At 54.4% G+C, this 57671-nt stretch carries 55 protein-coding genes, 1 tRNA gene and 1 pseudogene (2 of these 57 cut by a window edge); 37 read left to right on the top strand and 20 right to left on the bottom strand.

The genetic code is table 11. The annotated features are described in order from the left end of the window. The 6 genes from INT32_RS01795 to INT32_RS01770 form a co-directional block, all read right to left on the bottom strand. Positions 1 to 533 carry the 5' portion of a helix-turn-helix domain-containing protein gene (locus INT32_RS01795; RefSeq protein ID WP_193087008.1) on the bottom strand. The gene continues 226 nt to the left of window position 1, outside the view, so 533 of the gene's 759 nt are visible here — the first part of the coding sequence; the start codon lies at positions 531 to 533; its stop codon lies off the left edge, out of view. 316 nt (positions 534 to 849) lie between these two features. Next, a complete protein-coding gene (locus INT32_RS01790; protein ID WP_193087007.1) occupies positions 850 to 1608 on the bottom strand; it encodes an ABC transporter ATP-binding protein in 759 nt (252 codons plus the stop codon). After that, on the bottom strand, positions 1605 to 2420 hold the full coding sequence (locus INT32_RS01785) for an ABC transporter ATP-binding protein (protein WP_193087006.1): 816 nt from the start codon (positions 2418 to 2420) through the stop codon (positions 1605 to 1607). Before INT32_RS01785 ends, INT32_RS01790 begins: the two co-directional genes overlap by 4 nt. Further along, entirely contained in the window at positions 2417 to 4336 is a 1920-nt protein-coding gene (locus INT32_RS01780) for an ABC transporter permease (RefSeq protein ID WP_193087005.1), read from the bottom strand. The genes INT32_RS01785 and INT32_RS01780 overlap by 4 nt, the downstream gene beginning before the upstream one ends. Continuing rightward, complete coding sequence (locus INT32_RS01775; protein WP_193087004.1) at positions 4327 to 4515, bottom strand: hypothetical protein; 189 nt, start codon at positions 4513 to 4515, stop codon at positions 4327 to 4329. The genes INT32_RS01780 and INT32_RS01775 overlap by 10 nt, the downstream gene beginning before the upstream one ends. 14 nt (positions 4516 to 4529) lie before the next feature. Beyond that, entirely contained in the window at positions 4530 to 5702 is a 1173-nt protein-coding gene (locus tag INT32_RS01770) for an ABC transporter substrate-binding protein (protein WP_370540163.1), read from the bottom strand. A gap of 648 nt (positions 5703 to 6350) precedes the next feature. On the opposite strand from INT32_RS01770, the gene INT32_RS01765 reads away from it, so the two are divergent. Next, entirely contained in the window at positions 6351 to 6980 is a 630-nt protein-coding gene (locus INT32_RS01765) for a LysE family transporter (protein WP_193087003.1), read from the top strand. A gap of 161 nt (positions 6981 to 7141) precedes the next feature. Here INT32_RS01765 and INT32_RS01760 read toward each other — a convergent pair whose 3' ends face one another. Beyond that, the gene (locus INT32_RS01760) at positions 7142 to 8131 is read right to left on the bottom strand and encodes a tripartite tricarboxylate transporter substrate binding protein (protein ID WP_193087002.1); all 990 of its coding nucleotides are present in this window, start codon (positions 8129 to 8131) and stop codon (positions 7142 to 7144) included. Between the two features lie 366 nt (positions 8132 to 8497). Between INT32_RS01760 and INT32_RS01755 the strand changes: the two genes are divergently transcribed. Then, positions 8498 to 8582 (top strand) — tRNA-Leu (locus tag INT32_RS01755). Positions 8583 to 9051: 469 nt separating this feature from the next. On the opposite strand, the gene INT32_RS01750 is transcribed toward INT32_RS01755, so the two are convergent. Together INT32_RS01750 and INT32_RS01745 are read right to left on the bottom strand one after the other, a co-directional pair. After that, positions 9052 to 9270 (bottom strand): YdcH family protein, encoded by a 219-nt coding sequence (locus tag INT32_RS01750; protein ID WP_193087001.1) that lies wholly within the window; start codon positions 9268 to 9270, stop codon positions 9052 to 9054. 123 nt (positions 9271 to 9393) lie between these two features. Next, the gene (locus INT32_RS01745) at positions 9394 to 10509 is read right to left on the bottom strand and encodes an AI-2E family transporter (RefSeq protein ID WP_193087000.1); all 1116 of its coding nucleotides are present in this window, start codon (positions 10507 to 10509) and stop codon (positions 9394 to 9396) included. A 110-nt stretch (positions 10510 to 10619) separates the two neighbouring features. On the opposite strand from INT32_RS01745, the gene INT32_RS01740 reads away from it, so the two are divergent. Continuing rightward, the gene (locus tag INT32_RS01740) at positions 10620 to 11213 is read left to right on the top strand and encodes a hypothetical protein (RefSeq protein ID WP_193086999.1); all 594 of its coding nucleotides are present in this window, start codon (positions 10620 to 10622) and stop codon (positions 11211 to 11213) included. A 39-nt stretch (positions 11214 to 11252) separates the two neighbouring features. Here INT32_RS01740 and INT32_RS01735 read toward each other — a convergent pair whose 3' ends face one another. From INT32_RS01735 to INT32_RS01725, 3 genes are all read right to left on the bottom strand, one after another. Then, positions 11253 to 12449 carry a benzoate/H(+) symporter BenE family transporter gene (locus tag INT32_RS01735; RefSeq protein ID WP_193086998.1) on the bottom strand — a complete coding sequence of 399 codons (1197 nt, stop codon included), beginning with the start codon at positions 12447 to 12449 and terminating at the stop codon, positions 11253 to 11255. Between the two features lie 18 nt (positions 12450 to 12467). Continuing rightward, on the bottom strand, positions 12468 to 13151 hold the full coding sequence (lexA, locus tag INT32_RS01730) for a transcriptional repressor LexA (protein WP_193086997.1): 684 nt from the start codon (positions 13149 to 13151) through the stop codon (positions 12468 to 12470). A gap of 137 nt (positions 13152 to 13288) precedes the next feature. Further along, a complete protein-coding gene (locus tag INT32_RS01725) occupies positions 13289 to 14488 on the bottom strand; it encodes an amino acid aminotransferase (protein WP_193086996.1) in 1200 nt (399 codons plus the stop codon). Between the two features lie 101 nt (positions 14489 to 14589). On the opposite strand from INT32_RS01725, the gene uvrB reads away from it, so the two are divergent. Continuing rightward, on the top strand, positions 14590 to 16611 hold the full coding sequence (gene uvrB, locus INT32_RS01720; RefSeq protein WP_193086995.1) for an excinuclease ABC subunit UvrB: 2022 nt from the start codon (positions 14590 to 14592) through the stop codon (positions 16609 to 16611). A gap of 133 nt (positions 16612 to 16744) precedes the next feature. Further along, positions 16745 to 17254, top strand: coding sequence for a hypothetical protein (locus INT32_RS01715; RefSeq protein ID WP_193086994.1), 510 nt, complete (start codon positions 16745 to 16747; stop codon positions 17252 to 17254). Positions 17255 to 17469: 215 nt separating this feature from the next. On the opposite strand, the gene INT32_RS01710 is transcribed toward INT32_RS01715, so the two are convergent. After that, on the bottom strand, positions 17470 to 18375 hold the full coding sequence (locus tag INT32_RS01710) for a recombination-associated protein RdgC (protein WP_193086993.1): 906 nt from the start codon (positions 18373 to 18375) through the stop codon (positions 17470 to 17472). Positions 18376 to 19178: 803 nt separating this feature from the next. On the opposite strand from INT32_RS01710, the gene recA reads away from it, so the two are divergent. Beyond that, positions 19179 to 20258, top strand: coding sequence for a recombinase RecA (gene recA, locus INT32_RS01705; protein ID WP_193086992.1), 1080 nt, complete (start codon positions 19179 to 19181; stop codon positions 20256 to 20258). After that, positions 20251 to 20730 (top strand): recombination regulator RecX, encoded by a 480-nt coding sequence (recX, locus tag INT32_RS01700; protein ID WP_193086991.1) that lies wholly within the window; start codon positions 20251 to 20253, stop codon positions 20728 to 20730. The genes recA and recX overlap by 8 nt, the downstream gene beginning before the upstream one ends. A 215-nt stretch (positions 20731 to 20945) precedes the next feature. Here recX and cfa read toward each other — a convergent pair whose 3' ends face one another. Together cfa and INT32_RS01690 are read right to left on the bottom strand one after the other, a co-directional pair. Then, the gene (cfa, locus tag INT32_RS01695) at positions 20946 to 22079 is read right to left on the bottom strand and encodes a cyclopropane fatty acyl phospholipid synthase (protein WP_193086990.1); all 1134 of its coding nucleotides are present in this window, start codon (positions 22077 to 22079) and stop codon (positions 20946 to 20948) included. Between the two features lie 189 nt (positions 22080 to 22268). After that, positions 22269 to 23189: a LysR family transcriptional regulator gene (locus INT32_RS01690; RefSeq protein WP_193086989.1), complete on the bottom strand. Its 921-nt coding sequence runs from the start codon at positions 23187 to 23189 to the stop codon at positions 22269 to 22271. 305 nt (positions 23190 to 23494) lie between these two features. Between INT32_RS01690 and metE the strand changes: the two genes are divergently transcribed. The 12 genes from metE to INT32_RS01630 all read left to right on the top strand — a co-directional run bounded on the left by metE (position 23495) and on the right by INT32_RS01630 (position 37634). Further along, a complete protein-coding gene (gene metE, locus INT32_RS01685; protein ID WP_193086988.1) occupies positions 23495 to 25789 on the top strand; it encodes a 5-methyltetrahydropteroyltriglutamate--homocysteine S-methyltransferase in 2295 nt (764 codons plus the stop codon). A 287-nt stretch (positions 25790 to 26076) separates the two neighbouring features. Next, complete coding sequence (locus INT32_RS01680) at positions 26077 to 26652, top strand: DUF2889 domain-containing protein (protein WP_193086987.1); 576 nt, start codon at positions 26077 to 26079, stop codon at positions 26650 to 26652. An 87-nt stretch (positions 26653 to 26739) separates the two neighbouring features. Beyond that, a complete protein-coding gene (gene sucC / locus INT32_RS01675; RefSeq protein ID WP_193086986.1) occupies positions 26740 to 27900 on the top strand; it encodes an ADP-forming succinate--CoA ligase subunit beta in 1161 nt (386 codons plus the stop codon). Between the two features lie 14 nt (positions 27901 to 27914). After that, a complete protein-coding gene (gene sucD, locus INT32_RS01670) occupies positions 27915 to 28796 on the top strand; it encodes a succinate--CoA ligase subunit alpha (RefSeq protein WP_014750504.1) in 882 nt (293 codons plus the stop codon). 236 nt (positions 28797 to 29032) lie between these two features. Continuing rightward, positions 29033 to 29728, top strand: a complete 696-nt coding sequence (locus INT32_RS01665; protein WP_193086985.1) for a TerC family protein — start codon at positions 29033 to 29035, stop codon at positions 29726 to 29728. A gap of 258 nt (positions 29729 to 29986) precedes the next feature. Beyond that, entirely contained in the window at positions 29987 to 30709 is a 723-nt protein-coding gene (locus INT32_RS01660; protein WP_193086984.1) for a TerC family protein, read from the top strand. Positions 30710 to 31101: 392 nt separating this feature from the next. Further along, positions 31102 to 32058: a hydroxymethylbilane synthase gene (gene hemC, locus INT32_RS01655; protein ID WP_193086983.1), complete on the top strand. Its 957-nt coding sequence runs from the start codon at positions 31102 to 31104 to the stop codon at positions 32056 to 32058. A gap of 9 nt (positions 32059 to 32067) precedes the next feature. After that, complete coding sequence (locus INT32_RS01650) at positions 32068 to 32883, top strand: uroporphyrinogen-III synthase (RefSeq protein ID WP_193086982.1); 816 nt, start codon at positions 32068 to 32070, stop codon at positions 32881 to 32883. Between the two features lie 93 nt (positions 32884 to 32976). Next, positions 32977 to 34821, top strand: a complete 1845-nt coding sequence (locus tag INT32_RS01645) for a uroporphyrinogen-III C-methyltransferase (RefSeq protein WP_193086981.1) — start codon at positions 32977 to 32979, stop codon at positions 34819 to 34821. A 3-nt stretch (positions 34822 to 34824) separates the two neighbouring features. Continuing rightward, entirely contained in the window at positions 34825 to 36237 is a 1413-nt protein-coding gene (locus tag INT32_RS01640; protein ID WP_193086980.1) for a heme biosynthesis HemY N-terminal domain-containing protein, read from the top strand. 24 nt (positions 36238 to 36261) lie between these two features. Then, positions 36262 to 36795: an inorganic diphosphatase gene (ppa, locus tag INT32_RS01635; protein ID WP_193086979.1), complete on the top strand. Its 534-nt coding sequence runs from the start codon at positions 36262 to 36264 to the stop codon at positions 36793 to 36795. Between the two features lie 143 nt (positions 36796 to 36938). Further along, positions 36939 to 37634, top strand: coding sequence for a fumarylacetoacetate hydrolase family protein (locus INT32_RS01630; protein ID WP_193086978.1), 696 nt, complete (start codon positions 36939 to 36941; stop codon positions 37632 to 37634). A gap of 333 nt (positions 37635 to 37967) precedes the next feature. On the opposite strand, the gene INT32_RS01625 is transcribed toward INT32_RS01630, so the two are convergent. Beyond that, positions 37968 to 38252, bottom strand: a complete 285-nt coding sequence (locus INT32_RS01625; protein ID WP_193086977.1) for a hypothetical protein — start codon at positions 38250 to 38252, stop codon at positions 37968 to 37970. On the opposite strand from INT32_RS01625, the gene INT32_RS01620 reads away from it, so the two are divergent. Then, complete coding sequence (locus INT32_RS01620; protein WP_193086976.1) at positions 38241 to 38474, top strand: hypothetical protein; 234 nt, start codon at positions 38241 to 38243, stop codon at positions 38472 to 38474. The two genes, INT32_RS01625 and INT32_RS01620, sit on opposite strands and share 12 nt — an antisense overlap. A 14-nt stretch (positions 38475 to 38488) precedes the next feature. After that, positions 38489 to 38971 (top strand): DUF5339 family protein, encoded by a 483-nt coding sequence (locus INT32_RS01615; protein ID WP_193086975.1) that lies wholly within the window; start codon positions 38489 to 38491, stop codon positions 38969 to 38971. Positions 38972 to 39155: 184 nt separating this feature from the next. Here INT32_RS01615 and INT32_RS22315 read toward each other — a convergent pair. The 4 genes and pseudogenes from INT32_RS22315 to trxA form a co-directional block, all read right to left on the bottom strand. Further along, a pseudogene (locus INT32_RS22315) lies at positions 39156 to 39251 on the bottom strand (PsiF family protein); the annotation flags it as partial. 11 nt (positions 39252 to 39262) lie between these two features. Then, positions 39263 to 39388, bottom strand: a complete 126-nt coding sequence (locus INT32_RS22310; RefSeq protein WP_370540162.1) for a PsiF family protein — start codon at positions 39386 to 39388, stop codon at positions 39263 to 39265. Between the two features lie 326 nt (positions 39389 to 39714). Then, a complete protein-coding gene (rho, locus tag INT32_RS01600) occupies positions 39715 to 40971 on the bottom strand; it encodes a transcription termination factor Rho (RefSeq protein WP_128394322.1) in 1257 nt (418 codons plus the stop codon). Positions 40972 to 41052: 81 nt separating this feature from the next. Continuing rightward, positions 41053 to 41379, bottom strand: coding sequence for a thioredoxin (gene trxA, locus INT32_RS01595; protein WP_193086972.1), 327 nt, complete (start codon positions 41377 to 41379; stop codon positions 41053 to 41055). A 296-nt stretch (positions 41380 to 41675) separates the two neighbouring features. Between trxA and INT32_RS01590 the strand changes: the two genes are divergently transcribed. From INT32_RS01590 to hscA, 16 genes are all read left to right on the top strand, one after another. After that, on the top strand, positions 41676 to 43682 hold the full coding sequence (locus INT32_RS01590) for a DNA topoisomerase IV subunit B (protein ID WP_193086971.1): 2007 nt from the start codon (positions 41676 to 41678) through the stop codon (positions 43680 to 43682). Then, complete coding sequence (parC, locus tag INT32_RS01585) at positions 43682 to 46009, top strand: DNA topoisomerase IV subunit A (protein WP_193086970.1); 2328 nt, start codon at positions 43682 to 43684, stop codon at positions 46007 to 46009. Before INT32_RS01590 ends, parC begins: the two co-directional genes overlap by 1 nt. Before the next feature lie 4 nt (positions 46010 to 46013). Beyond that, entirely contained in the window at positions 46014 to 47054 is a 1041-nt protein-coding gene (locus tag INT32_RS01580) for a CDP-6-deoxy-delta-3,4-glucoseen reductase (protein ID WP_193086969.1), read from the top strand. A 204-nt stretch (positions 47055 to 47258) separates the two neighbouring features. After that, positions 47259 to 49874, top strand: a complete 2616-nt coding sequence (alaS, locus tag INT32_RS01575; protein WP_193086968.1) for an alanine--tRNA ligase — start codon at positions 47259 to 47261, stop codon at positions 49872 to 49874. Positions 49875 to 49954: 80 nt separating this feature from the next. Further along, positions 49955 to 50194, top strand: coding sequence for a sulfurtransferase TusA family protein (locus INT32_RS01570; protein ID WP_100696267.1), 240 nt, complete (start codon positions 49955 to 49957; stop codon positions 50192 to 50194). A 120-nt stretch (positions 50195 to 50314) separates the two neighbouring features. Beyond that, the gene (rpsP, locus tag INT32_RS01565) at positions 50315 to 50572 is read left to right on the top strand and encodes a 30S ribosomal protein S16 (RefSeq protein WP_193087241.1); all 258 of its coding nucleotides are present in this window, start codon (positions 50315 to 50317) and stop codon (positions 50570 to 50572) included. A 325-nt stretch (positions 50573 to 50897) separates the two neighbouring features. Beyond that, entirely contained in the window at positions 50898 to 51488 is a 591-nt protein-coding gene (rimM, locus tag INT32_RS01560; RefSeq protein WP_193086967.1) for a ribosome maturation factor RimM, read from the top strand. Then, the gene (gene trmD / locus INT32_RS01555; RefSeq protein ID WP_193086966.1) at positions 51488 to 52270 is read left to right on the top strand and encodes a tRNA (guanosine(37)-N1)-methyltransferase TrmD; all 783 of its coding nucleotides are present in this window, start codon (positions 51488 to 51490) and stop codon (positions 52268 to 52270) included. Before rimM ends, trmD begins: the two co-directional genes overlap by 1 nt. 194 nt (positions 52271 to 52464) lie before the next feature. Next, positions 52465 to 53469: an LLM class flavin-dependent oxidoreductase gene (locus INT32_RS01550; protein WP_193086965.1), complete on the top strand. Its 1005-nt coding sequence runs from the start codon at positions 52465 to 52467 to the stop codon at positions 53467 to 53469. 301 nt (positions 53470 to 53770) lie between these two features. Further along, positions 53771 to 54262: a low molecular weight protein-tyrosine-phosphatase gene (locus INT32_RS01545; protein WP_193087240.1), complete on the top strand. Its 492-nt coding sequence runs from the start codon at positions 53771 to 53773 to the stop codon at positions 54260 to 54262. 362 nt (positions 54263 to 54624) lie between these two features. Then, positions 54625 to 55128 carry a Fe-S cluster assembly transcription factor gene (locus INT32_RS01540; protein WP_014750522.1) on the top strand — a complete coding sequence of 168 codons (504 nt, stop codon included), beginning with the start codon at positions 54625 to 54627 and terminating at the stop codon, positions 55126 to 55128. 15 nt (positions 55129 to 55143) lie between these two features. Then, positions 55144 to 56355, top strand: coding sequence for an IscS subfamily cysteine desulfurase (locus INT32_RS01535; RefSeq protein ID WP_193086964.1), 1212 nt, complete (start codon positions 55144 to 55146; stop codon positions 56353 to 56355). A gap of 20 nt (positions 56356 to 56375) precedes the next feature. Continuing rightward, positions 56376 to 56759: a Fe-S cluster assembly scaffold IscU gene (gene iscU, locus INT32_RS01530; RefSeq protein ID WP_193086963.1), complete on the top strand. Its 384-nt coding sequence runs from the start codon at positions 56376 to 56378 to the stop codon at positions 56757 to 56759. A gap of 5 nt (positions 56760 to 56764) precedes the next feature. Continuing rightward, on the top strand, positions 56765 to 57088 hold the full coding sequence (gene iscA / locus INT32_RS01525; protein ID WP_193086962.1) for an iron-sulfur cluster assembly protein IscA: 324 nt from the start codon (positions 56765 to 56767) through the stop codon (positions 57086 to 57088). 2 nt (positions 57089 to 57090) lie between these two features. Continuing rightward, positions 57091 to 57618, top strand: coding sequence for a Fe-S protein assembly co-chaperone HscB (hscB, locus tag INT32_RS01520; RefSeq protein WP_370540149.1), 528 nt, complete (start codon positions 57091 to 57093; stop codon positions 57616 to 57618). A 12-nt stretch (positions 57619 to 57630) separates the two neighbouring features. Continuing rightward, positions 57631 to 57671, top strand: the start of a protein-coding gene (gene hscA / locus INT32_RS01515; protein ID WP_193086961.1) for a Fe-S protein assembly chaperone HscA. The gene runs 1822 nt beyond the window's last position; 41 of the gene's 1863 nt are visible here — the first part of the coding sequence; the start codon lies at positions 57631 to 57633; the stop codon falls past the right edge of the window.

Below are 57671 nucleotides of genomic sequence, written 5' to 3'. Positions count from 1 at the left end.
AGGCAGGAGAAGCGCTGCGACAAATTGATCAGGAATGCAGCAAGCCTTTGTTCGGAACGCATGGCCCCCAGCGACAGAACCATGCTGTGCGAGCGCGAAATTTCCTGGCTCATCAGGCGCGTGACACGATAGGCCAGTGCCGGAATTTCCTTGGACAGATAACTCAGATCGCTCATGCGGATCACACAAACCTCTGTATCTTCCATGGCAATGGCGTTGGAAACATGCACGTTTTCTGCAAGGGCATCAAGACCGATAATTTCTCCTGCAAAGACAAAACCGGTAATCTGCATGTGGCCGGATTCGTTTTCCAGTTGCAGTTTCATGGATCCGGAGCGGATAGCGTACAGGGCCGTGAGCCTATCGCCTGCCTTAAAAAAGAGGGTGCCTTTGGGGATACGGATGCGTTCCTTGACCAACTCGTTCAGTCGTGTCGCATCTTGTGCATTGAGCCCCTGCGGTACGCAAATATGCCCCAGCACACAAGTATTGCAGTAAACGGAATCCTTGTTTAGAAGCTGATGTTTAATCATGGTATGCGCGTGACCTAGATAGCAATCGGAAATGCCGGAGCGGCGGTAAATTGTAGTTTTATGATCGGGTATTGCAGCCGGATTGGTGGCTTGCAGCGACACGACACTACACGAACAGCGGGTAGCCGTCACAACGTGCAATGCAAGAGGGATTATTCGCGTAACCCCCGGATTTTTATTCATATATCTTTCTTACATATTATAACATAGCCCGTGCTATTGCTCTTAGGCAGAACACATGCAGACACGCGCCTGCGGCAGTCATTGCGAGCGTAAAGGTAAACCGGAATCTGCGTTGCTGCTGGTGGCGCTTGTCTCAGACCGCCAGAAAATTTGCTTTTGCCTGCACGTCATGGGATAGTGCGTCCATGGTGTTCTCGTATTTGATTTGGCCTTTTTCCAGGATGTAAACCCGATCGCACACCTGTTGGGCGAAATTCATGTTCTGTTCAGACAATAGAATGCTTACTCCCTGCTCCTTTAAGGCAAGCACCATCTTTATCATCTGTTCGACCACAATGGGGGCCACGCCTTCGGAGGGTTCGTCCAGCAGCAGCAGGTAAGGGTTGCCCATCAGCGTGCGCGCTACTGCAAGCATTTGTTGTTCGCCGCCACTCATTTGTCCTCCGCGACGCGTACGCATGTCGGCCAGATTTGGAAACAACGCAAAAATCGATTCGACCGACCAGTGAGCCACTGCCTGGCCATCCGGCCAGACGCGCGGTGGCTGTCTGCCGGTATCCAGATTTTCCATGACACTCAGATCGGCAAAAATCCGTCTCTCTTCAGGGACGAAACCGATCCCGGCGCGGGCAATCTGATGTGGCTTGCAGGCAGCAATATCGTGTCCCATAAACTGAATGATGCCATGGTGGTTTACCAGCCCCATGATGCTTTCAATGGTCGTAGATTTGCCGGCGCCGTTGCGGCCCATCAGGGCTACCACTTCGCCTTTTCTGACAGTCAGGTTGATATCAAACAGGATGTGGGCCGCACCATACCAGGCGTTCAGATTCTGCACCTGCAATAGCGCTTGCTGTTGACCCGGCTGAGCAGAGGGCAATAAACGGGTCATGGGCGTGCTCCGTCTGCTGTATCTGTCCCAAGGCTCGAAGGGGAGGGCCGGCTGGTGTCTTGTTGCAGATTTAAGCCCGTACCGAAATATACCTGCCGGACTTTGGGATCATCGCGGATTTCGCGCGGGGTGCCTTGCGCAATCAGCTGGCCACGGGCCAGCACCAGTATTCTGTCGGCAAATCCAAACACCACATCCATACTGTGTTCAGTAAACAATACAGCGGTATTGCGCGCCTGGGCGATGTCACGCGTTAATGTCATCAACTCCTGTCGCTCGCGGGGAGCCATACCTGCGGTGGGTTCATCCATCAGCAGGAGCCTGGGTTCACTGGCCAGCGCCATGGCAAGTTCGACGCGTTTGATATCGCCATAAGCCAATTCCGCGCATGGACGATCTGCCTGCGAGAGCATGCCAACCTGTTCAAGCAATGCGCTGGCCTGCTGTCGGTACAGCCTGTCAGCCGACTGCCATATTTGATAAGTGCGGCGTCCATAGGCGAGCAGGGCATTTTGAATGTTCTGCAGCACGGTGAACGAACTGAAGGTCGCTGCAATCTGAAAGGTGCGGCCCACGCCCTTTTTCCAGATTTGTCTTGCCGGCAGATTGGCAATGGACTCGCCGGCAAGCAGGATGCTGCCGTACGTGACCGGCAACTGCCCGCCGATCATATTGAACGTAGTCGTTTTACCGGCTCCGTTGGGGCCGATCAGCGCCAGCAGTTCGCCGGCCTGCAAACTAAAGCTGATATCGTCCACGGCAATAAAGTCACCGTAGCGTCGGCTCAGATGATTGATCTCAAGCAAATTCATTGTTGCCTTCCTGCAGGTCGTGCCCGACCTTCTCTGCTAAACCACTGTCCGACCCGATTTCCAAGGCCACCCAGGCCTTGCGGAAACAGCAGTACCAATAACAGGATAATTAAACCGAACAGCCCTTTCCAGTACTCGGTAATCCCTGTGATGTAGTCATGGAGCAAGACATAAAACGCTGCGCCGCTTAAGGGGCCGGTGACCGATTGAATACCGCCCAGCAGGACCATGACAAGGCCGTCAATCGATTTGCTCACGTATAGCTCTTCGGGTGAGATGCTGCCTTTGGAAAATACGAAGAGGGCGCCGGCCAGCCCGGCAAAAAAACCTGCTATGACAAATGCAATCCACTGCACGCGCATGCTGTCGATGCCGATGGCGCCGCTGCGTTGCATTGAGTCGCGGCTGGCCCTGAGCGCATAGCCCAGCGGTGAAAACAATAACCAGCGCAGTGCCAGTACGGACAGCAGTACGGTGGCAAGTACAAAGTAATAAAAATGGGCCGGGTCTTCAAGCCAGGCGGCCGGCCAGATGCCGATCAGTCCGTTGGAGCCGCCCGTGACATCATTCCATTGATAAGCCACGGACCAAGTGATTTGGGCAAATGCCAGCGTGAGCATGGCAAGATAAATACCGGACAGGCGCACGCAGAACCAGCCGTAGATCAGGGCAGCGATGGCCGCGACAAAAGGCGCTAGCGCAATAGCAAAGGACATGGGAAGGGCATAACGCTGCAGCAGCAATGCGGCAGCATAGGCGCCCACCCCATAATAGGCCGCGTGGCCAAAGGAGTGCATGCCGCCTGCGCCCATGATGAAATGCAGGCTTGCGGCAAAGAGTACGGCAATGAGGATATCCTGTATCAACACCGGCAAATACGGAAAGGCGTCGATCGCCAGGGGCACGCTAATGAGCATCGCGATTACGCATATGCCGATGATTTTGAGCAGCACGCTTGCCGGCTGGTAAGGCGCTTCGGGTGCGCCGGCATTGCGCGGTGTACCGGTGCGTGCGCCAAACAAGCCCCAGGGTTTGAAGATAAGTACAACGGCCATGATTAGAAATTCGACCACCAGGGTCAGTTGAGGAAGGGCAATCTCAATGCCGGCCAGATGTACGGTTCCCAGCCCAATGCACAGCGCTTTGACTTGGGCAATAATAAACGCGGCGACAAAAGCGCCGGGAATGGAGCCCATGCCGCCAATGACCACCACGGCAAACGCGTCGCCAATTGTCAACAAATCCAGGGTCAGGCTGGCCGGTTCGATGGGAAGCTGCAGCGCGCCACCCAGGCCGGCAAGAAATGCGCCCAGTGCGAACACGCCGGTGAACAGCCAGCTCTGGTTGACGCCCAGTGCTTCAAGCATTTGCCTGTCCTGTGTCGCCGCGCGAATGAGCGTGCCCCAGCGGGTGCGATTGAGCAGCAACCAGAGCAATAGCAGCACAAGCGGGCCGATCAGAATCAGCAGCAGGTTATAGGTCGGAAATTGCCGACCGAAAATGGGAATGGAGCTGGCCAGGCCGGGCGCCTGTGGACCCAGCAGATCTTCGGGGCCCCACAACCACAACGCCAGATCGCTGAGAACGAGGACCAGGGCAAACGTGGCAAGCAATTGGAACAGCTCTGGTGCCTGGTAGATACGTCTGAGCACCAGCAACTCGATAATGGCGCCCAGCGCACCAACCAGCAGCGCGGCAAGCAGCACGGCAAGCCAGAATCCACCGGGGCTTGCCGGCAAATAATGCGTGGCCAGACTGTAGGCAACATACAGGCCGAACATATACAACGACCCATGGGCAAAGTTGACTATGCGGCTGACGCCAAAAATCAGCGATAGTCCGCAAGCCACCATAAATAGCGAAGAGGTGCCGGCCAGGCCATTGAGAAACAGAACTGCAAATCCGCTCAGATCCATGGGTAGTCCTGACCACAGGGCACGTCGCCTGCCAGGCGCAGGCACATTCCCGGGTTCCCCTGGCCGTTTGCAGCTGCGCAAGGCAAGGCGCCGGCTTCAGAGGAATGTTCAAGCCTGTGGCGGCGTAGCTGTCGGGCCATGTGGCTGTGCCGGGTACGGTCTATGGCTGGTGGAGTCATTGCGTGCTGCACCGCTACCTGGCAGGGCGCATTTTGGCAACTTGCGCATCATCGGGCTGGACAGTGGCGCCATCGATATAGCGAATATCTGTCATGATGCCGCGACCGTCCTTGACGTCCAGCTTGCCGATATATGCGCCCAGGGTCGATTGGTGATCCTGCGCGCGATAGGAGATCGGGCCGAACGGCGAGATGACTTCAAGACCGGAGAATGCCTTGCGGATTGCCTCTGTATCGGTCGTACCTGCCTTGCGAAATCCTTCTGCAAGTGACTTGATGGCCATATAACCGACGATGGAACCGAGCCGCGGATAGTCGTTGAATCGTTTCTGATAAGCATCAAGAAAGGCCTTGTGCTCGGGCGTGTCGATAAATTGCCATGGATAACCGGTAACGATCCAGTCTTTTGGCGTATCGGCTCCCAGGGTGTCCAGATATTCGGGTTCCCCGGTCAACAGGCTGACGACCGGCATGTTCTCAAAGAATTTGCGGGTGGTGCCAGCGCGGACAAATTTGGTGACATCAGGGCCGAACAGTACATTGAAAATGGCATCCGGTTTGGCTTCGCCCAGCGCCTGGATAACATTGCCGGCATCGACCTTATTGAGTGGGGTAGCCTGCTCTGCCACGAATTGCACATCTGGTTGCGCCTGCTTCAACAGGGTTTTGAAGGTCTCGGCAGCAGACTGGCCATACTCGTAATTGGGATATACGATCGCCCAACGTTTTTTATTGAGCTTGGCCGCTTCAGGCACCAGCATGGCTACCTGCATATAGGTAGAAGCGCGAAGGCGATAGGTATAGTCGTTGCCGTCAGCCCAGACCAGTTTGTCAGTCAGTGGCTCGCTGGCCAGATAAAACACCTTTCGGTGTGCCGCAAAATCAGCCAGCGCCAGTCCGATGTTGGATAAAAAGCCACCGGTCAGCGCGTGCACCTTGTCCCGGCTGACGAGCGCCTGGGCTTCCTTGATGGCATTACCCTGGTTGCCGGCATCGTCGCGGATAATGATTCTCAACTTGCGGCCATTGATGCCACCGTCCTGATTGGCTTGTTCCGCCGCCAATACCATGCCGTTTTTATAGGGTTCCAGAAAAGCAGGAAAAATCTTGTAGCTATTGATTTCGCCGATACGTATTTCATCGGCCGGTTGCGCATGGACGGCGGGCGTCATAACCAGACACGTCATTACACTCGTGATGATAGCCAACAAGCCTTTCGGGGCGCCTTTTCGCATGATATCTCCTGATAATGCCTGATTTTTTGATGTATCCCTAAGTGTAATTTAGTTACCGCTATTTTGATAAACAATGTGACATTGATCATGGTTTTTTTTCTTGTGTGTTTGCGTCTCTTTGCGCCTGGCTCACAACCATCGGCAAGATTGCGACGAGCACGGGCGTAGAGCCGGGTCGGCGAGGATGAAAAGCGGTCCTGCAGCAGATGAAATACGCCGAGGCGATTGCGGCCATGGCAGTCAGAAAGCGGTATCATGGCGGTCAAAATATGGCATGTTTCCGATGGTTGTTAAAAGCGCGCTGGTGCCGTCGATCTGAGACGCCCAAAATAAGCCCGGAATAAAAACAGCAGATTGATTTATAATATTGTTCTGGTCGGCGCTAGCAGTTCATGGCCGCTTGCTGCATCTGCGCAATTGACTTGGGTCGCGGCCGTTTCCCGTGCTTTTGCCGCCCTTGCCGTTGGGCAGCCAGTCTTGTCACGTTTTCGTTTTTTCAAATTTTCAGTTGCTGTCATTGCAGCGCCCGCTGGCCAAGGGCCGACGTGGCTGTGCGCCTGTGACCGTCTGTATGTTTCGCCTTTTTGAAGGATTTTAATTATGTCATGGCAATTGTGGTCAGCGTTTTTCCTGGCATGCTGGATTATCAGCATCTCGCCCGGCGCGGGCGCGATCGCTTCCATGTCTGCCGGCGTCAATCATGGCGTGCGCCTTGGGCTCTGGAATATTCTGGGCCTGCAACTGGCGCTGGCGGCGCAAATCTCGATTGTTGCCGCCGGGGTGGGCGTATTGCTTACCACCACCAGTTGGGCCTTTGCGCTAATCAAGTGGTTTGGGGTTTTTTATTTGCTTTATCTGGCCTGGCAACAGTGGCGGGCGCCGGTGCGCGTGATCCAGCTGGATGCCCGGGCGCCGGATGTGCCGGTGCACCGATTGGTATTGCGCGGCTTTCTGGTCAATATGAGTAATCCCAAGGCAATGGTGTTCCTGCTTGCCGTGCTGCCACAGTTTATTGACCCGCGCGCGCCGCTAGCTCAGCAATACCTTGTGATGGGCATCACCATGACAGTGGTGGACGTCATTGTCATGGGCGCATATACCTGGCTGGCTGCGCGGATCTTGCGGTTGATGCATTCGGCCAAACAGCAAAAGATCCTCAATCGTGGATTTGCCGGCCTGTTTACTCTGGCAGCTGGCCTGCTGTCCCTTGTTCACCAGGCGGGCAAGTAATGCGGTAAAACGCGGCAAAACTTAGCCGCGCCACCAGTACATCGGGCGCGGCGTATGAATCAGGGCGGACGGCAAATCGGACGATCTTTGCCGGTTGATATGTACCGGTTATTTCGTCCGCTTATATGCGCCGGGTTATATGCGGGGTTTATATCTGCGGATCATTTGGCCGCCAATCCGGCCTGCTTGATGATCGCCCGATTATTACGCGACTCTTCATCAATAATCCGCTGAAAGACTTCAGCGCTACCGCCGTTGGGGATATTGCCCGATTGCCGCAGACTATCTGCAATATCACGATCGTGCAAGGCCGCATCAAACGCCTTGTTCAGTTTTTCGATCACCGGGGTTGGCGTGCCGGCCGGCGCGACGATACCAAAATTGGATTTCAGATTTGCCTTGGGCTGTCCCAGTTCGTTGAACGTGGGTGTCCCGGGCAGGCCCTCGATTCGTTGCTCGGCGCCAATCGCCAGCGCATGCAGTTTGCCTGCCTTGATATTTTCTATCAGGGTAGCGGAGACATTGGTGGAGAAAACTTCAAATTGCCCGCCCAGCGCATCGTTCATTTGCTGGCTGCCGCCTTTATAGGGAATCAGGGTCATGTCCAGCCCAGCATCGTGAGAGATCTGGCCGAACATGATATGCCCGATTGTGCCCATTCCTGATGTAGCCCAGCGCAGCTTGCCTGGCGCCTGTTTTGCGGCCGAAATGAAGCCGTTGAAATCGCTGGTCTGGAGTGTTTGTGTCCCCAACAGAACGACAGGGGAATACATAATGCCGATCACCGGGGTGACCGCTTTCTCCGGGTCGTAATTGACTTTGGAGAAATATGGCGTCAATGTCAGCGGGCTGGTGGCCGAAAAGGCCAGTGTGTAGCCATCGGGCTTGGCACGGGACACTTCGGCGATATTGATTGTGCCGCCGGCGCCAGGGCGGTTCTCCACAATGACCGGCACCTTGAGCGTATCGGCAACTTTCTCAGCCAGCTTGCGCGCAACGACATCACTCAGGCCACCGGCAGGGTAGCCCACCGACAGCCGGATGGCCTTTTCGGGAAACTCACCAGCGGCAGCCAGGGGAATGATTGTGGTGCTGATGGCAACAGCGAGGAACCGTTGCAGGAACCGTGAAGCGTAGGAAAGGGTTGTCATGTTGGTAAAAGAAAAAAGTAATAAGCAATGAATAAGGGGGCAGGGCGTGTGCTGTCAGCGGGCATCTGCGCGTCAGCACAGATTATATGTCATATGGCATCGCTTTCAGGGCCATGCGCGCGCTATGGCCTTGTATGCGAAAGTGAAGGTTGGCGCGAGCCTGAACTTGGAGCCGGAGCGTGAAATCAGTGCTGTTCTGAGGTACATCCTGGCAAGCCTGGCGGCAAGTCTGAAGTGTTTTTACAACAATCAGCCACTTCTCGCTGGTTTTTTGAAGAAAACGGGCACGCCTACTGGCGTTTTTTTTTAGGAGTATATATAATCCTTGTCTTAGCTCTTCGACAGTAAACAACAGTTTTCTGTTTTGCCCAGGTGGCGGAATTGGTAGACGCGCATGGTTCAGGTCCATGTGCCTTCGGGTGTGGGGGTTCGAGTCCCCCCTTGGGCACCACTGGTTTTTATTTTTTTTGTGATTGTTATTTAAAGCAGTCGCAAATATAAGCCAGTTATTTCCAGTAGTTTTCCAGACAATGTTCATTGTCTAAAGTCGGTATTCTTTGGCTCTATCCCATAAGCGGGAGACGGGCACGCATCTCACAATTAACACAAAATTGATCGCACCATCCCAATCGCATTGCGCCAGGATATTCAAACGGTCGGCTCTGTCCTATAAACCGAGGCACAGATCTCATATTGGTGCGGGTGCCTTTCAGGCAGAGATTGCATTGCGGACAGTGTGGTCCGGAATATAAAAAGCCCTTGCATAATAAGCAAAGGCTGCGCGATCATGCGAGTCGGAAACAGGCGTTCTAAAAATAGGGCTGTTGAGCAAAAGTAGTTTGAAGGCATTTCAGCCAGCAGGGTGACGATAAACTTGGTCGAAATACGGGGCATTGCACCCCGTTTCGTGATATCGCGGATCAGGTAGTCGCTCTTTCCTTCAACATGCTGTAAAGCTGATCTTTAAGTTGCAGTTTTTCTTTTTTCTTCTTCTCGATTTCAGTATGTTTTTCACTGAAATCCTGTGTTTCAAGGCTCTGCAATTCCTGGTCCAGATCATTATGTTTTTTGAAAAGGCGCTTGAAATTGGCGTCTTCTTCTTTGAGCCGGGATATTAAATCACGATATTCAGGGAACATACCGAGGACCTCCGTCTGTTGTGAGTTGGAAAATCCATTATACAGACAAAGAATGCCGCAACCCAAATTTCAGCTGCGGCATTAATTTACTAATAAAAACAGTATGTTATAAAAAGATTCCGGCTATTTGGCAGGGGGCGGTGGGCGGCGATGCGTCACCGGCACTGCCTTGTTTTGATCATTCAGATTGATCGCCGCCGGGAACAAATCCCAGATGGCGATGAACATGGCGGCAATCAGCGGGCCAATCACAAAGCCCGTCAGACCAAACAGGGAAAGGCCTCCGAGCGTAGAAATAAGAACCAGATAGTCTGGCATTTTCGTGTCTTTGCCCACAAGCAACGGGCGAAGAATATTATCCGACAGGCCAATGACCAGGAAGCCGAACAGAACCAGGACAATGCCATTCCACAGATGACCGGTAATCAAAAAATACACGGCAACCGGCAGCCATACAATGGCGGCGCCCACGGCGGGCAGCAGAGACAGGAAACCCATGATCACGCCCCATAGCAAGGCGCCCTGAATTCCCAGAATCCAGAAAATCACGCCGCCGAGTACGCCCTGCACCGCGGCGATGACCACATTACCCTTGACCGTTGCCCGCACCACTGTATTGAATTTCTGGAACAGAAACTGTTTGTGGTCGTCGGTCAATGGAATCAGGTTTTTGATACGGTGTGTGAGCGCCGGTCCATCCTTGAGCAGGAAAAACAGCAAATACAGCATAATGCAGAATTCAACCAGAAACGCAAAGAAGTTCTGGCCAATATTGAGCGCCTGTGTGGCCAGATACTTACTGCCCTGCATCATGCCAGATGAAATTTTGGCATAAAGCGAAGACAGGTTGTAAATCTCGAACCTGGCCAGAAAATCGCGGACCGATGCGGGCAGCGCATCTGACACCTGTCGGATGTATTCGGCGATATTGAATTGCCCGGATTCAATACGCTGATAGAACAACAGCGATTCGTTGATCAGCGAGATGGAAATCAGGATAAGCGGAATGATGGCAATCAGCAGGCAGATAATAAGTGTGATAATCGATACACTGGTGTTCCTGCCGGGCATGCGCTCTAGTATCCACAGTTGCAGTGGACGGAACAGCACTGCCAGGACAATTGCCCAGAAAATTGCGCCGTAAAAGGGTACGAGCATTCGCAGGAATGCGAGCGAGACCGCAATCAGAATGATGATAAAGGTATTGAAGTAAATACCGGAGCGGTTCAAATAAGCCATAATGGTGCTTAACCCTAAATTAGGATGATGCCCATTCTAGATGATTTTTTTCAAATTCAAGACCATATTCTTTACAATATTTGCAAATAGGCGATTAAGGTAATTAACCCATGCTGCAATTGAAAACAATATTTACAATTGGCATGCTGGCCGGTGCTGCGACACTGGCTGGTTGCTCTACAACGCCGCCGAAAAATGCGGAAGATCTGTGCGCAATATTTCAGGAGAAACCGCGGTGGCACACTGCAGCGCTGGATATGCAGAAAAAATGGGGCGTGCCGATCCCGGTACCCTTTGCCATGATGTATCAGGAATCGTCGTATCGGCACGATGCCAAGCCTCCCAAAAACTATTTGCTATGGTTTATTCCCTGGGGGCGGGTCAGTTCAGCTTATGGCTATGCCCAGGCCAAAGACGAAGTATGGGGTGATTACGAGCGCGATACCGGCCAGAGTGCCAGTCGCGATGACTTTGCGGATGCACTGGATTTCATGGGTTGGTATATGTCCAAGGCACAGGTGCTTAACGGCACATCCAAATGGGATGCCTACGGCCAGTATCTGAATTATCACGAAGGCTGGAGTGGCTATCGCAACAAAAGCTATCAGGCCAAAGCCTGGCTCATGCGCACCGCTCAAATTGTCAGGGAGCGGGCGGCCCGTTATACGGCCCAATATAACCAGTGCCGTGCCCAATTGATGTAATGAAAGAGTAGTCATTACCAGGCTTATAAGCCGGTCACGTTATGTTGCTTTGTGCGGTTTACGCCGCCACACCAGAATGGCATACGCGGCCACACCGGCAATCAGGCCCCAGAATGCGGACCCTACACCAAAGAACGAGACGCCGGATGCGGTCATCAGAAACGTGATGACGCCGGCCTCGCGTTCTGATTCCTCGGCCATGGCGCCGGCCAGTCCCGAGCAGAGGGCGCCCAGCAAAGCCAGGCCGGCCAGAGAAGCAACAAATGTTTCCGGTATGGCAATGAACAGCGTGGTTACCACGGTCGCAAACAAACCGAAAAATATATAGAATGCACCGCACACGATGCCTGCAACATAACGTCGTTGCGGATCGGGGTGGCATTCCGGGCCGGTACATATTGCGGCTGTGATTGCGGCCAGCGTGGTGCCGTGCAGGCCGAAAGGCGCAAACAGAACGGTCGAAATACCGGTAGTGGTAATGAGCGGGGAGATCGGCGTATGGTGATACCCGCTGGACTGTAGCACGGCAACACCCGGCGCGTATTGCGAGGCCAGTGCCACAAAGGCCAGTGGAATGCCGACCCCCACAAGCGCCGGTATCGACAGGCCGGGCGTCGTAAACTCAGGGATAACCAGGCTGAAACTGAGCACCTGCGTATTGAGCTGACCCAGCGCGACGCATACCGCGATACCGGTGAGTAGGGCCGCCAGCACTGCATAGCGGGGTATGGCGCGCTTGATGACCAGGTAGGCCAGAATGATCGGCAGTACCAGCGCCGGGGCCTGTTGCAGAGATACAAACAGGTGGGCGCCGAATGCAAACAGTATGCCGGCCAGCATGCCCGAAACGATACTGCGGGGCACATGCTGCATCAGGCGGGAGAACAGGCCGCTGACGCCCAGCAACACAACCAGCAGTGCGGCAAATATATACGCACCAATAATATCGTCGTAGGAATATTGAGGAAGCGCGTCAATAAGCAGCGCCGCGCCACCGGTGGAAAAAGCGCAGACTATAGGCGTGCGGTAGCGGATACTGAGCCAGAGACCGCATACGCCGCTAGTGATGGACATGGCCCAGATCCAGCTTGTAAGTTGCATCTGGCTGAGCCCGCCAGCCTTGGCCGCCTGAATAATAATGGCTACCGGTCCTGTCAGGGAAACCAGGACGGTAATCAGTCCTGCTATGGACGCCGATGTGGAAAAGTCGTTTTTGAAATGCTGCCAGGCATTCATAGCTGCACCGAAAGGGAATCAGTGCAGATTATGCGGCCTGATGAGGCCGACTGCAATCCCTTCGATGGCAAAATCATTTTCATCGGAGACGATAATGGGGGAGAAATCGTCGTTTTCCGGTAGCAGTTCGACAATGCGGCCCCTGCGGTTGAAGCGCTTGACTGTCACCTCATCATCGATGCGGGCAACGACGATCTGGCCATTGCGTGCATCCGGCGAGCGTTTGACGGCCAGCAAATCGCCATCCATGATGCCGATGTTTTGCATACTCTGCCCCTTGACGGTGAGCAGATAGTCGGGCTGCTGTTCGAAGAGGGACGGGTCTACCGAGAGTTCGCGATGAATATGTTCGGTGGCCAGGATGGGGCTGCCTGCAGCCACCTTACCAACTACGGGCAATATTAGCTGGCGCAGACTGTCTGCCAGAGAAACGCCGATACTGGCTGATGCGCTGCCGGACGACGAGCCTGCTGCTGCCGATTCGGCATCTTCAACAAGACGGATACCGCGCGAGGCCCCTGCGGTAAGCGTAATGGCCCCTTTTCGAGCGAGCGCTCGCAAATGATCTTCCGCAGCATTAGGCGATTTGAATCCCAGCGCCGCCGCAATCTCTGCACGGGTTGGCGGAAAGCCGGTACGGTCCACTGCGGCTTTGATCAGATTCAAAATTTCCTGCTGGCGCGCGGTAAGCTTCAGGCTCATGATTCCCCGTAATGAAAGAGACAAATAAAAAACGGACTGTATGTATATACAGTCCGTATTCTGACGCATTCACTGCCAGTTGGCAAGCGTTTTCAGTGACAAATTGCCCGCAGGCCGCGGATTTGCGTCGCTATTGATTACAGCACGGCAGCGATCGCCTTCACCACGCTGTCGATATTGCGGCTATTGAGCGCAGCAACGCAGATCCGCCCACTGTTGACCGCGTAGATGCCGTGCTCATTGCGCAGACGCTCTACCTGCTCTTTGGTCAGACCTGAATAGGAGAACATGCCGCGCTGGGACATCACGAAACTGAAGTCCTTTTTGACACCGGCGGCATTCAGTTTGTCCGTGAGCTGCTTGCGCATATCGCGAATGCGTTCGCGCATCTGCGCCAGTTCGCTTTCCCATTGGGCGAACAGTTCCGGCGTATTCAGGATTTGCGCCACCACCATACCGCCATGAGTAGGGGGGTTGGAATAGTTGGTGCGGATAACCCGCTTGATCTGGCTCAGGACACGCGTGGCCTCATCCTTGCTGGTCGTCACGACAGTGAGCGCGCCCACACGTTCGCCGTACAGGGAGAAGGATTTGGAGAACGAGGAGCTGATGAGCATGGACATGCCAAGATCAGCGAACAGGCGCACCACGGCGGCGTCTTCCTGCAGGCCTTCGCCAAAACCCTGATAAGCGATGTCCAGGAACGGCACCAGGTTACGCTCCTTGACCAAAGTGGCAATCTGCTGCCATTGTTCCAGGGTCGGGTCAACACCGGTCGGGTTGTGGCAGCATGCGTGCAGCACGATGATAGATCCTTGCGGCATGGCTTTGACCGCGGCCGCGAATCCGTCAAAATTCAGGCCGTGCGTCGTCGCATCATAATAGCTATAGGTTTGCACGTTGAAACCGGCGCGCTCGAACAGCGCGCGGTGGTTTTCCCAGCTCGGGTCGCTGATATAAACGGTTGCATCCGGTTGCAGCTGTTTCAGGAAGTCGGCGCCAATTTTCAGTGCGCCTGTGCCGCCTAGTGCCTGGAAGGTGAGGGCGCGGCCTTCTGTGATGACGTCGGCGTCTTTGCCGAAAAGCAGTTCCTGCGCTCCCTTGTTGTAATTGCCGATGCCTTCAATGGGCAGATAGCCGCGTGCTGCGTGCGCCTGAACGCGTTGATTCTCGGCTTCCTGAACTGCCTTGAGCAGTGGAATTTTGCCATTATCATCGTAATACACGCCTACACCCAGATTTACTTTGGTATCACGGGTATCGGCATTGTACTGTTCATTCAGACCCAGAATCGGGTCACGGGGGGCGAGCTCGACAGCATTGAAAAGAGTGGTCATCGTTATATGAAAAGGTAAGGTTGCAGGGAAGGTCAATTAAAGTGGATAATGGAAGATTGTACGCCTAAAACAGCGCCAATTTAACCCTGGATGCACAATCTATGAGCGAAGCCGGATTTATCGAGTTTGCCGACAGCCCGTTTCAGCTATACCAGCCGTACCCGCCAGCCGGCGATCAGCCCGCCGCCATTGAAGCGCTCACACAAGGGATTGACGATGGTTTGATGTACCAGACGCTGCTTGGCGTCACTGGATCGGGCAAAACCTTCACCATGGCCAATGTGATCGCCCGTCTGGGCCGTCCGGCGCTGGTGCTGGCCCCGAACAAGACACTGGCCGCCCAGTTGTATTCGGAGTTTCGGGAGTTTTTTCCACGCAATGCGGTGGAATATTTTGTGTCTTACTACGATTACTATCAGCCTGAAGCCTACGTGCCCACGCGTGATCTGTTCATTGAGAAAGACTCGTCAATCAATGAACATATAGAACAGATGCGTCTGTCGGCTACCAAAAGCCTGCTGGAGCGGCGTGACACCATCATTGTCGGTACGGTCTCCTGCATTTACGGTATTGGTAATCCGGGTGATTACCACGCCATGGTATTGGTGCTTCGCACCGGCGATCGCACGCCACGACAGGAAATCCTGGCGCGCCTGGTGTCCATGCAGTACGAGCGCAATGACATTGATTTCACCCGGGGCACGTTCCGTGTGCGCGGCGAAGTAATCGACATTTTCCCGGCTGAGAGCGCCGAACTGGCAGTCAGGCTGAACCTGTTTGATGATGAGCTCGAGAGCATTGATTTGTTCGACCCGCTGACCGGCAAAATCCGCCAGCGCGTGCCCAGGTTCACTGTCTATCCGAGTTCACATTATGTGACCCCGCGCGATACGGTGTTGCGTGCCATTGAAACCATCAAGGAAGAGCTGCGTGATCGCACCAAATTCTTTGTGGATAATAACCAGCTGGTTGAGGCGCAGCGCATCGAGCAGCGCACCCGGTTCGACATTGAAATGCTGCAGGAACTGGGTTTTTGCAAGGGGATCGAAAACTATTCCCGCCATCTGTCTGGTGCGGCGCCCGGCGATCCACCGCCGACGCTGATCGATTATCTGCCGCAGGACGCGCTCATGTTCTTTGACGAGAGCCACTGGATGATGGGGCAGTTGCGCGCCATGTATCGTGGCGACCGGTCGCGCAAGGAGACCCTGGTGCAGTTTGGTTTTCGTCTGCCGTCGGCGATGGACAACCGGCCTCTGAAGATGGAAGAGTTCGAGCAGCGTGTCCGGCAAAGCGTATTTGTCTCGGCCACGCCTGCAGACTATGAAAATGAGCATTCCGACAATATAGTGCGACAGGTGGTGCGCCCCACCGGCTTGGTCGATCCCATGGTCGAGGTGCGCCCGGCGCTCACCCAGGTGGACGATCTGCTGGGTGAAGCCAAGTTGCGTATTGCGGTTGGCGATCGGGTGCTGGTAACCACACTGACCAAGCGCATGGCAGAGGATCTGACCGACTATCTAACTGAAAGCGGCATGAAAGTGCGCTATCTGCATTCGGATATCGATACGGTCGAGCGGGTTGAGATTATTCGCGATCTGCGCCTGGGCCATTTTGATATTCTGGTGGGTATCAACCTGCTGCGCGAGGGACTGGATATTCCTGAGGTCTCGCTGGTGGCTATTCTGGATGCTGACAAGGAAGGTTTTCTGCGATCCGAGCGCAGCCTGATTCAGACGATTGGTCGTGCTGCAAGGAACCTGAATGGCAGGGCTATTCTGTACGCCGATCGCATCACTGACTCCATGCGTCGCGCCATGGACGAGACCGAAAAGCGTCGGAATTTGCAGATTGCGTTCAATACTGAGCACGGGATTGTGCCGCAAGGCGTGCGAAAATCGGTGCGCGAGATGATCGATGGCGTGATCCAGGATGCGCCAGATGCGCTCAGTGCCGAGGATATCCGTCTTGAGTCGCTGCTGGTGGATGAAAAGGCGCTGGCCAAAGAGATCCGTCGGCTGGAAAAACAGATGCAGGATCATGCCCGTAATCTGGAATTCGAACAGGCGGCAGCAGCCCGGGATCAGTTGACCCGTCTCAAGGAAATGGTGTTGTTGCGCTGACAGTCGCAGACGTAGCAATGCCTTTATGGTCAATCATAATCAATATTTCATTCGGGCCACGGTGGCGGTTTAAGCTGCCTACAAATCAGGTTATGATACAGTCCGTTTTTCAACAAGTTCGATCTGACAAAAAATGCGTGTGAACTCTTTCAGTAAACAATTCATTGCGCTCATTGCCCTGGTGACGGTTTTGAGTGTCATTATTGTCGGATATATCGAGCAGCAGGTCGTCGAGACCGTTGCGCAGCCGGTTCCCGCAAAGCAGGAGGCTGAACAAAAGCACAACGAAGCGCTCATCAACTCGCTCACCAATATGACGCAGAGCGTTCGCTTTCCCCTGAACGAGCACGCCATCATGTACACCGGCTATATTCTGGGTGCAGGGTACTCGTCCTATCAGTTTCGCGCCTTCAAGGATCAGAAACTGAAAGTCAATTTGAAGGGAGACGCTTCCATTGATCTGGCGCTGTTCGGCCAGGAAGCCTATTCATTGCAACGAGATGTCGAATATATTATTCCGTCCGAAGGGCTCTACGAATTGCGGGTTCTGTTCAAGACCGACATGGAGTCGCGTCAGGAGCAGGCCGCGATTGCCCACAAGGCCACACCGGTGCCTTATACCATTACGATCAATCTGCAGTAAGTAGACGGGAACGCGTTTGCTCGATTGGCGAGCGCATTCGTGATAGCAGGCCTGGAGAAAGGGAGCGGCAGGCGTGGCTTGCCAATGCTACGGGCTGCCAACGGCCAGGGGTGCTGCTGTTCCAATAAAAAAGCATTCATAAAAAAAGGGGCTTTCGGCCCCTTTTATCAAACTGCAGTATCTATCAAACTACCACGTTTATCAAACGGCAGCGTTTATTTGGCAGTCTGTTTTTCGCCGCCCAGTGCTTCGACCAACGCACTCAGCAACCCCGCCATTTCGGCGGTCATCAGCGTCATATCAGCATCGAAGCGTTCTTCTTCATCCATGGCCGACATGTCTTGATTTTCCTTGAGGATGTCCAGTGGCGCGATACGTTTGATGATCAGATTGTCGCTCAATACAAATGAAATGCGATCCGACCAGGTCAGCGCCAGCTTGGTGCATTGCTTGCCCGACTGGATATGCTTTTGAACATCTTCCTTTTCGGGGCTCTGGCGAACGTAACGAATGGTCGCCTTGCTCTCTGATGATGATTGCAGTTCTGTATCCTGGTCGATCGAGAACATCGCAGGCGCTTCGTCGGCAAGCAGCCATTCGGTCATGGCGGCCGCGGGCGATTGTTCGGTGTACAGGCTTTTGAGCGGCAGCGGGTCAATGACTTTGGCCAGGGCGCCGATCACTTCGTCAGCCTTGGTTGCCGAGGCAGCGTCAATGACCAGCCAATGATTCTGGGTGTCGATCCATACCCGGGTATCGCGGAATATGCTGAATGCCTTGGGCAGCAAGGTGTCGGTTACCTCTTCCTTGATTTCACGCATTTGCTTGCGACCGGGTTTGTATCCTTGCTGCTCTTCGATTTCCTGTGCACGGACACGGGTAAACTGATTGATGACCGTAGCAGGCAACAGTTTTTTTTCAATGCGAAGCGACAGCAGATACTGGCCGCTAAGGGCATGGGCAAGCATACCGTTTTCCCGAGCGGGAACCCATCCCATGCTGTTCATATCCGATTTATTGCCAGGAACGAAAGCGGCTTTTGCCAGCTTGTCTTCAAGCTCTTCCTGCGTGGGTTTCCAGTCGGCAGCCAGCCGGTAAACGCTCAGATTCTTAAACCACATACTTTTACGCCAAAAGCATTTATTGTACCGGCTATCGTTGTCGCACATGCGCCGGGCGCCTGCCTTGTCGCCGAAAACTTTGTGCCGGTCAACACAATAGGGGGCGGGCGGCGCCTGTGATGTCGGCAACCGGTGCGAGCGCTGCCTGCTATTCGGGCAGGTCTATTGCATCTGGCGGCAGATTGTTTGCCGATGTGCTGGAACAGGTCAAAAAAAACCTGCCCGGGGGCAGGTTAATACGGGTTTTCAGCGCTACGTAAAACTTACGGGGTGTAGCGCTGACAATGCTGACGAAACTTCAAAAGGGGATTGAAACTTGTCATTTCGTCACCATTAGAGACGGAATATAATGCGTAAGCTCTGACAATGTCCTGAATCGGATTGGTAAAGAACAAACAACTCATAAAAAAATGCAGATAATATGATTATACTGGCTAAATATACAGTATAATTTAATGCGATAATATCCGATTATCACAATATGTACGAATTCTGTTGTGGAAAATTTGTAGTGGAAGATCTGTAATGAATAATCTGTTTGGATTATTTGTAATGAATCGCTGTTATCCGGTACATGCATGAAGCAGGCGAGTGTGAAAACAAGACATTATCGTCCCTGCGCAATGCGTTACCATAATCAGCAGCGGGGCGGCTTACAGGTTGGCTCATTGGGTGGTAATAGGTTTATAGCCAGGCCAGCCTGTGTAAAAATACTGTACTTACGGTATCCACGTCTTTATTCATAAGCAGTTTGTCTATATATTGCGATATCTGGTTTCTCTATTTAGTCACAAGGACCCTCCATGGACGACAAGCAATCCAAAGCCGCACGCGCCGACCGCGCCAAGGCACTCAGCGCAGCACTCTCTCAAATCGAAAAGCAGTTCGGCAAAGGCTCTGTTATGCGCTACGGCGATAACGAAGTTTCGCACGACATCCAGGTCGTCTCCACTGGTTCTCTCGGGCTCGACATTGCGCTGGGCGTCGGTGGGTTGCCGCGTGGCCGTGTTGTGGAAATCTACGGGCCGGAATCTTCTGGTAAAACCACGCTTACGCTTCAGGTCATTGCTGAAATGCAGAAAATCGGCGGCACCTGCGCGTTTATCGACGCCGAGCACGCGCTGGACGTACAGTATGCCTCCAAACTGGGCGTCAATCTGGCAGATCTGCTCATTTCCCAGCCAGACACCGGTGAACAAGGATTGGAAATTACCGATGCGCTGGTGCGCTCCGGATCGGTCGACCTGATTGTTATTGACTCGGTCGCCGCACTGGTGCCTCGCGCGGAAATCGAAGGGGATATGGGCGACAGCCTGCCCGGTTTGCAGGCGCGTCTCATGAGCCAGGCGCTGCGTAAACTGACCGCTTCCATCAAGCGTACCAATTGCATGGTTATCTTCATTAACCAGATTCGAATGAAAATTGGCGTCATGTTCGGTAGTCCTGAAACCACGACTGGTGGTAATGCGCTTAAATTTTATGCATCAGTTCGCCTGGATATTCGTCGTATTGGTTCCATCAAAAAGGGCGACGAGATTGTCGGCAATGAAACGCGCGTTAAGGTGGTCAAGAACAAGATTTCACCTCCTTTTAAAGAGGCCGAATTCGATATCATGTATGGTGCTGGAATTTCGCGCGAGGGAGAGATCATCGATCTGGGCGTGAAGGCAGGTATCGTAGACAAAGCAGGAGCTTGGTACAGCTATAGCGGTACCCGTATCGGCCAGGGCAAGGACAATGTCAGAGAATATCTCAAAGAGCATAGAGAGATGAGCATGGAAATCGAAAACCGGGTACGCGAGAACGTAGGCATAATTGCCCTGGCTCAGGAGTTCAAACCCGATCCGGAAGACGTTGCCCAAGCTGCGGAAGCTAATGAGTGATTTTTCCCAAGGGCAGGGCAGGCGCGGCCAGGGTCGCAGCCTGCTTGCCCGTGGTATTTCGTATCTGTCCAGGCGCGAGCATTCGGAATACGAACTTAGAAAAAAACTCGCCCCCCACGCAGAAAGCCCGGAAGAGCTTGACGCAGTAATGCTGCGCCTGAAGAAAGAAAACTGGCAATCGGACAGTCGTTTTCTGCAGGCGACTGCGAATGTAACTGCGCAAAAATGGGGAGCAATGCGTATTGCCGCGAAATTGCGGCAACATCACCTATCTGAAGATGATGTCAATGCAGCAATTCACAATTTACAGAGCTCTGAATACGAACGCGCCAAAGCAGTCTGGGAAAAAAAATTCAAGGGAGCGGCATACGCTACTGCCCAGGAATATGCCAAACAAGTGCGCTTTCTGCTCAGTCGTGGTTTCTCCGCAGATATTGTAAGAAAGATTGTTCGCGCTCCGTCAGACGATTAACTTGCTTACCCAATGCGACCGCAGACAGCCATAGTTAAATAGCCGCAATCAATTAGCCGTGGCCAATAAGTTGCGGCCAATTAACCACGGCCAACAGTGTGGCCAAACAATCGCAATCAGGCAACAGCTGTCAAACAATGGCCACAGCGGCATCCCTCAGCGTTTGTGTCAACCACGCAACTCCAGGCTTTTTCGCATGGCGTTGGCTGCTGCGTCTAGAGCTTGGGCCGTCGATAGCCACCGGGCACACCATTGGGCGACAGGACAAATTGCCATAGCTGGTTGTCTCGCGCCCGGAATGAACCGGCGCAAATGAGCAAATAGTATCTCCACATGCGATAGAAGCGTTCGGAGTATTGCGATGCGTGCTTGTCCCAATGCTTTTCGAAATTGGCATGCCACGCCATGAGCGTTTTGTCGTAATCGGCGCCAAAATTGTGCAGGTCTTCAATCAGAAACAGACCCTCTGTATAGTCAGCAACCTGGCCAATCACAGGAATCTCCCCGTTGGGAAAAATATATTTGTGAATCCATGGATCGGGATCGTGATCGCGAATCTTCCCGCCAATGGAGTGCATAAGGAATAGTCCGTCCTGTTTCAGGTTCTTGCGTGCTGCTTCAAAGTAGGTGCGGTAATTCTTGCGCCCCACGTGCTCGAACATGCCAAGGCTGACAATGCGATCGTATTGCCCCGTCAGGTCACGATAGTCCTGCAATAAAAACTGTACCGGCAGGCCGTCGCACATTTTTTGTCCGTATTCGGCCTGCTCTTTGGAAATAGTGATGCCGGTGCAGTGCGCGCCGTAACGCTCGGCGGCAAAGCGCATAAAGCTGCCCCAGCCGCATCCGATATCCAGGACGGTCATGCCAGGCTTGAGCCCCAGTTTCTGGCACACCAGATCCAGCTTGGCTTCCTGCGCCTCGTCCAGTGTGTTGGCGTTATCCCAGTAGCCACATGTGTAGGTCATGCGCGTATCGAGCATATCCCGGAAAAATTCGTTGCCCAGGTCATAATGCTTCTCGCCCACTTCCCAGGCTTTGGAACGGGTCTGGTTATTCACAAAACGGGCACGCAGAACATGCCAGAAAGTAGCGGCTGTTCTGACTTTGTCATCGATGCGATGCCTAAGCAGACGGGTGATCATTTCATCAATCTGGTCGCATTCCCACTGACCATCCATATAACTTTCGCCCAAGCCCATGCTCCCCTGAGCAAGAATGCGGTCTGCTGCTCTGTTATCTGTGAGACGAAGGTCCCACGGCGCATCTCCGTTGATCGTTACACCTGCTGTTGCAGCAAGTTTGCTCAAATGATCCAAGGATGCTGAATGTTGACTGCCCACGGCCATTTCCCTCTGCTCCTGTCTTTCAAAGAATTAAACAGAAAGTATTGCGAAACGCTGCAACATAGAAAAAATTGATGTTTTTGCGCATAGCAATATTTTTTCCCTAATGGAAATATATATCCATGGTGCTACGGTTTGCAACCCACAAATCCATTTGCGTATGCATTTAACAACTATGGGCTCTCCAGACCGTCAGGAAGCCATACGAATGCCCGCCAAATGCTTGAACGAGATTTCCCTGGCCAGTTCCACAAACGCCTGAATATAGGGGGTTTGGCGGTCTTCGGTGCGGATGGCCGCATACAGCGTGCGCCAGATGCCGGGCGCTTCTCCCAAATGCACGATTTTGAGCCAGTCCTGCGCCTGATACTCGGTGAGCGCCCAGTTCGGTAACGCCGCCACACCGCGGTTGCTGTTGACCAGTTGGATAATCATCGGGGTCAGTTCCGACTTGCGTATGGACGCTGGTTCCACGCCTGCAGGATCCAGGAACGCGGTGAAAATATCCAGGCGTTCTTCTTCCACGGGATAGGTAATCAGGACCTGGTTGCCCAGATCTGCCGGCTTGATAAAGCGCTTGCGGGCCAGAGGATTATCTGCGGCCACCGCCAGTACAAGTTCATATTTGAATAGCGCCACATACTCTACCGATTCATTCGGTACGGGATCCGAGGTGATGACCAGATCCAGATCACCACGCATCAGGGCGGGAATGGGCGCGAAGGAAAAGGCAGCGGACAGATCCAGTGAAATGTCCTGCCATTGCAAGCGAAAGGCATCCAGCGTGGGCATCAGCCATTGGAAACAGGAGTGACATTCAATGGCCAGGTACAGGCGGCCCGTGCTGCCTGCTGCCAGCTTCTGCATTTCGCGTTCGGCGCTGCGTATGCGCGGCAGGACGTCGTCGGCCAGCGTCAGCAGGCGTAATGCAGCAGTGGTGAAACGGGCAGGGCGTGTGCGGCGATTCAGCAAGTTCAGATTGAGCCTGCTTTCCAGTTCGCGGATCTGGTGCGAGAGCGCCGATTGCGTCACCGACAGGCGTTCGGCGGCATCCTGCAGGTTGCCTGCTTCACGAATGGCGGTCAGCGTTTCAAGATGTTTAATTTCAATCATGGTAATTATTGCTTGCGTGAGACTTCTTCATTAATGCCTGAATGGTATCAAGAAAGCTTCAATCCGACGCCGTTCGCGGTGACTTCATTGCTTATAAGTATATCTGCTCATGAAATAACGTTAAAAATCAGACAACTATCTTTAAGTATGAATTTTTCTAATATTACATCAATGAATTTGAGCTGTCCTCATTTTCCAGGCGCGGCACAATCTGCCTACTGACTTAATCAGCTCTCATGCGAGGCCACTTCACTCCGGGATCGGAAATGGACGTGGCTGTTGAATATTATTAATAGAGATTACACATGGCATTGACACACAACCTGGGTTTTCCGCGCATTGGCGTAAAACGGGAATTGAAAAAAGCGCTGGAGGCGTATTGGGCGGGGCAGTCGACCGAAAAGGAATTGATCGAGACGGGCAGACAGTTGCGCGAGCGGCACTGGGCAATCCAGCAAGCTGCGGGTAATGCTTTCGTGACGGTTGGCGATTTCGCCTGGTATGACCATATTCTTGAGTGGTCAACCGCGCTGGGCGTTGTGCCGCCACGCTTCAACCATCCGAAGAATGCACCGGTCGATCTGGATACGCTGTTCAGAATGGCACGTGGCCGCGCGCCCAGTGGTGAACCGGCAGCCGCATGTGAAATGACTAAATGGTTCGATACCAATTATCACTATATTGTTCCGGAGCTGGCTGCCGATCAGACATTTTCCCTGGCGCGTTCGTGCCTGTTTGACCAAGTTGCCCAGGCTCAGGCATTGGGCCACAAGGTCAAGCCGGTGATTCCCGGCCTGCTGACCTATCTGTGGCTGAGCAAGGGTGAATCGTTTTCCAGCGCAGAAGATGAGCGCAAACTGGCGCTGGTTCCGCAGCTTCTCCAGATATACAAGCAGGTGCTCACACGCCTGGCCGAACAGGGTGTGCAATGGGTGCAGGTAGACGAATCGGCATTGGTGCTGGATCTGCCACCGGCCTGGCAAGATGCCTACCGGCAGGTGTACGCAGCACTGGCCACAACGCCGGTGAAAATTCTGCTGGCAACCTATTTTGGCGATGTAGCCGACAATATGGAACTGGTATCCTCGCTCGCCGTGGCAGGGGTGCACTTTGACCTGGTTCGCGGTCCGCAGCAACTGGCTCGCGTGCTGCCTGCCTGGCCGGTCGATCGCGTGCTGTCAGCCGGCATCATCAGTGGTCGCGATGTATGGCGCACCGATCTGGATCAGGCCGCCGCTTTGGTCGGACCGGCATTGGCACAACTGGGCGAACGGCTGTGGCTGGCGCCGGCGTCATCGCTGTTGCATGTTCCGGTAGACCTGGCCGAGGAAACCCAGCTGGACGAAGAAATAATAAGCTGGCTGTCTTTTGCCGTACAAAAGCTTGACGAGTTGAGTCTGCTGGCTGCGACATTGAACGGTACGGTTACCGAAGCGCAGGCGGCTGCGCTTGCCCGCCAGCGCGCTGCGCTGGCCGACCGCAAAGTGTCGCGTCGGATTCACAATCCGGCGGTCACCGATCGTGTGGCTGGTGCAGCGTCGGTTGCGCGTGAGCGTGCCCCCTTTGCCGAGCGCATAAGTAAACAGCGCGAGGCGCTGGGCCTGCCTGATTTTCCCACGACCACCATTGGTTCCTTCCCGCAAACGCCGGAGATTCGCAAGGTGCGCCGCGACTGGAAGGCCGGTGCCCTGAGCGATACCAAATATGAAGAAGCCATTCGCCAGGAAATTCGCGAAGTGGTCAGGTTTCAGGAAGAAGCCGGCCTGGATGTCCTGGTCCACGGGGAGCCCGAGCGCAACGACATGGTGGAGTATTTCGGCGAGCTGCTGGCCGGTTTTGCGTTCACGCAGAATGGCTGGGTGCAGAGCTACGGCTCCCGTTGTGTCAAGCCACCCATCATTTACGGGGATGTCGCTCGTCTGATTCCAATGACGGTAGAGTGGACTGCCTTTGCTCAGTCGCTGACCGACAAGCCCATGAAAGGGATGCTGACCGGTCCGGTCACGGTGCTGCAATGGTCTTTTGTGCGTGACGACCAGCCGCGCCAGGCAACATGCCTGCAATTGGCGCTGGCGCTGCGCGACGAAGTCCAGGATCTGGAAAAAGCTGGCATCCGGGTCATTCAGATTGACGAACCTGCTTTTCGCGAGGGCCTGCCATTGCGCAAGGCAGATTGGCAAGCCTATTTGGACTGGGCGGTCGATTGCTTCAGGGTCAGCACCTCGGGCGTACAGGACACAACGCAGATCCACACGCATATGTGTTACTCGGAGTTTAACGACATTATCGAATCCATTGCCGCAATGGATGCCGATGTGATTACGATTGAAACATCCCGTTCGAACATGGAGCTACTCGAAGCGTTTGAACGCTTTAACTATCCGAACGATATCGGACCCGGCGTTTATGATATTCACTCGCCCAACGTCCCGGATCGGCAGTGGATGATCCAACTGATGAACAAGGCGGCCAGCCGTCTGGATCGCAAGCAGTTGTGGGTCAATCCCGATTGCGGGCTGAAAACCCGTCAGTGGCCCGAGACGCGCAGCGCACTGATCGAGATGGTCAACGCCGCACAGGCATTGCGCGCTGCGGTTTAAATGCATATCGCGGTTTACATTCATACCGCGTTGTGAAGTGAATGCCGCGTTGTGATTTGAGCGCGAGCTTTTTACCAACCTTTTCCACGGAGATTTCGGCTTGCCGCTACTCCGTGGTTTTTTTATCCGGTGTCGCTCGTGTCTGTGCGCGTTTGCTCCAGCGCACTTTATGCTGATTTTGCTTTGCAGCAAAATTTCGCAAATACGGCCTTTTTGTGGGCGGGCGCACAAGGGAGTACGCTATACTTTATCGGTTTACTGACCAATTACTCCTCAATCGTTCGAACATGTCTCTGGGTTCTTCGGCACGCAAGCCAATTCACACCCGCCGTATCACCATGGATGCCTATCTCCGGGAGGATTCCCTGTGGGAGCTTGAAGCGCATCTGGTCGATGTCAAAGCGTATGACTTTCCTACTAAAGTCGGTGCAATGCACCTGGCAGGCGACCCGGTGCACGATATGACAATCGTTCTGCTGGTCACGCCAGAGGGAATGATCTCCGATGTTCGGGCTAAATATCAGGCAGCACCTTACGATTCTGCCTGTATGGCCATTGAAGAGGCCTACCGTGGCCTGGTCGGGCTGCATCTGCTGCGCCAGTTCCGGGCGGCGGTACGTGACCGCTTCGGTCGTGTCGATGGCTGTACGCATATGTCCGAGCTGGTGGTGCTGCTGCCTACGGTCTTTGTACAGAGCTTGTCGGCACAGCGCCGCGAGCATGCAGAGAAAACCGGGAAAAAGCCGTTCCAGCTGGAAGGATGCCACGCGCTGGCGCTCACTTCTCCGGTGGTCAGGGAATTTTATCCGGAGTGGTATGTCAACTCGCAAGATGGTGGTAAACGGCGGGTCAGGCAGTCATGATCGTTGTACAGGCTTCAAATAGTCTCATTTCGTGTGCTCGCGCAACGCTGAGCATTTGTTTTTTTATCCTACGCTAATAGGTAATACATGAAGATCCATGAGTATCAAGGCAAAGAGCTGCTGAAAAAATTCGGCGTGACGGTGCCTCGCGGCATCCCCGCATTTTCCGTAGATGAGGCGGTTGCTGCCGCAGAGAAGCTCGGTGGCCCGGTTTGGGTTGTCAAGGCGCAGATTCATGCAGGCGGCCGCGGCAAGGGCGGTGGCGTGAAACTGGCAAAGTCCATTGACGAAGTGCGCCAGCTGGCTTCCGAAATCCTGGGTATGCAACTGGTTACCCATCAGACCGGCGCTGCGGGTCAGAAAGTGAACCGTCTGCTCGTTGAAGAAGGCGCGGATATCAAGAAAGAATATTACGTCGGCATTGTGACCGATCGCAATAGCCAGCGCGTATGCGTCATGGCATCCAGCGAAGGCGGCATGGATGTTGAGGAAGTGGCAGAAAAAACACCGGAAAAAATCCTGAAAGTATTTGTTGACCCAGCCCAGGGCTTTACCGATGACGAAGCGCGGGAACTGGCGCGTGGTATTGGCGTACCCGAAGCGTCGGTCGAGAAGGCTGCCGTCGAATTCCAGAAACTGTACAAGGCGTACTGGGATACCGACTCCTCCCTGGCTGAAATCAACCCGCTGATCCTGACCGGTTCAGGCGATATCGTCGCACTTGATGCCAAATTCAATTTTGATTCGAATGCATTGTTCCGCCACCCTGAAATCGTTGAATATCGCGATCTGGACGAAGAAGATCCTGCCGAAATCGAAGCCAGCAAGTTTGACCTGGCCTACATTCAACTGGATGGCAACATCGGTTGCCTGGTAAATGGTGCCGGCCTGGCCATGGCCACCATGGATACGATCAAGCTGTTTGGTGGAGAACCCGCCAACTTCCTGGATGTAGGTGGTGGCGCGACCGCTGAAAAGGTCACCGAAGCATTCAAGATCATGCTCAAAAACAAGGAAGTCAAGGCGATTCTTGTGAACATTTTTGGTGGCATCATGCGCTGCGATGTTATCGCCGAAGGCGTTATCGCTGCCTGCAAAGCCGTTAACCTCTCGGTCCCTCTGGTTGTACGCATGAAGGGTACCAATGAAGAGATGGGCAAAAAAATGCTCGCCGAGTCCGGACTGCCAATCATCAGCGCCGATACCATGGCTGAAGCCGCGACCAAAGTCGTAGCCGCCGTTAAGTAAGCAAGGAATTTTTCATGTCAATTCTGATCAATAAAGACTCCAAAGTCATCACTCAGGGTATTACCGGCAAAACCGGTCAGTTCCACACACGTATGTGCCGCGATTACGCCAATGGTAAAGAAGCCTTTGTGGCTGGCGTCAATCCCAAACGCGCAGGCGAGGATTTCGAAGGCGTGCCTATTTACGCTTCCGTCAAGGATGCAAAGGCGCAAACCGGCGCAAATGTGTCTGTTATCTATGTTCCACCGGCAGGGGCTGCCGATGCGATCTGGGAAGCGGTAGAGGCAGACCTGGATCTGGTTATCTGCATTACAGAAGGTATTCCTGTTCGCGATATGCTGGCCGTTCGCAACCGTATGCGCCAGGAAAACAAGAAAACGCTGCTGCTGGGCCCGAACTGCCCCGGTCTGATCACTCCCGATGAGCTCAAGATCGGCATTATGCCAGCGCACATCTGCAAAAAAGGCCGCATCGGCGTGGTCAGCCGCTCAGGCACACTCACTTACGAAGCGGTTGCCCAGTTGACCGAACTTGGTCTGGGACAGTCGAGTGCCGTCGGTATTGGTGGTGACCCGATCAACGGGCTCAAGCACATTGATATCCTCAAAATGTTCAATGAAGATCCTGAAACAGACGCGGTAGTCATGATTGGCGAGATTGGTGGACCTGACGAAGTCAATGCCGCTGAATGGGCCAAAGACAATATGACAAAGCCGATCGTTGGCTTTATCGCGGGTGTGACAGCACCCCCAGGAAAACGCATGGGCCACGCCGGTGCACTGATCTCCGGCGGCGCCGATACGGCAGATGCCAAGCTGGAAATCATGGAAGCTTGCGGTATTCGCACCACGCGCAATCCGTCTGAAATGGGCAAATTGCTCAAATCAGTACTGTAAGTTCCCTCTATGGCTTATCGCTCAATCCGGGCGATAGCTGCTGAAACGCCCCTGAAAATCACAACTGTGTTTATGTGATTTCAGGGGCGCTTTCTTTTGATACGTGTTCCAAAGTCAGGGCACTGTCAGCAAAGATTCATAGAATGATGGCACGAATAAAAAGTACCCGCGGCAATGTCGCGGGTGACAACACCGACAGCGTTTTCTCATTTTAAAGTCTCTTTGAAAGGTTCACTATGGATATAGGTTCTTCGGCATTCTGGCTCGCCCTGCTTGAAATTGTGTGGGTAAATATTCTGCTGTCGGGTGACAACGCGGTGGTTATCGCTCTGGCGGCCCGCACGTTGCCGGAAAATCAGCAGAAAAAGGCAATTGTGATCGGCTCGGGCGCGGCCATCGTAATGAGGATTATTCTCACACTGGTCGCAGCCAAACTGCTGATGCTTCCTTATCTGAAAATCATCGGCGCCGTGCTGCTGGTCTATATCGGCGTTTCTCTGGTCAACTCGGATGACGAGCAGGGCGGGCATGAAAAGTCCCATGCCACTCTGATGAGCGCGATTCGAACCATTCTGGTTGCTGATCTGGTAATGAGCCTGGATAACGTAGTTGCGGTTGCTGCTGCAGCCCATGGCGATACCACGCTGCTGGTCATCGGCCTCGCACTGAGTATTCCGCTTGTAATTTTCGGCAGTACCTTGCTGCTGAGCGTCATTGAAAAGTTTCCGCTCATCGTATGGCTGGGCGCGGCGCTGCTCGGCTATATTGCAGGTGAAATGTTTGTCGGCGATCCTGTGATTGAGCCCCGTACCGAGAGCTGGGCGGCGCTGGCGCACATGACGCACCATCAACTGGCCGTTACCATGGGTATTGCAGGTGCACTTCTAGTTGTTGTGCTGGGCAAAATTTTTGTGGCTCGTACAAAAAACTGACGTAGCACTGAACACTCTGTTTTATAATTGCTCGCAGTCTGGAGCAGGAAAGGGCGCTCAAGTGCCCTTTTTTTATACCTTCTCGCCAATCACACCGAGCCGTAGCTGATTGGGTGGTCGAGCAGGTCGTGTCCATTGTGTTGCCGCGCGCCCAATGCGCGGCGCGATACGATGCAGGTGCCGGCACATCAGAGGGCATTCGGCAGTCGCCAGGCCCACCTGCATATCATACAAATCTAACAGAGGTGATCTTTCATTATGCTTGAGTTTTTTCAGACCCTGAGCTGGACCGCAATATTCCAGATTATTCTCATTGACATACTTTTAGGTGGTGACAACGCCGTCATCATTGCCTTGGCATGCCGCAATCTGGAAAAAGCGCAACGCATGAAGGGCATTCTTTGGGGCACTTTCGGTGCCATCATTATGCGGGTGATCCTGATTGCATTTGCCCTAAAGTTGCTGGAGATTCCTTATCTGAAAATTGTAGGTGGCGCATTGCTGATCTGGATCGGCATTAAGCTGCTGATTCCCGAAGAGGATGAGCATGGTAATGTGTCCGGGGGCACTTCAGTGTGGACCGCGGTCAAAACCATCCTGATTGCCGACTTTGTCATGAGCCTGGACAATGTCATTGCCATCGCCGCTGCTGCACAGAAAACCACGCCAGGCCATGAAGTGGCCTATGTGGCCTTCGGTCTGATTGTCAGCGTGCCAATTATTATCTGGGGCAGCACCCTCGTGCTCAAGCTGATCGACAAGTATCCGTTGGTGATTACGCTGGGTGCAGGTCTGTTGGGCTGGCTGGCCGGCGGCATGTTGATTACTGACGTATTTACCGAAAGAACATTCTTCAATGGCGGACCAGCACCGCAAACTGTTAAGATTGCGGTAGAAGTCATTGGCATAATTCTGGTTGTTGGTCTGGGTAAATGGCTGGCTTCCCGCAAGGGCAAGTCGCAGGTAACTGAAACGCACTAACCCGAGTTGACCGATAGTCCGAGACAACCCGGATGCTGTCCTGATCCGGTTGCGCCGGAAGGCAACCCCGCCAGGCTTTTCGCCCCGGCGGGGTTTGTTGTTTTACATGTCCGCAGACGCCAGGTCTGCCACTCGTATGAAGGTCTGACACTATGGAAGAAAAACCCAAACGCAGTATCTTGCAAGGTCTGCTTATTCTGGCGGTAATCGGTATAGCCGTTACCGTAGCCATTAACTATTTGCGTTAGCGCAGGGGGGCCAAAGGCCCGACACCCGTGCTCCTGGCCATGTGTTGGGTGGGCGCCGGCCAGGTTGTGCCCATTGCTTCTGGCCATGACTGCCCGCCTTTTCCCCTGATTCGTGATTTTAAATATATTTAGCAGGAACCCCGCGTGACCGAACTTAAAAAACTGACCATCGCAACCCGTGCGAGCCGCCTTGCCCTTTGGCAGGCGCATCACGTTCGTGAACTGCTCCTGGCCCATTACCCGCAGTTGCAGGTCGAACTTCTGGAACTGACCACAAAGGGCGACCAGATTCTGGATCGTACATTGTCAAAGATAGGTGGCAAGGGGCTGTTTATCAAGGAACTGGAAGCAGCGTTGGTAGACGGCAGGGCAGACCTGGCCGTGCACTCGCTCAAAGATGTGCCAGTTGATCTGCAGTCTCCTTTTGCACTGGCGGCGATCCTGGAACGGGCCGATCCGACCGACGCCTTTGTATCGTCCACCTATCATCAACTTAGCCAATTGCCGGCTGGCGCCGTGGTTGGCACATCCAGCCTGCGCCGTGAATCGCAGATTCGGGCGGCCTATCCATCTCTGGTGGTCAAGCCTCTGCGCGGCAACCTGGACACCCGTTTGTCCAAGCTAGATAACGGCGATTATGATGCCATCGTACTGGCCACTGCGGGGTTGCAGCGTCTGGGACTCGGTGACCGCATTGCATCGCGACTGGACGTCTCCGAGAGTTTGCCCGCAGCGGGGCAGGGAGCGCTGGGTATTGAGGTGCTGGAAGCGCGCACGGAGCTGCTGGAGATCCTGGCCGACCTGGCCAATCCGGCAACCACCGCCTGTGTCACGGCGGAGCGGGCCGTATCCAGGACGCTGGGCGGATCCTGCCAGGTGCCGATTGCTGCCTACGCTACACTGACAGACAATGCAGTCACGCTCAACGCGCTGGTGGCAACGCCCGACGGCTCGCGAGTATTGCGTAGTACCCGGACATCCAGTGCCGAAGGCGCCGATCAGTTGGGGGTTGAGGTGGCGCAAGCGCTTCGGGAGCAGGGTGCCGACGAGATACTGGCGGCACTGCACGAGGCATCACAGAACGACGCCGACAAGGCGTGAGCCCAGGTCGTGCACCATTCGCGCGCAACGGTCGTTCTCACACGACCACAAGGAAAAAACCAGGCGCTGCAACTGCGTTTTGAACAGGCAGGGTTGCGCGTTGCCACACTGCCGGCCCTAACGTTGCAGCCAATCGCCGTCACAGACCCGGTTCCTGATCCAGCCACATTTGATCTGATATTTTTTGTCAGTGGTTTTGCAGTCGATCGCTTTTTTGATCTGTTGGCTGAACAAGGCATGCGATGGCCGCAAGGGCAGCGTGCCGGCTGCGTGGGCCCGGGAACCGTCCAGGCGCTGCAACACCAGGGCGTTGCACAACAGCAGATCCTGTGTCCTGTCGGCGATCAGCCCTACGACTCCAGTGGTTTTTTGGCACGGTTGAAGGCCAGTGCCGTTTTTGCGTGCCTCAGCTCGGTGCTGATTGTGTGTGGCACCACAGGCAACCCGTGGCTTGCCCGGCAATTGCAGGAACTATCGCTTCAAGTCAAGCGCCTGCCCTTGTATAGGCGGGATGCCAGGCAATGGGATAGGCAGCAGCAGCGCCAAATGAGCAGCCTGCTTGCCGATCCGATGGAAAAAAAATATGTCGTGCTGACCAGCCCTCAGGGGATAGAGGCGTTTGTCGATAATCTGGCCACGGCCCAGATAGACCCGGATCCGCTTGCCGAATCTACGACCTTTGTGGTCACCCATGAAGGACAGGTCGATAGTCTGAAGCATGCCTGGCAGCAAAAACTGCCAGCAGGGAACGCCGGCACACTGCGCATCGTACGGGCATTGCCGCAGGAAGACGCAATTTTCCACATCGTTACAATCTCGGATTAAAAGCCTGCTGTAATCCACTACAATGTACAAATCTTTCACGAACGTATCGCCAAGCGGTGTATTGGTTTTCTGGATAGTAAGGAATTGAAAAACATGGAAAAAAAACAGGACGACGCGCGAAATACGGAAAATGAAAAAAAACCGGAAGCGGCTGGCCATCACGCGCAGCAAGGGAGCGCAGCGCCGGATACAGTGACGGATGCAGAGCTGGCAAAAGAGAACACCACGGCTGAGAAAACGGCAGCGCATGTTGGCAAGGCCGATACGACAGCTGGGGAAAAGCCTGTTTCTGGAGCTGCAGGTGGCGCCATTCCTCCCCTTGAGACGGGCAAGAACGATAGCAATGCAGGTAAAGGCACCAAAGGGCCATTGATTGCGGCGCTTGTGGTCGTGGCGGCCATCGCCGCTGGCGGTTACTACTACGCTCAGAATAATCAGTCCGAGCTCGAAAGCGGCAGTCAGACTTCCAGCGAGTCTGACTCTTCCACACCTGCAGAGGCGCCGACATCCGGGGCCGCGCAACCGGACCAGACGCCTGCCGCAGATGCTACATCAGATTCATCAGATTCTTCACAATCAGACGCAGCGGGCAATGCAGAATCGGCCCAGAGTGCCGATACAACGCCAGTCACGACAAGTGGCGATGCCCAGGTTGATGCAGACGTTGCAGGAGAGGGTGCGTCGCCTGGCGATTCTGCGACGACTGCTCAGGATGAGGCAAGCGGCAGCAACAGCAGTACGCCCATGGGTCCGACAGCAAGCAATAGCGAACCAACGCAGCCGGGGGCTGAGGCCGCCGGTAACTCAACGGCGCAATCATCCAGTACTGTGACCACAGAGAACACATCCAGCGATGCGTCGGTCGATGCGACAGACACAGCTGGCGCTTCAGAACAAGATACTGCTACTACGCCCACGTCCGCCGCAGGCACGCCGGCAACGGCCGTAGATGCGCCTCATGCGTCCGGTGCCCCATCCGCCGCAGGGTCAGGCACGGGCGGTTTTACCGGTTCATTGCCGGCCGACATTCGCGATCAGCTTGATCGGCAGTCGGCACAGATTATTGCGCTGCGCGATCAGCTGGAGTCTTCACAAAAGCAACTGCAGCAGCTGCAAACAACCCGTTTGCAAGCCTCGCGTGATGAGACAACCCTGTTTGTGGTCAATGACGTGAGTCGTCTAGTCACCATGGCACAGAATGAGCTTGCTATCGCCGGCAACCTTGAAAATGCCTTGGCTTCGCTGGAAACAGCAATCAAGGCCATAGATCAGGCTGATGCGCCGGTGCTGGCAGGGTTGCGTGGCGCTTTGGCGGCCGATATCGTTACCCTGAAGTCTGCGCCTGCCATTGGCGTGGATGCGCAATTTACCCAAGTAGCGGCATTGTCCGAAAAAATTGATGCGCTGCCAATGCTGGCTCCCGATCAGGCGGGAGCCAAACCCATGGCCGGACAGCCTTCGGAGGTGACTTCCCCTGCGGGAGGCGCGAACGATACGAACGCGGTCGCATCCTCGGATGTCTGGTATGAGCGTGCCTGGAACGAGGTGAAAACCTGGCCGGTTGCTGCCTGGGAAGGCTTGCGTTCCGATCTTGGCGGGATTGTGCGAGTGGAAAAGCTGGCCGATCCGAATCAAATGTTGCTCACGGTTGATCAGGCCGCCCAGTTGCGGACAAATCTGAAGCAGCATTTGCATTTTGCCCAGCAGGCATTGCTCAATAGACAGCAGGGTATTTGGACTTCATCGCTTGAAACCGTCGTCAACGGTGTCAGACAAAGTTTCAATCAGGATTCGGTTGAGACGCAACAGGTGCTGGGCCAGCTTCAGCAACTGCTCAAGGCTGGTGTCAGGCAGCAGTTACCGCCCATTACGCAGAGCGTGAAGGCGGTTCAGGAAACCCGCAAGCAGCTTAAATCCATGAATCCCGGACAGGAGTAATGCATGCGAACCAGTTTGAAATTACTCGTCCTGTTTGCTGTTGCTGTTGCTGCCGCACTCTTGTTGCGTGATTCCAGCGGCTATTTCATGGTTGTGACCGGCGATGAGCGCCGTACGGTGTCGCTGGCTTCTGGCCTGGTCTTCATTGTCATTGCCTTTTTCGTTTTTTACCTCATCTTTCGTTTTATCGGTGTTCTAATGGATGCGCCAACGCGATGGCGCAACTGGAATCAGCGCCGGCACACTCGCAAGGACTATGATCTGCTGGAGCGGGGCTGGGTCGAATTGCTGGAAGGGCGAAGCAGCCCGGCGGAAAAGGATTTGACCCGCCTGCTCAATCGCAGTCGTGACAGTGGCAGGCAGGCGCTGGCCAGTCTGGCGGCGGCCAAGGCGGCGCACAACCAGTCGCGCTATGCCGAACGGGATGCGTTGCTTCTGACTGCACAGTCCAAGGCGCAGGGTAACCCCAGGATGCAGGATGCCGCCACTACCATCCGTGCGGAAATGCTGCTGGAGCAAGGCGAATCCAAACAGGCGCTGGCATTGCTCGAGCCACTGGCAAAAGCTGGAGGTGCCAATCAGGACCATATCCAGAAACTGCTGTTGCGCGGTTACAAGCAAATTGGTAACCAGGATAAATTGCTGCAGGTAGCGCGTGCGCTGAACAGGAAAGGAACCATCGATAGTTTCGAAGGCCAGCGTCTCATTGAGCATGCCGGCGCGGCGGTCATGAAAGCGACCACCCGGGATAGTTGGGCCAATACCTGGAAGTCATTCAGCACGGCTGAAAAGGCCATGCCACTGATCGCGCTGGCTGCTGCCGAGAAAGCGCAGGCCGCCGGCCATCCCGACACTGCCGGGCAAATACTGGAAGCCTCGTTGCGGGAACATATTGACCCGCGACTGCTTAATGCCTATGTCCAGTGCCCGGCCGAACAGGTCAATGCACGCCTGACCAAAGCGCAGCAATGGCTCGAGAAAGACGAAAATAATCCTGATCTGCTCAATGCGCTCGGTTTCTTATGCCTGGCCGCGCAGTTGTGGGGACAGGCCGAACGTTATCTGACACGTAGCCTGAAGTTGCGTGAAGATCCACGCACGCACACTTTGCTTGGTGCGCTCTACGACCGCTTGGGCAAGCCTGCCGAGGCAGTCAAGCACTGGCGTTTTGCCTCGGCCTCCATCTCCATGCTGCCCACAGTCGCTGGAGAAAAATACCTGCCTGCGGCGGATACGCGAATGGATCCAGACGGCCCGCCTGACCGCAAGCGTGCCGAACAGCAAATTGAGCAGGAGCGCGCAGATGAGGCGTCCGAGAAAACGATCTATGCCAAACGGCCGGAAGCCGATGATGAGTACTTTGACAGTGCACCCATCCCCGGTATCAGGACGGATGAATTGAATGAAAAATCGTAACCACAGTAACCAGAAGAGTTGACTATGAGCTTGAAAAATGTCCCGGCCGGTTCCAAGACGCCGGAAGAATTCAATGTTGTAATTGAAATTCCGATGAATGCCGATCCGGTTAAATACGAAGTGGATAAAGACACCGGGGCGGTGTTTGTAGATCGCTTCATGATGACGGCCATGCACTACCCGTGCAACTATGGCTATATTCCGGACACACTGTCTGATGATGGAGATCCGGTCGATGTGCTGGTCATGACGCCGTTTCCTGTTGCGGTCGGATCGGTTATCAAATGCCGCGCCCTGGGCGTGTTGCAAATGGATGATGAAGCCGGTGGTGACGCCAAATTGCTGGCCCGCCCGGTCGACAAGCTCTACCCTCCCTATAGCAACTTGAATGCGCATACTGATTTGCCAGAGCAGGACCTGCAGCGCATTCAACACTTTTTCGAGCATTACAAAGATCTTGAAAAAGGCAAGTGGGTCAAGATCAAAGGCTGGGAGGGGATCGAAGCGGCGCATACGGAGATAACCAGCAGTATCGAGCGATTCCAGAAAGGTAAATAATCCGCTGGTTTCCAACGACTTTTAAAAAGGGCACGGCAGTACACGACCGGGCCCTTTTTTTGATGGCGAGCACAAAGCGATTCACGCTAGCCTGCCGCAACGTTCTATTGATCATGATAACCAAGACCATTTAAGAGACTGCTATGACATATGTATTTCCTGCCCCCGAGATTGTTTCCCTTGCTGTCGCAGGTAGCGATGCGCGCTTTCCGGTGCGCCGTGTTTACTGCGTAGGACGCAATTACGCCGAGCATGCAAAGGAAATGGGTTTTACAGGCCGTGAAGATCCTTTCTTTTTCTGCAAGCCAGCTGATGCATTGCTGCCTGTCTCCGACGGTCAGACAGGGCAAATGCCGTATCCTTCCAAAACGGCCAACCTGCATTATGAAATGGAATTGGTCGTCGCTATTGGTAAAGGAGGCAAGGACGTGTCGGTAGAGCAGGCGGCGCAGATGGTTTTCGGTTATGCACTGGGCCTGGACATGACTCGTCGCGATTTGCAGGGCGAGGCCAAGAAGCAGGGCAGGCCCTGGGAAGTGGGCAAGGCCTTCGATCTGTCGGGTCCGATCGGACCTGTACATCCGGCGGCGATGGTCAAGGGCATTGACTCGGCTGCCATCTCGCTGGATGTCAATGGCCAGACTCGTCAGCGCAGCACAATTGCGTCGCTGATCTGGTCTATTCCTGAATCCATTGCCTATTTGTCGGGATTGTTTGAGCTGCAACCTGGCGATCTGATTTTCTCTGGCACGCCGGAAGGGGTGGGCGCGGTCACGGTCGGCGATGAATTGGTCGGCAAAGTGGACGGGCTGGGCCAGTTGAATGTACGCATCGTCTGATCGTCGTAGTAGTCGTTCCTGCCGCAAAAAACGCGCGGCCAGGAATGACATACGCCTCTTTCGCGAACGCAGGTGCCTGCTGAAAGCCACTTTCAGTCGCATCTGCACATAATCAGGCTGCCTGTTGCCGGTGCAAAACGTTAAATATTAAGACATCGGCAAAGCGCATTATTCAGCCTTTTGCAAGCCAAATCAAGCAGATAGCCAAATTGATCGCGGCCCAAAAAATTGCAAATGTTACAAATACAAGCACTTTATAGTCGTTCTGTAATGACCTTTGGCGTGAAAGTGCGAATAATGGTTTGTACTGATTTCGCAATTCAAATAAAGAGGTTAAGTCATGAAATTCAATACGACACGATCAATGGTTTTGACAGCGGTATTCGCTGGCTTGTTAGGTCTGGCCGGATGCGACAACGGTGGCGATTCGACTGAGCCCAAAGCGCCGGGAACAACGTCGGAAGCGCCGGCAGCACCGGCTCCGGCGGCTGAACCAGCCGCGCCAGCCGATTCCACTACCACACCAGCGCCGTCTGGCGAAGCGCCTGCCTCAGGCGAAGCACCTGCCTCTGGTGGCAGCCAGCCACAATAAGACGAGGAGATATCATGAAACTTCATACGATACGCTCAGCGGCCTTGGCGGCGACTCTGGCAGGCTTGTTGGGATTGGCCGGATGCGACAACGGTGCAGATTCGTCAGCACCGGAAACACCGCCGGCATCATCCGAAGCGCCGGCCACATCGGCACCTGCTGCTGAGCCTGCAGCGCCTGCTGATTCCGGCACAACACCTGCGCCTGCTGGCGAGGCGCCGGCTTCTGGCGGCAGCCAGCCACAATAACTGAAAGGGAACGCATGAATTTGAATACGACACGTTCCGCGATTCTGGTTGCTGTGATGGCAGGATTGTTCGGTCTGGCTGGTTGCGATAAGGGAGCCGATTCCACGACGCCCGAAACGCCAGCGGCGACGTCCGAAGCGCCTGCCACTTCCGCACCGGCTGCAGAACCGGCTGCACCGGCAGAATCCTCAACCGCACCAGCCGATGCGGATGCGGCACCGGGGGCCGAGTCTTCATCCACTTCGGGTGAGGCACCGGCTCCGGCTGCCGACGCTTCTGCCAGTGCTGACAGCAGTCTGCCGCAAACTTGCCAGGATTACTTCAAAAAAGCCGAGGACATGGTTGTGAAGGCAGGTGGATCTGCTGAGCAGATGAAGCAGATGCTTGATGAGCAGCGCTCGCAAATGGCTGCCATCGATGATCAGGCGCAGCTGGAGTCCAGTTGCAAACAGGCGTTGGATATGCTGGATCAGCAGCAGCAACAAATGCCACAATAAATTCTGCAGGTATCCCTCTGGGGCTTGCGACGCTAAAATAACGATGGAGTTTTTGCGAAATCTCTCCATCATGATTACTCTCTCTGGGCGACTCGACAATAACATTGTTGGTCGCTTTTTTTTATCAAAAAACGGCAGCGGCTGTGATGCGCGTGGCTGTTGTGCTTGCGGTCGCGACTTGGCGTCAGGACTTTTTCAGGCAACTACTTAGAAAGGATCTACGCGCCTCACCAATCAGGGATTGGGCTTTTGCATCCCAGTTGCAATTGGCCATCGGCTGCTGCGAACTGGTTAAAGACTAGCTGCCTGCTTTTGCTGTGATTGCTCGGGCATTCCTGCATAAAGCGCTTGCGAGCGTCTTTCTGCCGATTTTTTTGTTTTGGCCTCTGCGTTGCAGGTTGTCATGCGACTTTGCAGGCTGTTTTATTTTTTCGCCGGTGCTGCGGTTTGCGCCAGGCCGGTCGTGCACAACAGGCTTGCAGCGATCGCTGCAGCGCAGGTTAATTTGCTGATTTTGTTCATTTTCATTCCTTGTGAACAGGATAAAAAAACGGCATTATCGGGTAGTCATGCTGGCGCATCGCATACGCACAAGCCATAAAATCTGGCGAGCAAATTTTCGCAAATTCCGGTTCAGACATTGGCTCAATGCGTGGAAAATTGCAGTGCTGTCGTCTCTGCGCGAATGACCAAAAAAATACCTTCGCAGCCGAAGGTATTTTTTCATCAGGAATGCAGGTTGTTTATTTTTTCATCATATCGAAGAACTGGTCATTGTTTTTCGTGGATTTGATCTTGTCCAGAATGAATTCCATTGACTCGACTTCGTCCATATCGTGAATGAATTTGCGCAGTACCCAGACGCGTTGCAGTTTCTCTGGCTTCATCAGCAGTTCTTCACGGCGGGTGCCTGATTTGTTCAGATTGATAGCGGGGTAAATCCGTTTTTCTGCCAGGCGGCGTTCAAGATGAACCTCGCAGTTGCCAGTGCCCTTGAATTCTTCATAAATGACTTCATCCATGCGGCTGCCGGTTTCAATCAAGGCGGTACCGATAATCGTCAGGGAACCGCCTTCCTCTATATTCCGGGCTGCACCAAAGAACCGTTTGGGGCGTTGCAGCGCATTGGCGTCAACACCGCCGGTCAGGACCTTGCCTGAAGAGGGCACGACGGTATTGTAGGCGCGGGCCAGACGGGTGATGGAGTCCAGCACAATGACCACGTCTTTTTTCAGCTCGACCAGACGTTTGGCCTTTTCGATAACCATTTCGGCAACCTGTACGTGACGGGTGGCCGGCTCATCGAAAGTAGAGGCGACCACCTCACCGCGCACGGTACGGGTCATCTCTGTCACTTCTTCGGGACGCTCATCAACCAGCAGGACGATCAGTGTCGCATCGGGATAGTTGGTGGTAATGGAATGCGCGATATGCTGCATCATGACCGTTTTACCCGACTTCGGGCTGGCGACGATCAGGGCGCGCTGGCCTTTGCCGATGGGTGAAAAAATATCCAGGATACGGCCGGTGTTGTTTTCTTCGCTTTTGATGTCGCGTTCAAGAATCAGGGGGTCGTCCGGGTGCAGAGGCGTCAGGTTCTCGAACATGATGCGGTGTTTCATCAGTTCCGGAGATACGCCATTGACGTTTTCCACTTTGACCAGGGCAAAATAGCGTTCGCCGTCTTTGGGCACACGTACTTCACCTTCGATCGAGTCACCTGTGTGAAGATTGAAGCGGCGGATTTGCGAAGGGGAAATGTAGATGTCGTCGGTGCTGGCGAGGTAGGAGGTTTCGGGGGAGCGAAGAAAGCCAAAGCCATCGGGCAGTACTTCCAGCACACCATCGCCGAAGATTTGTTCCCCCATTTTTGCGCGACGCTTCATGATGGCAAACATCAATTCCTGCTTGCGGAAGCGGTTGGCGTTTTCGATTTCCAGGCCAGCAGCCATTTCGAGCAGCTGCGACACATGCAGTGCCTTTAATTCATTAAGGTGCATTATTTATTAGTAAGGATAGATAAGGATTGAAATAAGAGTCATGGCGGCGGGCTGACGAATGAGCCCGCGCGAAAAAATAACTTAAATGGATTCGTCAATGAACCCGGTAAGCTGGGTTTTGTTGACTGCGCCGACTTTGGTCGCCACAGCTTCGCCGTTTTTGAAAAGCATCAGTGTTGGAATGCCGCGAATGCCGAACTTGGCAGCGACTTCCGGGTGGTCCTGGACGTCGACCTTGACTACCTGGATACGGCCTTCGTAGTCGCGGGATGCCTCTTCCAGCAGCGGAGCAATCGCCTTGCACGGGCCACACCAGGGGGCCCAGTAGTCTACCAGCACCGGCAGCTCCGACTTGAGCACTTCGGCTTCAAATGATTTCTCGGTTGCGTGTTTGATCAGATCGCTCATAATGTTTCAGGTGACAGTGGTCAAGGATAATCGGAAATGGAATATAACGTATTTGGGATGCCTCGATTTGAGGTCGATCAAAGCGGATAGGTTTGATGTGAGCTGCAACGGAATGGATTTTTCAGTTTGAATTCCGAAGCCGGCGTATGAAGCCCGGGCCAGTCAAGGAAAGGATACTCCTGAAAGGCAAACAGCAGCCAAATGCGTCTGTGGTTAAATGTAAGAATACCATTTATCGATAAAGATTGTCGAAAAGCGTGATTATTAGGCGACAAAAAACGCCTTGAGCACGTAAAATGTCTGTTTTTTTGAACAGTATTGAGAAACACGTGGCCGCCAAGCAAAGCTATGACGAAGCATCAATCCGAGTCCTCAAGGGCCTGGAGCCCGTGCGCGAGCGCCCGGGCATGTACACCCGCACGGAAAATCCGCTGCATATTATTCAGGAAGTGATCGACAACGCTGCCGACGAATCCCTGGCGGGTTTCGGCAGACAGATTACCGTTACGGTCAATACAGACAGCAGTATAACGGTCGAAGACGACGGACGAGGCATTCCCGTCGGTATGCACCCCGAGGAGAAAGCGCCGGTTGTTGAAATTGTCTTTACCCGGCTGCATGCCGGTGGCAAGTTCGATAAGAAAGCCGGCGGCGCTTATGCATTCTCGGGCGGTCTGCATGGCGTGGGGGTGTCCGTGACCAATGCGCTGTCAACCCGAATGGAAGTGACCGTCTGGCGCGACAGTAGTGAGTACCAGCTGGTATTTGCCAAAGGTGGTGTGGTAGAGGCCCCGTTGACCCGGCTGGGCGATGCCGTTCCACGCAAGAAAACCGGCACACGGGTGCGCATCTGGCCTGATCCCAAATATTTTGATACCGCCCAGATTCCAATGAACGAGCTGCTGCGTTTGCTGCGCAGCAAGGCCGTGCTCATGCCCGGCGTCACCGTTGTCCTGAATAATGAAAAAACCGGCGAACAGAAAAAATGGCTGTATGAGCGCGGGCTGACCGGCTATCTGACCGAATCGCTGGCGGGGGAAGAGTTGCTGGTGCCGGTGTTTGCCGATAGTCAGTATGCAGATAAGTCGCATGAGTATTTTGCCGATGGCGAGGGTGCAGAATGGGCCGTAGCCTGGACTGCCGAAGGGCAGGTGGTGCGCGAATCCTATGTCAACCTGATTCCCACCTCGGCAGGCGGCACGCACGAAGCCGGCTTGCGTGAAGGCTTGTATACGGCGCTCAAGAGTTTCATCGAAATGCACAATCTGCTGCCCAAAGGCATCAAGCTGCTACCCGAAGACGTTTTCTCCCGGGCCAGTTTCGTGCTCTCGGCCAAGGTGCTGGATCCGCAGTTCCAGGGGCAGATTAAAGAGCGACTGAACAACCGCGATGCCGTCAGGCTGGTTGGCGGTTTTGCCAAAACCTCGTTTGAATTGCGTCTCAATAGTAATGTGGAAGCCGGCAGAAAACTGGCCGAGCTGGCTATCCGCCAGGCACAGGTGCGCACCCGTTCTGCGCAGAAAGTGGAAAAGCGCAAGAGTTCGGGTGTTGCGGTCCTGCCGGGCAAGCTGACCGATTGTGAATCGTCCGACAGTACCCGCACCGAAGTGTTCCTGGTCGAGGGCGATTCTGCGGGCGGCTCTGCGAAGATGGGCCGTAATAAGGAATTTCAGGCAGTCCTGCCGCTGCGAGGCAAGGTGCTCAATGCATGGGAAGTGGAAAAAGATCGCCTGTTTGCCAACAACGAGATTCACGACATCGCCGTTGCCATTGGCGTAGACCCGCATGGCGCCAATGACAATCCAGACCTTTCCGGGCTGCGCTATCGGCGTATCTGCATTCTTTCCGATGCCGACGTTGACGGCTCGCACATTCAGGTGCTGTTGCTCACGTTGTTCTATCGTCATTTCCCAAGACTGGTGGAAAACGGCTTTGTATTTATTGCCAAGCCGCCATTGTTCAGGGTGGACGTCCCGGCCCAGGGCAAGCGCCCGGCGCGCAAGTTGTATTGCCTGGATGAATCGGAACTGGAGGCCATCCAGGACAAGTTGGTGCAGAAGGATGGCGTGAAACCTGCCAGCCTGGGTATCAGCCGCTTTAAAGGCTTGGGCGAAATGAGTGCTGAACAGCTGTGGGAAACGACAATGAATCCGGACACCCGGCGTTTGCTGCCCGTGGGGTATGGCGAACTGACGTCCGAAGAGACGAAAAAAATGTTCAATATGCTGATGGGTAAAGGTGAGTCTGCGCAGCGACGCAGTTGGCTCGAAGACAAAGGTAATTTAGCGGAAGTGGATGTGTAATGAGTGATCAAGACCAGACGGACCTGTTTGAAGCAGCGCCTCCCGAAGACGAAACCATCACCCTGGGTTTGTATGCCGAGCAGGCGTATCTGGACTATGCGGTATCTGTCGTGCGCGGGCGGGCCTTGCCCGACGTGGGCGACGGACAAAAGCCCGTGCAGCGGCGCATTTTGTATTCGATGAGTGAAATGGGCCTGCGCGCCGGCGCCAAGCCGGTCAAGTCGGCCAGGGTTGTCGGCGATGTGCTGGGCAAGTTTCACCCGCATGGCGACCAGGCTGCGTATGACGCGTTGGTGCGGATGGCCCAGGATTTCACCTTGCGCTATCCGCTTATTGATGGCCAGGGCAATTTCGGCTCGCGCGACGGCGATGGCGCTGCAGCCATGCGATATACCGAAGCGCGCTTGACGCCCATAGCGGATGTGCTGCTCGGTGAAATTGATGAGGGCACGGTAGACTTCGTTCCCAATTACGATGGCAGCCAGCAGGAGCCGCAAATGTTGCCTGCGCGCCTGCCTGTCATGCTGCTCAATGGTGCCTCGGGTATTGCTGTGGGAATGGCAACTGAAATTCCTTCGCATAATCTGCAGGAAGTGGCGGTTGCCGCTCTGGGTTTGTTGCGTCATCCGCGCATGAGCGATGAAGAGCTGTATACGCTGATCCCTGGACCGGATTTTGCCGGCGGCGCGCAGATCATTACACCGGCCAGCGATATCGCGGCCATCTATTCATCAGGTCGTGGCTCGCTCAAGGCGCGAGCGCGCTGGGAATTTGAAGAGATGGCGCGTGGACAGTGGCAACTGGTTATCACGGAACTGCCGCCCAATACCTCGGGCCAGAAAGTGCTGGAGGAAATTGAGGAGATCACCAATCCCAAGGTGCGGACAGGCAAGAAAGCGCTGACACCCGATCAGCAGGCAAACAAGTCTGCCATGCTGGGAATGCTTGATGCCGTGCGCGATGAGTCCGGACGGGAAGCGGCGGTGCGACTGGTTTTCGAGCCCAAGTCCTCGCGCATTGATCGCAACGAATTTGTCAATCTGCTGCTGGCTCAGACTAGCATGGAAGGCACGGTATCGGTCAACCTGGTCTGCATTGGTATCGACGGCCGTCCGCGGCAACGCAATTTGCGTACCGTGCTTGAGGAATGGCTGCAGTTCCGTACCCAGACGGTTACCCGACGTACGCGATACCGTCTGGATAAGGTCATTGATCGCATCCATGTGCTGGAAGGCCGCATGCTGGTGTATCTGAACGTGGATGAAGTGATCCAGACCATACGCGAGTCCGACGAACCGCGCGCGGCCCTGATGGAACGATTTTCACTGACGGAAAGACAGGCCGAAGATATTCTTGAAATGCGGCTGCGCCAGTTGGCAAAGCTCGAAGGGTTCAAGATTGAGCAGGAACTCAATGACAAGCGTGATGAAGAGAAAAAACTGCAGGAGCTGCTGGACAACCCGTCGGTGCTCAAGCGGATGATTGGCAAGGAAATTGAAGCCGATGCCAAAAAATACGGTGACCCGCGCCGCACAATTATCCAGGAGGCCGAAAGAGCTGTACTGGAAACCCGTATCGTGCAGGAGCCTGTTACCGTCATCGTGTCGGAAAAGGGCTGGTTGCGTTCGCGTCAGGGTCATGGTCATGACCACACTCAGTTCGGCTTCAAAACCGGCGATCGCATGTATGCAGCCTACGAATGCCAGAGCACCGATACCTTGATCGCGCTGGGCAGCAACGGCCGCGTCTATTCCGTAGCAGTGTCTACGCTTCCGTCGGCGCGGGGGGATGGCCAGCCCATCACCAGCATGGTCGATCTGGAGCGCGGCACCCAGGTTACCCAGTTTATCGCGGGTGCCGCAGACAGTCGCTGGTTGCTTATGCAAAGCAACGGGTTGGGCTTTACCGCAAAACTGTCGAATATGATCAGCCGTCAGAAAGCCGGCAAGCAGTTCGTCACGGTCGAGGCCGAGCAGCATTTGCTGCGCCCCATACCGGTGTTCAATAATAGTACCCATCTGGCGATGTATACCGCCAAAGGGAAAATCCTGATCGTTGGCCTGGGCGAAGTGAAATCGCTTGCAGGCGGCGGCCGAGGAACCCAATTGATGACGCTTGACGCCAGCGACAGTCTGGCCCAGATCATTCCCGTGGGCGAGGGCGGCATCATGGTGTCGGGCATCTATCGCAACAAACAGACCGAGGATACGCTATCGTTGCAGGCGCTGGCCGAGTACATTGGCAAACGTGCCCGCAAGGGACGCCTATTCGTGGTGCGCATGAAAAACATTACATTGTTGCCGGTCATGGCAGCAAACAAGGAGTAGAGTCGTGGGATATAAAGTGACGGTGCATCCCAGCAACCATCAATTTGAAACAGCAGAAGGGCAGACCATTCTGGACGCAGCACTCGGTGCGGGCTACGTGCTGCCCTATAGTTGTCGCAGCGGTTCCTGCTCTACCTGCAAGGGTAAGGTGCTGAGCGGTACATTCGAAGCCGGTCCGGCTCCAGCGCAGATTCTGTCGGCCGAAGACATCAGCGCCGGCTATACGCTGTTCTGTCAGGCACACGCGACCAGCGATATGGATATTGAGGTGCGCGAAGTACGTATGGCCAGCGACATTCAAATCCGCAAGATGCCGGCCCGGGTCATGGCGCTGGACAAAAAAGCCGATGATGTGATGGTCATGAGCTTGCAGCTGCCTGCCACTGAACCGTTTCGATATTATGCCGGACAATATATCGAGTTCATTTTGAAGGATGGCAAGCGGCGCAGCTTTTCCATGGCGACCGCGCCCAACGGCACGGAACCAGTAGAGCTGCATATCCGTCATCTGCCCGGTGGGGTGTTCACAGACCATGTTTTTGGCGCCGGCGCCACACAAATGAAGGTGCGTGAAATTGTGCGGGTAGAAGGTCCGCTGGGCTCGTTCTTTTTGCGCGACGACAGCGATAAGCCAATTATTTTCCTGGCCAGTGGAACCGGGTTTGCGCCCATCAAGGCGATGATGGAACACATTATTGCCAAGGGCATTACCCGTCCGGTCACGCTTTACTGGGGCGGGCGCCGCCCGCAGGATCTGTACATGAACGATCTGGCCCAGCAGTGGGCGCGCGATCTGCCTTTTTTCACGTACGTTCCGGTCATTTCTGACGCCACCGAGCAAGATGCGTGGACGGGCAGAATCGGTTTTGTGCATAAGGCAGTGATTCAGGATTATCCTGATTTGTCCGGACACCAGGTATATGCCTGCGGCGCGCCCATCGTGGTCAACAGTGCCCGCACCGAATACACCAGCTTTTGCGGATTGCCCGAGGATGATTTTTTTGCCGATTCGTTTACATCGGAAGCGGACGCCATTCATAACTGACACAGCGCGTGGTAATGATCTGAAGCCGGAGTGTCGCAGTGACGCACCGGCTTTTGTGCATTTGGGCGAGTTATATTCAGTATGTCGCAGTCTGTCGAGGTCAGGAAGCGACACATTACTTCGACATTTGCAGTGCTGATGCGCGCAATCGTCGAAAGTCATCTTATAATAACGGGTTACCAAATTTTTCTTCCATTTCTTACAATGAAAGTCGCTGACATCCGCCAGAAATTCCTGCACTTTTTTGAATCGAAGGGCCACACCATTGTGCCGTCTTCTTCATTGGTGCCGGGAAACGACCCCACTTTGCTGTTCACCAACTCCGGTATGGTGCAGTTCAAGGATGTATTCACTGGCAAGGAGGCGCGGCCCTATTCGCGTGCCACCACCTCGCAGCGTTGCCTGCGTGCCGGCGGCAAGCATAATGACTTGGAAAATGTCGGTTATACCGCCAGGCATCATACGTTTTTCGAAATGCTGGGTAATTTCAGCTTTGGCGACTATTTCAAGCAGGATGCCATTCGCTACGCCTGGCAATTGCTGACCACCGTCTACGGCCTGCCGGCCGATAAACTGTGGGTCACGGTCTACCAGGAAGACGACGAAGCCTATGATATCTGGCTCAAGGAAATTGGCGTTCCGGCAGAACGCATTATCCGCATTGGCGACAACAAGGGCGCACGCTATGCGTCCGACAATTTCTGGCAAATGGCAGATACCGGCCCTTGCGGTCCATGCTCGGAGATTTTCTATGATCACGGGCCCGATGTCTGGGGTGGTCCACCGGGATCGCCCGAAGAGGATGGCGACCGATACATCGAGGTCTGGAACCTGGTGTTCATGCAGTTCGAGCGCGACCAGCAGGGCAATATGACGCCGCTGCCACGGCCCTGTGTCGATACCGGCATGGGCCTGGAGCGTATCGCTGCGGTGTTGCAGCATGTGCATTCCAACTACGAAATCGATCTTTTCCAAAGCCTGATCAAGGCTGCGGCACGCGAGACCGGCACCAGCGACTTGTCCAATAATTCGCTCAAGGTCATTGCCGACCATATTCGTGCCTGCAGCTTTATGATTGTAGACGGCGTCATTCCCGGTAACGTTGGTCGCGGCTATGTGTTGCGCCGTATTGTTCGCCGCGCCCTGCGTCACGGTCATCAGTTGGGCAAGACAACACCGTTTTTCCACCAGCTGGTGACCGATCTGGTGGAGCAGATGGGCGAGGCCTATCCTGAATTGGCCAAATCGGCTGAACGCGTGACGTCCGTGATCCGTCAGGAAGAGGTGCGCTTCCAGGAAACCCTGGTCAACGGGATGCGCATACTGAACGATGAGCTGGCTGCGCTGGGCAAGGGTGGCGTGCTTGATGGCCAGACTGCCTTCCGTTTGTACGATACATTCGGTTTCCCATTCGATCTGACCGCCGACGTGTGTCGTGAGCGCGATTTCGGCGTTGATCAGGCGGGTTACGAGCAAGCCATGGCGCGCCAGAAGGCCCAGGCCAAAGCCAGCGGCAAGTTCAAGATGGCGACGAACCTGCAGTACGACGGTGCGCAAACTCGCTTCGAAGGCTATGAGCATCTGCAAACCACTGCAACCGTACAGGCACTCTATGTGGACGGTACGATGGTCGACCTGGTTCAGGAAGGTCAGGATGCCATTGTTGTGCTGGACAATACGCCGTTTTATGCCGAATCCGGCGGCCAGGTTGGCGACAGCGGGACCCTAGTCGGTTTCGGGTCGACTTTTGATGTTGTAGATACACAAAAAATCCAGGCCAATGTATTTGGCCATCACGGTACGGTCAGCCTGGGCTGTCTCAAGGTCGGCGATCAGGTCCAGGCTCAGGTAGACGCTGGGCGGCGTGCTGCCACCGTGCGCAACCACTCGGCCACGCACCTGTTGCACAAGGCGCTCAAGCAGGTCCTGGGCGAGCATGTGCAGCAGCGAGGTTCGCTGGTTGATCCCGATAAAACCCGCTTTGACTTTTCCCACGGCTCGCCGGTTACTGCCGCGCAGATCCGGGATGTGGAAGCGATAGTCAATAACGAGGTGTTGGCCAATAATGACGTGGCTGCGCGCGTGATGTCCTTTGATGAGGCCGTGGCGGACGGGGCCATGGCGTTGTTCGGCGAGAAATATGGCGACAGCGTAAGAGTCCTGGATATCGGTTTTTCGCGCGAACTGTGCGGCGGAACGCACGTGGCGCGCACCGGAGATATTGGCCTGTTCAAAATCGTTTCCGAGAGTGGTGTGGGTGAGGGCCTGCGGCGTGTGGAAGCCATTACCGGGCACAACGCTTTTGACTGGGTACAGAACCTCAATGCTTCGGTCCAGCAGGTCGCTGCCATTCTCAAGAGCAATCCTGCCGATTTGGTGGAAAGAGCCAGGTTGCAGCAGGAACAGCTGCGTGCGGCGGAAAAAGAAATGGATCGCATCAAGGCCAAACTGGCAGCAGCGTCCAGTGCCGATTTGTCATCTCAGGCAGTGTCGGTCAAGGGAGTGCAGTTGCTGGCCCTGGTCATTCCAAATGCCGATCCGAAGTCGCTGCGCGGTCTCATTGATAATCTGAAGAACACCCTCAAGAGCGCAATTGTGCTGCTGGCTACCGAAAGCGATGGTAAAGTCAGCGTGGCGGCTGGTGTCACACAGGACCTGACCGGTAAAGTGAAGGCGGGGGATCTGGTGTCCCATGTGTCTGCGCAAATCGGCGGCAAAGGTGGTGGTCGCCCCGATATGGCCATGGGCGGCGGCACCGATGCTGCGGCCTTGCCTGGTGCTGTGGCCGGCGTCCAAGAATGGGTGGAATCGCGGCTGTAAACAGCCGCAGAGGATCCGGCTGTGTCCCGGTCCTGCAATCATTTGCAGGGCGGGAGCTGGCTAATCTTAGGAAAATAGCTATGTCAGAAGATGTTGCGTTTGTTCAGGTGGTTGATGCGTCGGGATTAACTTGCCCGCTGCCCATATTGCGTGCAAAAAAAGCGCTGGCAACCATACAAAGCGGTGAGGTGTTGAAGATCATTACCACAGACCGCAATGCGATTCGTGATTTCCAGGCGTTTTCCAAGCAGACGCACAACCCGCTTTTATCTCAGGAAGAAACCGAGACGGGAGCCGTCCATTACCTTCAGAGACGCTAAGTCTGTTGTTTTAATTCGGTTTTTCAGATCAATTCGTGGAATTTTGTTGGCAGGCGGTGGAAATTGGTGCTATCATCTTCTGTTTTAAGAATTCCTGAACTCATTCACAAAGGTCTACCTATGGTGGTTATTCGTCTTGCCCGCGGTGGCTCAAAAAAACGCCCGTTCTATAATCTGGTTGCTGCCGATTCGCGCAACCGTCGTGACGGTCGTTTCATTGAGCGCGTCGGCTTTTACAATCCTGTGGCCAAAGAAGGCACAGAAGCCCTGCGGATCGCATCTGACCGCGTTACATACTGGGTCGATAACGGCGCTCAGCTGTCTCCCGCTGTTGCTCGTCTGGTTAAAGAACACTCGGCAAAAGTAACCAAAGCTTAAATTCAAAGCGTTCAAAGCAGCTTTATTCAAAAGCGGATTTTGCTTAAGGTTTGCTTCTGAATCAAGCGTCGGCGTTGCTTGTGCCTGTGTCAAACGGGTAAAAAGTACTGGCTCTGGCTCTGGCCCTGGCTTCATGCCGGGGCTTTGCCATTTGCGCTGTAGCCATTGGGTAAATCGATTTAACGTAAAATAGATCGTTCGATATTACTGTCCGATAAATCATCTAATAGTCGCATTTGTGGCTGAAATCAGCCTGCGAACGCACCTAGCCTGGCACTCCTATTTTGTTTTATCATCATTTGAATTTTCATTGCCTGGAGCTGGAATGAGCACGCTACCCGAGGATCTGGTTGAGCTAGGCCGCATTGTGTCTGCCTATGGCGTCAAGGGAATGGTAAAAATCCAGCCCTATTCAGACGACCGCAGCGCGTTGCTGGATATTGAGCAGTGGTGGCTGGCCCGTGTATCGCCTCGTAACGGCGCGCTGTTGTCTGCGCATACGCCTATTCATGTGCAGCGGGTGCGGGAGCAGGGCGCCGATCTGGTGGCCGCGCTGGAGGGCGTTACTGATCGCGATCAGGCCGAGGCCATGAAAGGCACGTCGATTTTTGCGTCCCGCAGCCTGTTTCCTTCGGCGCCAGACGATGAATATTACTGGGTTGATCTGATCGGCAGCCGGGTCTATCTTGAGGATGGCGGCCAGCTAGCCGGTATTGTCCTGGAAGTGATGGACAATGGCGCGCACGGTGTGTTGCGGGTTGCCCGGCACCAGGCCGATGAACGGGGCGAGCCGGCGCCTATGCTCGACGCCAAAGGGCGCGTTCAGGAATGGCTGGTGCCTTTTGTCAGCGAACATGTGCCGGAAGTGGATGTGGCGGCTCGCCGTATTGTGACCCGTTTTCCCCTGGATTTCTAATGCGGTTTGATGTGATTACCCTGTTTCCTGAATTGTTCACGGCGGTGAGCGATTCAGGCGTCACGGGCAGGGCACATCGGCAGGGCATCTGGTCGGTCAATACCTGGAACCCCAGAAGCTACACCACAGATGTGCATCATACGGTCGATGATCGTCCCTATGGTGGTGGGCCCGGTATGGTTATGCTCAGTCAGCCGCTTGAGCGTGCGCTGATGGCGGTGCGCTCGCATCAGCAGGCTCAGGGGGTATCACCGTTACCTGTTATTCTGATGAGCCCCGTAGGGCGTCGTTTTGACCAGGCTGTCGCCCAGTCGCTCGCCGCCACGCCGGGTGCGATTCTGCTTTGTGGCCGCTACGAAGGTATTGATCAGCGCTTTGTCGAGCAGTATGTAGACGATGAACTGTCTTTGGGTGATTTTGTGCTCTCGGGCGGAGAAATTGCCGCCATGGCAATCATGGATGCCGTTGTCAGGTTGCTGCCCGAGGTATTGCATACGGCCGATTCTGCTATTCAGGATTCTTTTCAGCCGTCATTGTCCGGTCTGCTGGACAGTCCTCATTACACGCGCCCGGAGGTATTTAATGGCGTATCGGTACCCTCGGTGCTGTCCTCGGGTCATCATAAAAATATTGCACGCTGGAGGCGAGAGGCCTCGCTTGCGCTCACTGCCAGCCGTCGCCCGGATCTGATCGATGCTGCCCGACAAAAGGGCTGGCTGACCGGCGAGGATGAGGCATTTTTGCGAACGCTGTCCTCGGCATGTAATGGACAGTCATGCTAAGGAAAGGGTTTTTGTCGCTTCGGGTCTTTGCCTGTATTACTATTGCTTAGTCAACTAATTTTTCGTGCGGATCGTTCCGATCAGCCCATGTGCTGCACATTTGCGTCGCTTGCCCGGCGTAGCGCGCTGATCGTCTGTACTTATACCTTCAGGCCTGTCAAAGGTGCCTGCTGTCTGATTTTTGCGAGGCCGTTGTGATTCCATTTTCAGTATTAGATTTATCTCCCGTCAATGAAGGCGAAACCACCCGCGAAGCGCTACATCATTCCCTGAAGCTGGCGCAGACCGCCGAAAAGCTGGGTTATCGCCGCTTCTGGATGGCCGAACACCACAATATGCCGGGGATTGCCAGTGCGGCGACCTCGGTTGCGCTCGGGTTTATTGCGGGTGGCACGCAATCGATCCGGGTTGGATCGGGCGGCGTCATGTTGCCGAATCATTCGCCGCTGGTGATTGCCGAGCAATTTGGTACGCTGGCATCGCTGTATCCAGATCGTATCGATCTGGGGCTTGGTCGTGCGCCCGGTACGGATATGACAACGGCCCGGGCATTGCGGCGCGACATCCATGCTGCCGCAGAGCGATTTCCTGAAGATGTTCAGGAGTTGCAGGCCTATTTTGAAGATGCGCGACCAGGACAGGCTGTGCGGGCGGTGCCGGGCACCGGATTGCGAGTCCCCTTGTGGCTGCTGGGCTCCAGTCTGTATAGCGCCCAACTGGCGGCGCACCTGGGCCTACCCTTTGCATTTGCATCGCATTTTGCGCCTACCGATCTGATGCCCGCATTGTCGGTCTACCGGACCATGTTCCAGCCATCTGCCTATCTGGAAAAGCCGTATGCGGTGGCCTGTATCAACGTCATTGCCGCCGATACGGACGAAGAGGCCCGGTATCACTATACCTCTATGCAATTGGCGTCGATTCAGTTGTTCCGGGGCAAGCCGGGCAAAATGCCGCCTCCGGTTGACAATATCGATGCGCTGGTCACGCCTATGGAAAAGGCCAGTGTCGAGCAGAAGCTGGCTTATTCCATGGTCGGATCGCCCGCCACTGTACAGCATGGCGTAGAGCGCTTCATTGAGGCCACCGGCGTCAATGAGCTGATGATCACGTCGCGCATATATGACGTGCAGGCCAGGCTGACCTCCCTGGCCCTGACGGCGCCTATATTCAACCCAAATGTCAATATAAACGCCTGAGTTCGACTCATTGGGCTCGCCGCATGCAAGCGAAACCGGCAATTTGTGTGCCTTGCAACAACTGTTTTCCATCTATGCGCTATTTTGATGCAAAGATTGCATGAAAGTTGTGCTGCGCACTAAATATTTGGCTTTGGGCTATTTTCACTTGAATTTAAAGCGTGTATGATTTAGGTATCCTCATGCAATTCGATTCATGGGTCTTAGCATCTTGATTTTTAAGAAAAAATCTCTATATAACTCGTATTGAAACGTAAATAACTCTTGCCTTTCTTAGGGTTTTCCATCACACTATATGGCTATGGTCACTAAAGTTCTTTTTGTATGCATGGGCAATATTTGTCGCTCTCCCGCTGCGGAGGGGGTCTTTCGTCGCCTTGTCGAAGAGGCGGGCTTACAGGACTCCATCACGACAGATTCGGCCGGAACTCAGGACTACCATATTGGTGATCCTCCGGACGGTCGTGCCCAATTGGTGTCAAGAAAACGCGGCTACGATATTTCCCAATGCCGCGCCCGACAGGTCACTCCCAATGATTTCAAGGAGTTCGATCTGATTCTTGCAATGGATTGGGATAATCTGTCGTATTTGCAGCAACTTTGTCCGAAGCCGCAACAGCACAAGCTGATGCTGCTGATGCGATTTGCCAACGACTACGAAGAGGCGACGGTGCCGGATCCCTATTATGGTGGTCTGGACAGCTTCACACGTATGCTCGACTACCTCGAAGACGCCTGTCAGGGCGTGTTCGAGATCATCAGCAAGCGCGTCAAGCAATATCAGGCGGCTTAAGGCTTAAGGCTTAAGGCTTAAGGCTTAAGGCTTAAGGCTTATGTAGTATCACTGCACGCTCAGGGCTCTGACACCTTGCATACGGGCCGTCTCGCGCCGAGCACCGAACCGGTAGCGCTTGCGGTCCAGGGGGTAAGCAGTCAATCTGACATCCCCCGGTTTTATGCCCGGTTACTCAACGACGGGAAAAAGCAGTTTCAACCTGTTTGTCTTCCTGTCTACTGACTCCCCAGCCGGCATTTCCTCTCCCTGTACGGGCATTTCGCAACACCTTTTTATTGCATCGCATTAATCCCTAGTAATTTACTAGGGATTTTGCTATACTTGAGTAAATTACTAGGTTTATTGGCAAAGGATTCGCTATGCGTCTTACTACAAAAGGTCGTTTCGCTGTTACCGCCATGATTGATCTCGCTCTGCGCCAGAATGGCGGGCCTATTACCCTTGCGGCAATCAGCCAGCGGCAGAATATTTCCCTGTCCTATCTGGAACAGTTGTTTGGCAAGCTGCGTCGTCACGAACTGGTCGACAGTGTGCGCGGACCCGGGGGGGGTTACACCCTGGCCAAGTTCGCCCGCGAAATCACCATTGCAGACATTATTTTTGCGGTTGACGAGCCCATCGACGCCACCAGCTGTGGCAGCAAGACAGACTGTTCAACCGGCAAGAACGGGTCACTCAGCGGCAAATGCATGACGCACGACCTGTGGACCCGATTGAATCGTACTGTTGTGGATTATCTGGACTCGGTTTCCCTGCAGGATCTGGTCGATCAGCAGCGCATGCGCCAGCTTGAGCACCAGACCGATTCCCCGGTTGTACAAATGAAAAAGACACCTGATGCCCTGGCATCTGTTATCGCTTAATCAGTGGAGTATAGAATGCTTAAATTACCCGTTTATCTGGACTATTCAGCGACCACCCCGGTAGATCCTGAGGTAGTTGAGAAAATGGTGCCATGGCTTTATGAAGAGTTTGGCAACCCCGCCTCGCGCAGTCACTCTTTTGGCTGGACAGCAGAAGAGGCTGTCGAAAACGCCAGAAAGCAGGTAGCTGATCTGGTCAACGCCGATCCACGTGAAATCGTGTGGACGTCCGGCGCAACAGAATCAAATAACCTGGCGATCAAGGGCGCTGCCAATTTCTACAAAGAACGTGGCAAGCACCTGATTACGGTGAAAACCGAGCACAAGGCTGTGCTCGATACGATGCGGGAACTGGAGCGCCAGGGGTTTGAAGTGACCTACCTGAACGTCCAGGACAACGGCCTGATCGATATGGACGTTCTGAAGGCGGCCATTCGCCCCGATACCATACTGATTTCAGTCATGTTCGTGAATAACGAAGTTGGCGTCATCCAGGACATTCCGGCCATCGGCGAGCTGTGCCGTGAAAAAGGCATCATTTTCCACGTGGATGCAGCCCAGGCTACCGGCAAGGTAGATATTGATCTGGCCACGCTGAAAGTGGACCTGATGTCCTTTTCAGCGCACAAAACAAACGGCCCCAAAGGTATCGGCGCCCTGTACATCCGTCGCAAACCGCGCATTCGCATTGAAGCGCAAATCCATGGTGGCGGTCATGAACGAGGATTCCGTTCCGGCACGCTCGCGACCCACCAGATCGTGGGCATGGGTGAAGCGTTCCGCCTGGCCAAGGAAAAAAGCCATACCGAAAGCGAACGTATTCGTGCGTTGCGTGATCGCTTGTGGAATGGGTTGTCCTCGATTGAAGAAGTGTATCTGAACGGCGATATGGAAAAACGCGTGCCGCATAATCTGAACGTCAGCTTCAATTACGTGGAAGGTGAGTCGCTCATCATGGCAATCAAGGAGCTGGCCGTATCCAGTGGTTCTGCCTGTACCTCTGCCAGCCTTGAGCCATCTTATGTACTGCGTGCGCTGGGTCGCAATGACGAATTGGCACACAGTTCCATCCGGTTTACCATCGGTCGCTTCACAACCGAAGAAGAAATCGATTACGCTGTCGAACTCATCAAGTCCCGGGTCGACAAACTGCGCGATATGTCTCCCCTGTGGGAAATGGCCAAGGAAGGCATCGATCTGGACAGTGTTCAGTGGGCAGCGCATTAACAGTTTCAGGAGAAATTATCATGGCATACAGCAACAAAGTTCTTGATCACTATGAAAATCCTCGTAACGTAGGTTCGTTCGAGAAAGGCGACGAGTCTATCGGTACCGGTATGGTTGGCGCTCCGGCTTGTGGCGATGTGATGAAACTGCAGATCAAGGTCAGCCAGGACGGCGTGATCGAAGACGCACGCTTTAAAACCTATGGCTGCGGTTCTGCCATTGCCTCCAGTTCGCTGGTTACCGAATGGGTAAAAGGCAAGACGCTGGATCAGGCGCTGGACATTCGCAATAAGCAAATTGCCGAAGAACTGGCACTGCCACCGGTGAAAATTCACTGCTCTATTCTGGCTGAAGACGCCATCAAGGCGGCAGTTCAGGATTACAAAGACAAACATACAGGTTAAGCACAATGGCAATTACCTTATCTCCGAAAGCGGCGCAACACATTGAACGCTACCTCCAAAAGCGTGGTAAGGGGATTGGTCTGCGCCTGGGTGTACGCACTACCGGCTGTTCCGGTATGGCGTACAAACTTGAATATGTTGACGAACCGGATGCGGCTGACGAAGTATTTGAAAGCCACGGCGTGAAGGTCTTCGTAGAAGCGAAAAGCCTGCCCTATATCGACGGCACCGAGCTTGATTATGCCCGTGAGGGATTGAATGAAGGTTTTAAATTCACCAATCCCAATGAAAAAGCAGCCTGCGGCTGCGGCGAATCATTTACGGTGTAAACGTGGCAGAGCAGGCAGCATCGCATTTCTCGTTATTCGGTTTACCTGAGCAGTTCGCCGTGTCATTGCCCGACCTGGAACAGACATGGAAAACCGTGTCTGCCAGGGTGCATCCCGACCGTTACTCCACAGCATCGGCTGCCGAGAAACGGATCGCCATGCAATGGTCATCGCGCATCAACGAAGCCTATCAGGTCCTCAAAAATCCGCTGGCGCGGGCACGCTATTTGTGTGAACGGGCAGGGGCCGACATTGGCGCCGAAAACAATACGGCCATGGCCCCGCAATTTCTGATGGCACAGATGGAGTGGCACGAAGCGCTGGATGAGTTACGCGACCGGCCTGATGCACAGCGCGTGCGCGAATTTTTGCACACACTGGAGCAGGCCGAGACCGACTTGTATGCGCAGCTGCAAACGCTGCTCGATGTCCAGAAGGACATCCCGGCGGCAACCGCAAAAGTGCGCGAAGGCATGTTCATTTCGAAAATCCATCAGGACGCCAAAGCGTTGTTGCGTCAACCTAAATAGAATTTTCAAAGCATGGCACTCTTACAGATTTCCGAACCCGGAGACTCTCCGGT

The sequence above is a fragment of the Advenella sp. FME57 genome (assembly GCF_014897675.1).
Taxonomy (GTDB): Bacteria; Pseudomonadota; Gammaproteobacteria; order Burkholderiales; family Burkholderiaceae_B; genus Advenella.
Note: the sequence above shows the minus strand (reverse complement) of the source record. Positions and strands in the feature narration are given on the sequence as shown.

Bases quoted from the DNA above. Each gene is read 5' to 3' on its own strand.
- INT32_RS01790 (WP_193087007.1), bottom strand. From the start codon at position 1,608: ATGACCCGTTTATTGCCCTCTGCTCAGCCGGGTCAACAGCAAGCGCTA.
- INT32_RS01785 (WP_193087006.1), bottom strand. From the start codon at position 2,420: ATGAATTTGCTTGAGATCAATCATCTGAGCCGACGCTACGGTGACTTT.
- INT32_RS01780 (WP_193087005.1), bottom strand. From the start codon at position 4,336: ATGGATCTGAGCGGATTTGCAGTTCTGTTTCTCAATGGCCTGGCCGGC.
- INT32_RS01775 (WP_193087004.1), bottom strand. From the start codon at position 4,515: ATGACTCCACCAGCCATAGACCGTACCCGGCACAGCCACATGGCCCGA.
- INT32_RS01770 (WP_370540163.1), bottom strand. From the start codon at position 5,702: ATGACGTGTCTGGTTATGACGCCCGCCGTCCATGCGCAACCGGCCGAT.
- INT32_RS01765 (WP_193087003.1), top strand. From the start codon at position 6,351: ATGTCATGGCAATTGTGGTCAGCGTTTTTCCTGGCATGCTGGATTATC.
- INT32_RS01760 (WP_193087002.1), bottom strand. From the start codon at position 8,131: ATGACAACCCTTTCCTACGCTTCACGGTTCCTGCAACGGTTCCTCGCT.
- INT32_RS01750 (WP_193087001.1), bottom strand. From the start codon at position 9,270: ATGTTCCCTGAATATCGTGATTTAATATCCCGGCTCAAAGAAGAAGAC.
- INT32_RS01745 (WP_193087000.1), bottom strand. From the start codon at position 10,509: ATGGCTTATTTGAACCGCTCCGGTATTTACTTCAATACCTTTATCATC.
- INT32_RS01740 (WP_193086999.1), top strand. From the start codon at position 10,620: ATGCTGCAATTGAAAACAATATTTACAATTGGCATGCTGGCCGGTGCT.
- INT32_RS01735 (WP_193086998.1), bottom strand. From the start codon at position 12,449: ATGAATGCCTGGCAGCATTTCAAAAACGACTTTTCCACATCGGCGTCC.
- lexA (WP_193086997.1), bottom strand. From the start codon at position 13,151: ATGAGCCTGAAGCTTACCGCGCGCCAGCAGGAAATTTTGAATCTGATC.
- INT32_RS01725 (WP_193086996.1), bottom strand. From the start codon at position 14,488: ATGACCACTCTTTTCAATGCTGTCGAGCTCGCCCCCCGTGACCCGATT.
- uvrB (WP_193086995.1), top strand. From the start codon at position 14,590: ATGAGCGAAGCCGGATTTATCGAGTTTGCCGACAGCCCGTTTCAGCTA.
- INT32_RS01715 (WP_193086994.1), top strand. From the start codon at position 16,745: ATGCGTGTGAACTCTTTCAGTAAACAATTCATTGCGCTCATTGCCCTG.
- INT32_RS01710 (WP_193086993.1), bottom strand. From the start codon at position 18,375: ATGTGGTTTAAGAATCTGAGCGTTTACCGGCTGGCTGCCGACTGGAAA.
- recA (WP_193086992.1), top strand. From the start codon at position 19,179: ATGGACGACAAGCAATCCAAAGCCGCACGCGCCGACCGCGCCAAGGCA.
- recX (WP_193086991.1), top strand. From the start codon at position 20,251: ATGAGTGATTTTTCCCAAGGGCAGGGCAGGCGCGGCCAGGGTCGCAGC.
- cfa (WP_193086990.1), bottom strand. From the start codon at position 22,079: ATGGCCGTGGGCAGTCAACATTCAGCATCCTTGGATCATTTGAGCAAA.
- INT32_RS01690 (WP_193086989.1), bottom strand. From the start codon at position 23,189: ATGATTGAAATTAAACATCTTGAAACGCTGACCGCCATTCGTGAAGCA.
- metE (WP_193086988.1), top strand. From the start codon at position 23,495: ATGGCATTGACACACAACCTGGGTTTTCCGCGCATTGGCGTAAAACGG.
- INT32_RS01680 (WP_193086987.1), top strand. From the start codon at position 26,077: ATGTCTCTGGGTTCTTCGGCACGCAAGCCAATTCACACCCGCCGTATC.
- sucC (WP_193086986.1), top strand. From the start codon at position 26,740: ATGAAGATCCATGAGTATCAAGGCAAAGAGCTGCTGAAAAAATTCGGC.
- sucD (WP_014750504.1), top strand. From the start codon at position 27,915: ATGTCAATTCTGATCAATAAAGACTCCAAAGTCATCACTCAGGGTATT.
- INT32_RS01665 (WP_193086985.1), top strand. From the start codon at position 29,033: ATGGATATAGGTTCTTCGGCATTCTGGCTCGCCCTGCTTGAAATTGTG.
- INT32_RS01660 (WP_193086984.1), top strand. From the start codon at position 29,987: ATGCTTGAGTTTTTTCAGACCCTGAGCTGGACCGCAATATTCCAGATT.
- INT32_RS01645 (WP_193086981.1), top strand. From the start codon at position 32,977: ATGGAAAAAAAACAGGACGACGCGCGAAATACGGAAAATGAAAAAAAA.
- INT32_RS01640 (WP_193086980.1), top strand. From the start codon at position 34,825: ATGCGAACCAGTTTGAAATTACTCGTCCTGTTTGCTGTTGCTGTTGCT.
- ppa (WP_193086979.1), top strand. From the start codon at position 36,262: ATGAGCTTGAAAAATGTCCCGGCCGGTTCCAAGACGCCGGAAGAATTC.
- INT32_RS01630 (WP_193086978.1), top strand. From the start codon at position 36,939: ATGACATATGTATTTCCTGCCCCCGAGATTGTTTCCCTTGCTGTCGCA.
- INT32_RS01620 (WP_193086976.1), top strand. From the start codon at position 38,241: ATGAAACTTCATACGATACGCTCAGCGGCCTTGGCGGCGACTCTGGCA.
- INT32_RS01625 (WP_193086977.1), bottom strand. From the start codon at position 38,252: ATGAAGTTTCATGATATCTCCTCGTCTTATTGTGGCTGGCTGCCACCA.
- INT32_RS01615 (WP_193086975.1), top strand. From the start codon at position 38,489: ATGAATTTGAATACGACACGTTCCGCGATTCTGGTTGCTGTGATGGCA.
- rho (WP_128394322.1), bottom strand. From the start codon at position 40,971: ATGCACCTTAATGAATTAAAGGCACTGCATGTGTCGCAGCTGCTCGAA.
- trxA (WP_193086972.1), bottom strand. From the start codon at position 41,379: ATGAGCGATCTGATCAAACACGCAACCGAGAAATCATTTGAAGCCGAA.
- INT32_RS01590 (WP_193086971.1), top strand. From the start codon at position 41,676: ATGTCTGTTTTTTTGAACAGTATTGAGAAACACGTGGCCGCCAAGCAA.
- parC (WP_193086970.1), top strand. From the start codon at position 43,682: ATGAGTGATCAAGACCAGACGGACCTGTTTGAAGCAGCGCCTCCCGAA.
- alaS (WP_193086968.1), top strand. From the start codon at position 47,259: ATGAAAGTCGCTGACATCCGCCAGAAATTCCTGCACTTTTTTGAATCG.
- INT32_RS01570 (WP_100696267.1), top strand. From the start codon at position 49,955: ATGTCAGAAGATGTTGCGTTTGTTCAGGTGGTTGATGCGTCGGGATTA.
- rpsP (WP_193087241.1), top strand. From the start codon at position 50,315: ATGGTGGTTATTCGTCTTGCCCGCGGTGGCTCAAAAAAACGCCCGTTC.
- rimM (WP_193086967.1), top strand. From the start codon at position 50,898: ATGAGCACGCTACCCGAGGATCTGGTTGAGCTAGGCCGCATTGTGTCT.
- trmD (WP_193086966.1), top strand. From the start codon at position 51,488: ATGCGGTTTGATGTGATTACCCTGTTTCCTGAATTGTTCACGGCGGTG.
- INT32_RS01545 (WP_193087240.1), top strand. From the start codon at position 53,771: ATGGTCACTAAAGTTCTTTTTGTATGCATGGGCAATATTTGTCGCTCT.
- INT32_RS01540 (WP_014750522.1), top strand. From the start codon at position 54,625: ATGCGTCTTACTACAAAAGGTCGTTTCGCTGTTACCGCCATGATTGAT.
- INT32_RS01535 (WP_193086964.1), top strand. From the start codon at position 55,144: ATGCTTAAATTACCCGTTTATCTGGACTATTCAGCGACCACCCCGGTA.
- iscU (WP_193086963.1), top strand. From the start codon at position 56,376: ATGGCATACAGCAACAAAGTTCTTGATCACTATGAAAATCCTCGTAAC.
- iscA (WP_193086962.1), top strand. From the start codon at position 56,765: ATGGCAATTACCTTATCTCCGAAAGCGGCGCAACACATTGAACGCTAC.